Source organism: Teichococcus aerofrigidensis (assembly GCF_054073225.1).
On the sequence record NZ_JBSXMU010000027.1, the window covers coordinates 1 to 42,166 of the forward strand.

Sequence of the window (42,166 nt, forward strand, 5' to 3'; positions counted from 1 at the left end):
GAGCAGGTGTCGCCCCCGGGGCTGGCGGCCGCCGGCCTGGCGCTGGCCAAGCTGGGCCGCCTGCTGCCGGCCCTGGTGGCGGCTCCTCTCGGCCTGGCGGGCGGCACGGGGTTGGCGGCGGCGGAGCGGCTCGGCCTGCTCAGCGTGCCGGCCGGGGATGTGCTCGCCTATCCGGGCCGGGTGGCGGCGAGCCTGACGCGGGTGGCGGAGGCGCGGGTGCCGCTGGAGGAGGCGCGGGACGCGCGGATCGTGGCCTTCCGCGCCGCCGATGGCGGGATCGAGCATCTGGCCATCCTGATCGGCGCGCCGGAGGCCTTGCCCGCCGGCGGGCCGGCGCCCCTGGTGCGGGCGCATTCCGAATGCTTCACCGGGGATCTGCTGGGCAGCCTGCGCTGCGATTGCGGGCCGCAGCTGCGCGGCGCCATCGCCCGCATGGCGCAGGAGGGGGCGGGGGTGCTGCTCTACCTGGCGCAGGAGGGGCGCGGCATCGGGCTGGTCAACAAGCTGCGCGCCTATACCCTGCAGGACCAGGGGCTGGACACGCTGGATGCCAACCGGGCGCTGGGCTACGGCGCCGACGAGCGGGGGTTCCTGGTGGCCGCCACCATGCTGCGCGCGCTTGGGCTGGAGCGCATCCGGCTGCTGACCAACAATCCGGACAAGGTGGCGGGGCTGGCCGCCTGCGGCATCGCGGTCGAGAGCCGGGTGGCGCATGAATTCGCCGCCAATGGCGTGAACAACCGCTATCTCGAGACCAAGGCCGAGCGGTTCGGCCATCTGCTGGGGCTGAAGTGACATGTCGGCCGCCCTGACCGCGCGGGTTCATCCCGAGGGCCGCCTCGCCTGCCGCGGCGCCGTCTGGCGCTGCGCCCTCGGCAAGGGCGGCATCCGCCCGGCGCGCGAGAAGCGCGAGGGGGATGGCGCCACCCCCGCCGGCTTCCTGCCGCTGCGCCGGGTGCTCTATCGCGCCGACCGGCTGCGGGCGCCGGACTGCGCCGTGCCGGTGGAGCCGATCGCGCCCGCGGATGGCTGGTGCGACGATGTGGCGCACCCCGCCTACAACACCCGCATCCGCCTGCCGCACGAGGCGCGGCACGAGGTGCTCTGGCGGCAGGATCCGGTCTACGACATCATCGGCATCCTGGGCTGGAACGACGCGCCGGTGGAGCGCGGCCGGGGCAGCGCCATCTTCCTGCACCTGGCGCGGCCGGGCTACCCGCCGACGGAGGGCTGCATCGCCCTGGCCGAGCCGGACCTGCGCGCCCTCCTGGCCATGGGGGTGGCGGGCATCGAGGTGCCAGGTTTCGAGGGAACGGGCTGAGCCGGCATGCCTGAGCTGCCCGAGGTCGAGACCGTGATGCGCGGCCTCTCCGGCCTGCTGCTCGGCCGGCGCATCGTCTTCGCCGCGACGCACCGCGCCGGCATGCGCTGGCCCTTCCCGCCGGGCCTCGCCGCGCGGCTGACCGGCGCGCGCGTGGAGAGCTTCCGGCGGCGCGGCAAGTACATCCTGATGCGGCTCTCGGGCGGCGATTCGGCGCTGATCCATCTCGGCATGTCGGGGCGGATGGTGGCCCGGCCGGTGGGCGCCAACACCCCGCCCGCCGCGCATGAGCACCTGCTGCTCCGCACGGAGGGGGATGGGCCGGGGGGCGGGCAGGAGATCGGCTTCGTCGATCCGCGCCGCTTCGGCAGCGTCGACCTGGTGCCGACGGCGGCGGAGGAGGGCCACAGGCTGCTGGCCGGGATGGGGCCGGAGCCGCTGGCGCCCGACTTCACCCCCGGCGTGCTGGGCGCGGCCCTCGCCGGCAGGCGGACGCCCATCAAGGCGGCGCTGCTCGACCAGCGGGTAGTGGCCGGGCTCGGCAACATCTATGTCGCCGAGGCGCTGTTCCGCGCCGGCCTCTCGCCGCGCCGGCTGGCGCAGACCATCCCCGGCGCCCGCGCCGCGCGGCTGGTGCCGGCGATCAGGGCCGTGCTGACCGAGGCGATCGAGGCCGGCGGCTCCAGCCTGCGCGACTATGTGCAGGCGGATGGCGAGCTCGGCCGTTTCCAGGACCGCTTCCAGGTCTATGACCGCGAGGGCGCCCCCTGCCCGCTCTGCCCCGGCCCACCGGCTTGCGCGGGCGTCTCGCGCATCGTGCAATCGGGGCGCAGCAGCTTCTTCTGCGCCCGCACCCAACGTTGAGAGGAAACCCGCCATGGCCGAGATGATCCAGACCGAGACGAGAGGCCGCGCCGGCCTGATCCGCCTGAACCGCCCCGCCGCGCTGAACGCCCTGTGCGACCAGCTCATGCGCGAGCTGGCCGCGGCGCTGCGCGATCTCGACGCCGATCCGGCCATCGCCGCCATCATCCTCACCGGCAACGAGAAGGCCTTCGCCGCCGGGGCCGACATCAAGGAGATGCAGGAGCGCCGCTTCCCCGACACCTACCTGCATGACTTCATCGGCGAGAGCTGGGAGGCGGTGCTGACGGTGAGGAAGCCCGTCATCGCCGCCGTCTCCGGCTTCGCGCTCGGCGGCGGCTGCGAACTGGCGATGATGTGCGACCTGATCCTCGCCGCCGACACCGCCCGCTTCGGCCAGCCCGAGATCAACCTCGGCATCATCCCGGGCGCCGGCGGCAGCCAGCGGCTGACGCGGGCCATCGGCAAGTCCAAGGCCATGGAGATGGTGCTGACGGGCCGCATGATGACCGCGGAGGAGGCCGAGCGGGCCGGGCTGGTGGCGCGGGTGGTGCCGGCGGCGGAGCTGCTGGCCGAGGCGGAGAAGCTCGCGGAGAAGATCGGCACCCTCTCCGCCCCCGCCGTCGCCATGGCCAAGGAGGCGGTGAACGCCGCCTTCGAGCTGCCGCTGCGCGAAGGGGTGCGGCTGGAGCGCCGCCTGTTCCTCGGCCTGTTCGGCACCGAGGGGCAGAAGGAGGGCATGGCGGCCTTCGTGGAGAAGCGGAAGCCGGCGTTCCGCTAGGCCGGATCAAGGGCGGGGGGGGGGGAAGTCAATTCCTCCCCCTTCCGCCCGGCCCGGTGTCATGCGGCGCGGCGGGCGCGCCTCACAGCAACGTCCCGCTCAGCACCAGCGCGGCGACGCTGAAGTAGATGACGAGTCCCGTCACATCGACCAGCGTGGCGACGAAGGGCGCCGAGGCGCTGGCCGGATCGAAGCCCAGCCGCTTCAGGCCGAAGGGCAGCAGCGATCCCGCCATCGATCCGAAGAGCACGATGCCGAGCAGGCCGAGCCCCACCGTCAGCGCCACCAGCGCCCAGTGCGGACCGTAATCGTAGAAGCCGAGCTGCTGCCAGGCGACGATCCGCGCCATCCCCAGCAGGCCGAGGATGCCGCCCAGCGTCAGCCCCGTCGGCACCTCGCGCAGCGCCACCCGCCACCAGTCGCCGAGCCGGACCTGCCCCAGCGCCAGCGCCCGGATCAGCAGCGAGGTCGCCTGGCTGCCGGAATTGCCGCCCGAGCTCATGATCAGCGGGATGAAGAGCGTCAGCACGATGGCCTTCTCCAGCTCGTGCTCGAAATGCTGCATGGCGCTCGCCGTCAGCATCTCGCCCAGGAAGAGCACGCAGAGCCAGCCGGCGCGCTTGCGGATCATCTCCAGGAAGCCGATGCGCAGATAGGGCTTGCCCAGGCTCTCGCGGTCCAGCGCCTCCATGCCACCGAAGCGCTGCGCCGCCGCGCTGTCATCCTCCATGATGGCGTCGATCACGTCATCGACCGTGACGATGCCGAGCACCTGCCGCGCCGCGTCCACCACCGGCACCGCCAGCAGATCGTGCCGCGCGAAGAGCCGCGCGATGTCGTCGCGCGGCGTGCCGGCCGCCACCGTGACCGGCGCGCGGTCCGGCACCAGCTCGATGGCGCGCTGCTCCGGCCGGCCGGTGATCAGGCGCCGCAGCGGCACCGTGCGCAGCAGCGCGCCGCTGCGCGGATCGAGCAGGTAGAGGGCGTAGATGGTCTCGCGCGTGCGCTCCACCTCGCGGATGTGGCGCAGCGCCTCCTCCACCGTGGCGGTGGCCGGCAGGCTGACGAACTCGGTCGTCATCAGGCTGCCGGCGCTGCCCTCGGGATAGGCCAGCAGGCGGCGCAGCGTGCCGGCCGGCTCGGGCTCCAGCGGCGCCAGCAGCCGCGCGCGCTCGCCCGGCCGCACCTCGCGCAGCAGGTCGGCGGCGCGATCGGCCGACATGTCGGAGAGCAGGGGCGCGCGCAGCGCCTCCGGCAGGGCGAGCAGCAGCCGGCCGGCGCGGTGCAGCTCGGGCCGGTCGAAGGCCTCGACGCGGCGCTCGGGCGGGGCGAGGCGCAGCAGCTCGGCCGCCGCCTCGGCCGGCAGCGCGTTCAGTTCCTCGACGGCATCGGCGACATGGCCGCGCGTGACGCGGTCGAGGGCCGCCGCCGCCTGCGCCCCATAGGGGTGGGAGAGGGTTTGCAGCATGGCTCACCTTTACGGTCCGCGAGACGGGCGGCACCGCGGCGAGCCGGAGGGGGCTCAGGACGCGGCGGCCGTCCGGGGCGCGGACAATCGACTGGGACTGTCGCTGGGACTGTCGCTCGGCATGGTCCGGTTTGTTCCTGATGCGCGCCGTGCCGGAGCTTCCCCCGCGCCGCGGCGCTGGCGGGCCAATGGACCCGCGCAGCGGTGGCGTCAAGCGGCTTTCGGGGATGGGAGGGCGCGGGCGGACCGCGCCGATCCCGCGCGCCGGGGGCCCGGGAGTCTGCTATCGCGGAGCGCCGCCAGACAGGGGCCACGCCATGCCGCCCTGGCCAAGCCCCCCTGGCCAAGCCCGGGCTCCGCGCCGAAGGCGTCCTCCGGGTTGGCCGGGCGGTGTGACCGGCTCGCCGGCGATCCCGCTCCGGTGGCGGGCACCGAGATCGACCCGTGTCCATCGCCCCCAGGACGCGGATCAGCCGGCCATTCAGGGCGAGGCCGTGGCGTTCGCCGCGGGAACCGGGCCGGGCACCCCCCGAAGGGACCGCCGGAGGGGCCGCCGGGGGGGGGCCGCCGGCCTCCCCGCCCTTCGCCTCAGGCCGCCACCGGCTGCTGCGGCCCGTAGATCTCCGGCAGCAGGCCGATATCGTGCGGCACCAGCCCTTCCGGGTGGACCACGCGGCTCTCGAAGCGGCCATCCGCGTGCAGCGCGTGCTCGACATAGCCCGGCGTCTTGTCGCCGATGCGGCGCTGCCAGGTGTCGCCCACCAGGAAGGCCACGGCCGGCGCCCAGATCTGCCGGATGCCCTCCGACACGCCGCGGTCGCGCGCCTGGTGCACATGGCCGGAGGCGACGAAGGCCACCGGGTGCCGCGCCAGCAATTCGAGCATGCGGCGGCGCGGCGCCGGCAGCACCGGCCAGTAGGTCAGCGCCGTCTCGTCCATCCGCTCCTCGCAGAGCGGCTTGTGCTGGAAGAGCGCGATGGACCGCCCCCCGGCGGTCGCCAGCGCCGCCTCCAGGACATCGAACTGCGCCGCCGCCTCGGGCAGATCGGTGGCCATGATCAGCGTGTCGAGGCCGATCAGCCGCCAGCCCGGCACGTCGCGCAGGAAGCGGTCGGGGCCGAAGGCCTCGCGCCAATGGGCCAGCCGGGTGGCGTCGGCCGCCGTGGCGCCGCCGAGCGCCGGGTCGTTGCCGACATCATGGTTGCCCGGCACGGCCAGCCAGTCGAGGCCGAGCCCGTCCATCCGCCCGCGCGCGTAGCGCAGATCCTCGGGGCCCGTCTCGCCATGCGCCGAGACATCGCCGGTGTGGATGACGAGATCGGGCCGGGTGGCGCGCAGATGCGCCGCCAGCACCTCGAAATTGACGCTGAACTCCGGATGCGCGGCGGAGAGGTGGGTGTCGCTGATCTGGGCGATGCGGAAGGCCATGGCTCAGGACCTCCGCGGCAGCAGGCGGCGCACCTCGGCGGCCATGTCCTGCTGCACCTGCTCGGGCGTCGCGCGCTGCTCGACGATGCGGGCCAGGTTGTCCACCATGGTCTGCGTCACGCGCACGCTGTTGCTGCCGGGGAAGGCGTACCAGGGGATCGAGATGGGGAGCTGGCGCACCGCCGGGGTGAAGAGCGGGTTCTCGCGGTAGAAGGCGCCGAGGTGCTGCGGGTCGTCGATGGCGATCTGGTTGCAGGGCAGGTAGCCGGTGTTGCGCACCATCAGCGCCTGACCCTCCGGACCGGTCGAGAAGCGCAGGAACTTCCAGGCCGCCTCGCGCTTCGCCGGGTCCTTGGCGGTCAGCATGCCGGCGGCGCCGCCGGTCGGCAGGCGGCCCTTCTGCGGGTCGATCACCGGCATCCCGGTGGTGCGCAGCGTGAAGTTCTCGCCGATGCTGGCCAGCGTGCCGCGCACCAGGGCGGTGGTCTGGAACAGCATGCCGACCTTGCCGGCGGCGAAGGCCTGGCGCGCGGCGGGGGCGGTCATGTTCGCCATGCCGCCCTCCTTCACCATGCGGTCGAGCAGGCGCAGCGCGCCGAGCCCCTCGGGCCCCGCGAAGCCGACATCGCGCTCGTCCTCGGTCAGCATGCGGCCGCCATGGCCGAAGAGCAGCGCCGAATACATCCAGTCGTCGCCGCTCCAAGTGAACCACATGCCCTCGGTGCCGCCGCCCAGCCGGTCGATCCGGCCGGCCAGCTCCAGCACGCCGTTCCAGTCCTGCGGGAAGTTGTCCGGGTCGCCCCCGGCGCGCTTCACCAGCTCGGCGTTGTAATAGGTGATGGGGTTGGAGGCGGCGTAGGCGAGGCCGGCCTGCATGCCGCCGAAATGCGCCAGCGCCAGCAGGTTCGGCGTGTAGCCGGCCCCGGCCGGGTCGCCGTCGCGGGCGAGCAGCGGCGCCAGATCCTGGGCGATGCCCCGCTCGGCGAAGATGCGCAGCCGGTTGAAGCCCTGGTAGGAGAGGTCGGGGAGCTGGCTGGTCGCGGCCTGGCGCAGCAGCAGCTGCGCGCCCTCCTCGTAGTTCGGCGTGGTGATGAAGTTCACCTTGATGCCCGGCTCGCGCTTCGCGAACTCGGCCAGGATGGCGTCGTAGCTCTCCTTGTAGATGAAGGGCTGCGCGTAATGCACCGTGATCTCGGCCTGGCCCTGGGCGCGCGACAGGCGGGGGGCGGCGAGCGGCACCAGGGCGGCGGGAAGCGCCAGGGCGGCGCGGCGGGAGAGGATCGGCATGACGGTGGCTCCGGTTGCGCGGAAGAAGGGGGTCAGCCCTTGAGGCCGGTGGTGGCGATGCCCTCGACGAAGCGGCGTTGCGCCAGCAGGAAGGCGGCGACGAGGGGTGCGGTCATGATCACGGCGGCGGCCATCAGCGCGCCGAAATCGTCGTCGCCCTCGGTGGTGCGGAAGAACAGCACGCCGAGGGCGGGCGTCGCGTGCTCGGCCGTGCTGACGACGATCAGCGGCCAGAACAGGTCGTTCCAGTGCGCGACGACGGAGAAGATCGCGAAGGCGGTGGCGGCGGGCCAGGCATTGGGCAGCACGACGCGCCAGACGATCGCCATCTCGCCCATGCCGTCGAGCCGCGCGGCGTGGATCAGGTCGTCCGGCAGCGACTTGAAGAACTGGCGGAACAGGAAGATGGCGAAGACCGAGATGGTCGAGGGCGCGATCAGCGCCGTGTAGGTGTCGAGCAGGCCGAGGCTGCTGAAGCCCAGATAGAGCGGCAGGGCGGGCACGTGCGGCGGCACCAGCAGGCCGAGCATGACGGCGCCGAAGACCAGCTCGCGGCCGCGGAAGTTCAGCTTGGCCAGCGCGTAGCCGGCGGGGATGGCGAAGAGCAGCTGGAAGACCAGGATGCCGCCGCAGACGATGACGCCGTTCCAGAGGTACTGCGCGACGGGCAGCAGGGAGAAGACGCGGCCGTAGTTCTGCGCCGCCGCCAGCCGCTCGGGCAGCAGGGCGAGGCTGGCGCGGAAGATCTCGTCCGCCGGCTTCAGGCTGGCCGAGACCATCCAGATATAGGGCATCAGCAGCAGCAGGCCGAGCAGCGTCAGCACGGCGAGGCGCGGCAGGTCGCGCCAAAGGGACATGTCGTGGGGGGCTTCGCGCTCAGCCATAATGCACCCGCTTGTCGAGGACCCGCGTCTGAAGCCACATCAGCGCCAGCACGATGGCCAGGAAGACCAGGGTGATGGCGGCCGAGTAGCCGAGGCGGAAATAGGTGAAGCCCTCCTGGTACATGGTGTGCAGCAGCACCTCGGAGGCGCGGTCGGGGCCGCCCTGGGTCAGCACCTTCACCGTGTCGAAGACGCGCACGGCGCGGATCATGGTGATGGTCAGCACGAAGAGCGTGGTCGGCCCCAGCATCGGCCAGGTGACGAGGCGGAAGCGCGACCAGGCCGAGCGGGCGCCATCCACCTCGGCGGCGGCGTAGAGGTCGCGCGGGATGGCGGTCAGCCCGGCCAGGAAGAGCACCAGGTTGAAGCCGAGATTCTCCCAGATGCCGATGCCGGCGAGCGCCCACATCACCGTGCCCGAGGAGGAGAGCCAGGCCGGCCCCTCCACCCCCACCTGCCGCAGCACCGCGTTGAGCGGGCCGATGGTCGGGTGCAGCAGGTATTGCCAGGCCGAGGCCATGGCGACGGTGAGCGAGACCACGGGCAGGAAGAAGACGGCGCGGAAGAAGGTGCGGCCGCGCGTGCCGCCCTCGATCAGCAAGGCGAGGCCGAGGGCGCCGAGGATCGAGCCCGGCGTCACCACCGCGACATAGAAGAGGGTGTTGCGGAAGGCCTGGAGGAAGCCGCGGTCGGTCATCAGCTCGGCGAAGTTGCCGAGGCCGATCCAGGCGAAGCCGTCCATCCCCAGCTCGTAGTCGGTGAAGGCGAGCGCCACGGCGGCCAGCGTCGGCAGCAGCAGCAGGACCCAGTAGGCCAGCACCGCCGGCAGGCTGAGCATCCAGGCGGTCAGCGTCTCGCCGGCCCGCCAGCGCGGGCGGGGCGGGGCCAGGCCGGGGGAAAGGCCCGGGGAAAGGCGCGGGGGGAGAACGGCGTCAGACAAGGGCCGGCTCCGGCACCACGGCGATGTCGCGCAGCCGCTTGCCGCGGGCGTCGAACAGCAGGGCCCGGGCCGGGTCGAAGCCCAGCCGCACCGGGCTGCCGGGCGGCAGGTCGGGCACGTAGCTGGGCGGCAGGCGGCAGACCAGCGGCGTGCCGCCGGCCAGGCGGGCGTGCAGCAGCAGGCTCTCGCCCAGGAACTCCAGCCCCGCCGCCTCGGCCGGCAGGCCCCCGGTCTCGGAGAGGTAGAGGTCCTCGGGCCGCACGGCGAGCGTCACCGGCGCCGGCCCCGCCGCGGCGCCGCAGAGGCGCAGCCCGCTCGGATAGCCGCCGAGCCGGACCAGGCCGTGGCTGTCCGCCACGCCCTCCAGCGTGTTGATGCGCGGCGAGCCGATGAAGCAGGCGACGCGCAGGTCCTCGGGGTCGGCGTAGATGGCGCGCGGGCCGGCGACCTGCAGGATCTCGCCCCCCTGCATGACGGCGACCCGGTCGGCCATGGTCAGGGCCTCGGTCTGGTCGTGCGTCACATAGAGGGTGGCGGCGCCGACGCGGCGGTGGATCTCGACGATCTCGCGCCGGGTGTGCACGCGCAGCGCGGCGTCCAGGTTGGACAGCGGCTCGTCCATCAGGAAGGCGGCGGGGTGGCGGACGATGGCGCGGGCCAGCGCCACGCGCTGCCGCTGGCCGCCGGAGAGCTGACCGGGGCGGCGGTCCAGCAGGCTGCCGAGGCCGAGCGCCAGCGCGGCGCTGCCGACCTCCTCGTGGATGGCGCGCCGGGCGGCGCGGCTGCCCGGCCACCAGCGGCCGAGCAGCGGCAGGCGCTGCGGGGCGCTCAGCCGCCGCATGGCCAGCGGCACGGCGATGTTCTCCTCCACCGTCAGGTGCGGGTAGAGGGCATAGGACTGGAAGACCATGGCGACGTCGCGGTCGGCCGGGCGCAGCGCGGTGACGTCGCGGCCCTGGATCAGGATGCGGCCGGCATCGGGGCGGTCGATGCCGGCGATCAGCCGCATCAGGGTGGATTTGCCGCAGCCGGAGGGGCCGAGCAGGGCGACGAACTCGCCCGCCGCCACCTCGAGCGAGACCCCTTTCAACACCGCCGTGCCGCCATAGCGGCGCGCCACGCCTTCGATCCGGATGCCCGACACCTCACGCCCCTTTGCTCGCGTCGGGGGGCGCTCTATCCAAGCGGGATGACAGGGGCGTTCCGCTTCCGTGAAGCTTGCGTTGCAACGCAGCGACTCGGGCGGGGCAGCCTCACGGACCCGGGAGGGGCCGGGGGTATGCCCGGAAGGCTGCCCGGGGATGCCCTGGGGATATCCTGGGGATCATTGACTCCCGGCCGCCGCGAGGGCTAGAAACCGCGCCTTCCCGCGCCGGTCCCGGGCTCCGCCCAGGGGCCGCGCGTTCCTGAGACACAGACGACTGGTTCAAGAATCGCCATGGCGAATACGGCTTCCGCGCGCAAGCGCATCCGGCAGACGGCCACTCGCAACGAGCGCAACCGCGCCCGTCGCTCCCGCGTCGGCACCTTCCTGACCAAGGTCGAGAAGGCCATCGCCGGCGGCGACAAGTCCGCCGCGCAGGCGGCCTTCAAGGACGCGCAGCCCGAGCTGCAGCGCGCCGGTACCAAGGGCGTGATGCACGCCAACACCATCGCCCGCAAGCTGTCCCGCCTCTCGGCGCGGATCAAGGCCCTGGCCACCGCCCAGGCCTGAGCCGGGCTCATGGCATGACGGCGGCTTGACCGCCGTGGTCCGTGTTCTCGCTAAGAACCCGTTGCGCGGCCCGCGCGACGGGGGATAGCCTTCCGAGAACAATCCGCCGGACCGTTATTTCTGAATACATTCTGGCGTAGCCGTTCGTCCTTGGCGATGGGGTTCAATACTTGAATCCCGATGCATCAGGACGGATCGGTGATGTGTGTCCTTATTCCGGCGCACGTAATTGACTTGTCTGTGTCATGGTTCCCTGCTCCCGTGGCGGGAGCCTCGCGGAAGCGCTGCCCGGCCTTCCGCTCCGCCCCGCGAGGGGCCTCGATCAGCTTGGCCTCGGGCCGAAAGGTGGCAGGTGCTTCGTATGGAGAATGAGCTCGGCACTCCTTCCTCCGCCGCGCCGGATCAGGTCAGGGAAGCGCCCGCGGCGGAAGCCTGGGCCCGCATCCGCGGCCGCCTGCGCGAGGAAGTGGGCGAGGTGGAGTACCGGAGCTGGCTGCGGCAGATGACGCTCTCGGCGATCGAGGGCGAGGAGGCCGTGATCCAGCTGCCCACGCGCTTCCTGCGCGACTGGGTGCGCAACCATTACGGAGACCGCCTGCGCGCCCTCTGGAGCGCCGAGAGCCTGGGCGTGCGCCGCGTCGATATCCGCGTGGCGCCCGATTCCCGCCCCCCGGCTTCCGAGGAGACCGCGGCCGCCACGGGGCTCGCCGGCGCCGCGCCGGTGGCGCGGGCGCATCAGGGCGCGCTCGCCCTGGCCGAGCCCCTCTCCTCCCTGCCGCGCGCCGAGGCTCAGGCCTCCGCCCCCGCCTCCCAGCGGGCCGAGTCGCGCGGCAATGACTGGGCCGCGCCGCTCGACCCGCGCTTCACCTTCGACAGCTTCGTCGTCGGCAAGCCGAACGAGTTCGCCCATGCCTGCGCCCGCCGGGTGGCGGAGAAGCCGGCGAGCCCGGGCTTCAACCCGCTGTTCCTGTATGGCGGCGTCGGCCTCGGCAAGACGCATCTGATGCACGCCATCGCCTGGGCGATCAGCTTCAACGGCCAGCGCAACGTCGCCTACATGTCGGCCGAGAAGTTCATGTACCGCTTCATCGCCGCCCTTCGCTCGCAGAGCACGATGGAGTTCAAGGAGAGCCTGCGCTCGGTCGACGTGCTGATGATCGACGACCTGCAATTCCTGATCGGCAAGGACAACACGCAGGAGGAGTTCTTCCACACCTTCAACGCGCTGGTGGATGCCGGCAAGCAGATCGTGGTCTCGGCCGACAAGTCGCCCTCCGACCTGTCGGGGCTGGAGGACCGGCTGCGAACGCGCCTGGGCTGCGGCATGGTGGCCGATATCCACGCCACCACCTATGAGCTGCGCATCTCCATCCTGCAGGCCAAGGCGGCCGGCGCGGAGGTGGACGTGCCGGCCCGGGTGCTGGAGTTCCTGGCGCACAAGATCACCTCCAACGTCCGCGAGCTGGAAGGCGCGCTGAACCGGCTGATCGCGCATGCCAACCTGTTCGGCCGCCCCGTCACGCTGGAATCGGCGCAGGAGGTGCTGCACGACATCCTGCGCGCGCATGACCGGCGGGTGACGATCGAGGAGATCCAGCGCAAGGTCGCCGAACACTACAACATCCGCCTGACCGACATGTCCTCCGCCCGCCGCGCGCGCAACGTGGCGCGGCCGCGCCAGGTGGCGATGTACCTGGCGAAGCAGCTCACCTCCCGCTCGCTGCCCGAGATCGGCCGCCGCTTCGGCAACCGCGATCACACGACGGTGATGCACGCCGTCTCCCGCGTGGCCGAGCTCATGCAGGCCGACAGCACCTTCGCCGAGGATGTCGAACTGCTGCGGCGCATGCTGGAGACCTGAGGGCCCGCCCTCCGCGCGCCGGAGGGCGGTTCCCGAGACCCGATCGGGCCCCTCCGGCCCGGCGGCCGGCTAAGGCTCCGCCGCCTCCCCCTCCGCCCGGGCCCGGCGCCGGTAGCGCGGCACCTCGTCCCCGATCCGCTCCGCCCGGCCGCTTTCCACCAGGCGGTTGAGGTGCGCCAGGGTCTCGCCCACGGCGAAGCCGATCTGCCGATCCTCCGTCACGCGCGGGAAGAGGATGCGCGCGGCCTCGAAGGTGGTCAGTGGCGCCGCGAGGCCGGCCGCCAGGGTTTCCAGCCGCTCGGCGTGGTGCGCCGCCAGGGCGTCGATGCGGGCATGGAGGCCGGTGAAGGGCTCGCCGTGCGAGGGCAGCACCAGCGTCTCCGCCGGCAGGGCGCGCAGGCGTTCGTTGGAGGCCAGGAAATCCTCCAGCGGGTCGGCCAGCGGCTCGGCCGCGCCGACGCCGACATAGGGGGTGATGCGCGGCAGGATCTGGTCGGCCGAGATCAGCACGCCGAGCTCGGGGCAATGCAGCGCCGCCATCTCCGGCGCATGGCCGCCGCCGGTGTGGACATGCCAGGCCCGGCCGCCGATCGTCAGCACGTCGCCCTGGGCGATGCGCCGGTAGCAGCGCGGCAGGGCGGTGACGGCGCGGGCATAGAGCGGCCCGCGTCCGGCGAGGAAGTCGAGATGCGCGGGCGGGCAGCCGGCGGCGGCGGCGAAGGCGAGCTGCCGCGCCGTCATGCCCTCGTCCGTGTCGAGGCTGAGGAAGCGCGCCATCAGGTACTCGGTGCGCGGCATCAGCAGCGGCACGTCATGCCGCTCGCAGAGCCAGCCGGCGAAGCCCACATGATCGGGATGGAAGTGCGTCACCAGCAGCCGCGTCAGTGGCCGGCCCGCCAGCCCCTCGTCCAGGATCCGGGTCCAGAGCGGCACGGAGTCCTCCGTGCGCGCCCCCGCATCCACCGCCAGCACGCCCTCGCCATCGTCGATCAGCCAGAGATTGACGTGCCGCGGCGGGAAGGGCAGCGGCATGCGGGCCCAGGCCAGGCCGGGCAGGATCCGCCGCAGCTCGCCGGGGCCCGGTGGGACGGGAGTTGGCTCCAGGGCCGGTTCCAGGGGCGGCATTCCGCGGTCTGGCGTGACGATCATCGGACGGCTTTCCTCTTTTTCCGGCGGCCATCCTCGACCCGGATGGCGAAATCCGCCAGCACAGGCTTCGCAACGCAGCATGGCGGTGCCAGGATCGCCCCCGCCTCTTCCCCCCGGGGGTGGCGGCGCAGGGAAACGCGACCATGAATCACGCCACGCTCCCGGCCGACGGGCCGAGGACCCCCGACATGGCGAACCAGCGGCCGATCGCCGGCCCCTCCGCCTACCGGCACTTCCGCCGCGACGAATGGGCCAGGCTGCGCTCCAACACGCCGCTCTCCCTCTCGGACACCGATATCCGCGGGCTGCGCGGCCTGAACGACCGGCTCTCGCTGACAGAGGTGGCGGATATCTTCCTGCCGCTCTCGCGCCTGCTGAACCTGCAGGTGGCGGCGGCGCGCGGGCTCGGCGTGGTGCAGGACACCTTCCTCGGCCGCCCCGTGGTGCCGCCGCCCTATATCATCGGCGTCGCCGGCAGCGTGGCCGTGGGCAAGAGCACCTTCGCCCGCGTGCTGCAGGCGATCCTGGCGCGCTGGCCGGACCATCCCAAGGTCGAGCTGGTGACGACCGACGGCTTCCTCTACCCGACGCGGGTGCTGGAGCAGCGCGGGCTGATGCAGCGCAAGGGCTTCCCCGAGAGCTACGACCTGCGCCGCATGATCGGCTTCCTCTCGGCGGTGAAGGCGGGCGAGCCGGCGGTGGCGGCGCCGGTCTATTCCCACATGACCTACGACATCCTGCCCGATCAGACGCAGATCGTGCGCCGGCCCGACATCCTGATCTTCGAGGGGCTGAACGTGCTGCAGGCGGCGGCGGGCGCGCCGCTGCTGGCCTCCGACTTCTTCGACTTCTCCGTCTATGTCGACGCCGACGAGGCCGATATCGCCGCCTGGTACCTCGAGCGCTTCCTGCTGCTGCAGCGCACCGCCTTCCAGAAGCCGGCCTCCTACTTCCACCGCTACAAGGACCTGCCGCGCGACGAGGCCGTGTCGGTGGCGCAGCGGATCTGGCGCGAGATCAACCTCGTCAACCTGCACGAGAACATCCAGCCGACGCGCGAGCGCGCGCGCCTGGTGCTACGCAAGATGGCCGACCACAGCGTGGGCGAGATCTGGATGCGGCGGATGTGATGGGCGCGGAAGCGGGGCCCGCCCTCCCCGCGCCCGCCCCGGCGCTCAATCGGCGCGGATATTCGCCGCCTCGGCGATCTGCCGCCAGCCGCCGATCTCGCGGCGCAGGCGCTCCGCCACCACCTCCGGCCCCTCGAAGCGGACCAGCGATCCCGCCTCGAAGGCGCGGCGCTTCAGATCCTCCTGCGCCAGGGCCGTCCGCATCGCCTCGGTCAGCGCCGCCCGGATCGGGGCCGGCACGTTCCTGGGCGCGTAGAGCGCGAACCAGACATTGAGCGGCAGGTCCCGCATGCCGTTCTCGGCCAGGGAGGGAATGTCCGGCAGGCCCGGATGCCGCTCGTTCGAGCTGACGCAGAGCGCGCGCACGCGCCCGTCCCGCACCAGGCTGACCAGCGGCGGCGGCGAGTTCATGTAGAACTGGATGCGCCCGGCGATCAGGTCACTGATGGTCTCCCCGGTGCCGCGGTAGGGCACGTGCAGCATGTCGATGCCGGCGCGCGACTTCAGCAGCTCGGTGCCCAGGTGGTGCATCGAGCCGTTGCCGGCCGAGGCATAGTTGACCTGGCCCGGATTCGCCTTCGCATAGGCGACGAACTCCTGCAGCGTCTTCGCCGGCACCGAGGGATGCACGACAAAGAGCTGCGGCGTGTCGGACACCTGGCCGATGGGGATGAAATCGGCGACCGTGTCGATGGTGCCGAGCCCGCCGATGGCCGCCCGCCCCGCCATGGTGCCGCAATAGCCCATCAGCAGCGTGTAGCCGTCCTGCGGCGCGCGCAGCACGGAGGTGACGCCGACCACGTCATTGCCGCCCGGCCGGTTCTCCACCACCACGGGCTGGCCGAGCAGCACGCCCATCGGCTCGGCGATCAGCCGCGCCGCGTAGTCGGTGCCGCCGCCGGCCGGAATCGGCACGACGATGGTGATCGGCCGCGACGGGAACTTCCCCTGCGCCAGCGCCGGGCGCGCCAGGGCCGTCGCGCCGAGGCCCGCCGTCATGGCCAGCGCGCCGCCCATCAGAGCGCGGCGGCCGAGCTTCGTATCCTGTTCCATGAACACCTCTCCCTGTGGCCGCGCACCTGTGCCGTGCGCCGGCCCTTTGTTGTGCCTACGGCATCGCCGCGGAGATTCCTCCGTCAACGAGCAATTCAGTGCCGGTGATGTGCCGCGCCTCGTCGGAGGCCAGGAACAGCACGGCGTGGGCGATGTCCCAGGCGTCGCCCATCTTTCCCATCGGCACCTGCGCGTCGCGCTTCGCGATCAGCGCGGCCGCGTCATTGGCGCCAAGCTGGCGCACCAGACGGTGCTCGACCAGCGGCGTGTGCATCAGCCCGGGGATGACGGTGTTGCAGCGGATGCCGAGCCTCGCATGCTCCATCGCGACCGACTTGGTCAGCGCCAGGATGCCGTACTTCGACGCGCTGTAGGCGACATGCGGGCGGTCCGCGCTCATCCGCAGCGCGGCGATGGAGGAAAGGTTGACGATGGCGCCGCGGCCCTGCGCCTTCATCACCGGCAGGGCATATTTGCAGCCGAGGAAGGCGCTGCGCAGATTGAAGTCGAGCTGCCGGTCCCAGTCCGCCTCGGCCATGCTCTCGGCGCCGCCGGGGAAGGAGCCGCCGACATTGTTGACCAGGATGTCGAGCCGCCCGAAGCGCGCGACGCAGGCGGCCACGGCGGCCTCGACCTCGGCGGCGAGAGTGACATCGGCGATATGCCCCTCGGCCTCATGGCCCTCGCCGCGGATCAGGCCGAGGGTTTCCTCCACCGCCTCGGCGCGGTTGTCGAGGGCGAGGACGCGCGCGCCCTGGCGCGCCATCAGCACCGCCGTCGCCTTGCCGTTGCCCCAGCCGGGGCCCGCCGAGCCGGCGCCCGTGACGAGCGCGACCTTGCCATCCAGACGCAGCATGCGGCGTCCCTCCTTCAGCTACGCACGGCGGCGCAGAGCCCGCCATCGACCAGAAGCTCCGTGCCGGTGACGTACTTCGCGGCGTCCGAGGCCAGGAACAGCGCCGCCTCGGCGACGTCGAAGGCCTCGCCCATATGGCCCATCGGCACCTGGGCGTGGCGGCGGTTGTAGAAGGCGTCGCGGTCCAGCCCGGTCTCGTCGCTGGCGAACTGCTCGGCCAGCTTCTCGACCAAGGGCGTCTCGATCAGCCCGGGCAGCACGCAGTTGAGCCGGACGCCCCGCCGCGCGTAATCCACGGCGACGACGCGGCTGAACTGCACGAGGCCGGCCTTGGCGGCGGCATAGGCGGCCTGCGGCTTGCCGGTGTAGCGGATGGCGGCGGTGGAGGCGACGGAGACGATGGCACCCTTCCCCTGCGCCACCATGCAGGGCAGCACGGCCTTCGTGCAGAGGAAGGCGCCTTTCAGGTTGATGTCGATCTGGCTGTCCCAGACCTCCTCGCTCATCGCCACCGGATCGCCGGGCAGCGACAGGCCGACATTGTTGACCAGCACGTCGACGCGCCCGAAGCGCGCCAGGCAGTCGGCGACCATCGCCTCGACCTGATCGCGCCGGGTGACATCGGCCTCGGCGGTGAGGCAGGTGCCGCCCTCGGCCTCGATCCGCCGGCGCGTGTCCGCCGCCGCCGCCGGATCGCGGTCGATTCCATAGACCGTGGCGCCCTCGCGCGCGAAGAGCACCGAGATGGCGCGGCCATTGCCCCAGCCCGGCCCCTGCGAGCCGCAGCCGGTGACGATGGCGACCCTGCCGTCAAGCCGCGGCATCGGGGAGCGGATCGCCGGAATGGATCTGCATCGCTTCCAGGAAACGCGAGACCATGTTGTAGGCACCGATGGTCGCCGTCAGCTCGACCAGCTCGCGCGCGTCGAGCTCGGCCCGCACCGCCTCGAAGACCGGCTTCGGCACATGGATCTCGCGCGTCATGCTGTCGCAATAGGCGAGCACGGCCTGCTGGCGGGCATCGTAGAGGTCCTGCGCGCGCCAGTCGGCCAGGCCATCGACCTGCGCCTGGGTGAGCCCTTCCTTCAGCGCGATGGGCGCGTGCTGCTCGGCCTCGTAGGGCGCGCCGTTGAGATGGGCGATGCGCATGATGACCATCTCGCGCAGGCTGCCGGCGAGGCCGCAGTGATGACGGATGGCGGTCAGGTAGCCGAGCCAGCCCTCCGCGACCGGCGGGCTGTGCAGCAGCATGGCGTAGAGATGCAGCAGGCTGCCGCGCTCGCGGACGATGCGCTCGACCAGCGGGCGCGCCTCAGGCTCGTTCGGGTCGGCATAGGGGATGCGGGCCAAGTCGGTTTCCTCATCTGCGGCGCCGTCGGAGCGGTGCCTCTTGTCCGACAGAGAACACGGCGCCGGGTCCGCGATCAAGCCTCCATGCGCTGCGCGATCGCCCAGGCGCGCTCGGCCATGACGCGGTAGCGCTCGCGGTAGCCGATGGCGCGCGGATCGGAGGCGTTGCCATCCAGCGCGCGCTTCCAGACGCCGGCGACGATGGAGGCCAGGCGGAACATGGAGAAGACCAGGAAGACATCGAAGCCGCGCGGCGCCGCGCGCCCCGCCGCCGCGCAGTAGGTGGCGACGAAGCTCTCCTGGTCCGGGATGCCGGTCGCGCCGAAATCGACGCCCAGCAGGCCGGTGACACCGCTGGGCCCTGGCGGCATGTGGTAGGTCAGGCAGGCATAGGCCAGATCGGCCATGGGATGGCCCAGCGTGGCGAGTTCCCAGTCCAGCACTGCGACGACGCGCGGCTCCTCGGGATGGAGGATGACATTGCCGAGGCGGAAGTCGCCATGCGCGATGGTGGTCTCCTCATCCTCCGGCAGGTGGCGCGGCAGCCATTCGGCCAGCCGCTCCATCTCCGGCATCTCCTCGACCTTCACCGCCGCCCACTGCTTCGTCCAGCGCGCGACCTGCCGCTGCATGTAGTGGTCCGGCCGGCCGAAATCGGCGAGGCCGGCGGCGCGCCAGTCCACCGCGTGCAGCCGCGCCAGCACGCGCGCCAGGTCGTCATAGACGGCGCGGCGCTCCGCCGGCGTGCCGGAGGTCATCACCCGGTCGGGGAAGACGCGGCCCGGCACATGGTCCATCAGGAAGAAGGGCGTGCCGACGACCGTGTCATCCTCGCAGAGCAGGCGCATGCGCGGCACCGGCACGCCGCTGTCCTGCAACGCCGCCATGGCGTGGTACTCCCGCTCCACCGCATGCGCGCTGGGCAGCAGCCGGCCCGGCGGCTTCTTGCGAAGGACATAGCTCCCCGCCGCTGTCGCCACATGGAAGGTCGGGTTCGACTGGCCGCCCTGGAACTGGCGGATGGTCACCGGCCCGTCGAAGCCGGGCAGCCGGCCGCGGAGCGCCGCGGCGAGCGCGGCCTCGTCGAAGCGGTGGTTCTCCAGCACCGGCACCAGCGCCGGCTCGCCCGCGCCCATGGCTCACTCCTCCCCGACCATCGGCGGACCGGCGCAGATGCCGCCGTCGATGACGATGGTCTGCCCGGTCATGAAGCTGCCGCCGCGCGAGGCCAGGAACACCGCCGCGCCGGCGATCTCGTCCGGCTCGCCGATGCGCTGCAGGGGCGTGTCGCGCGTGCGCTTGCGGTAGATCTCGGGATTCTCCCAGAGCGCGCGGGCGAAGTCGGTGCGCACCAGGCCAGGGGCGATGCAGTTGGCGCGCACGTTGCGCGGGCCCCATTCCACCGCGATGTTTCGCGCGAGCTGCATGTCGGCGGCCTTGGAGATGGCATAGGCGCCGAGCACCGGCGAGCCGCGCAGCCCGCCGATCGAGGAGATGATGACCACCGATCCGCCGCCACGCTCGGCCATGCCCGGCATCACCATATGGGCCAGCCAGAGGTTGGAGCGGACGTTGGAGGCCATGATCTTGTCGAAGGCCTCGTCCGGCATCTCGATCGCCGGGCCGAAATAGGGGTTCACCGCCGCGTTGCAGACCAGCGTGTCGATGCGGCCCCAGCGCGCCAGCGTGGCGTCCACCAGCGCCTGCAGCTCCGGCTTGCGGCCGATGTTGCAGGCCTGCGCGAAGGCCTCGCCGCCGCGCGCGACGATGCCGTCCACCACCTCCTGGCAGGCGTCGATCTTGCGCGAGGAGACGACGACCTTCGCCCCCTGCTGCGCCATGCGCTCGGCGATGGCGCGGCCGATGCCGCGCGAGGCGCCGGTGACGACCACGACCTGCCCGGTCAGGTCGAAGAGGGAGGTCTCCATGGGGGCGCTCACGCGGCGCCTCCCGGCGGGGCGTTGCGCGGCGGGCGGTACTTGTTCAGCTCCATGCGGCCGAGCTGGAACTTGTGCACCTCGTCCGGCCCGTCCACGATGCGCAGCGTGCGCGCGATCTTGTACATGTAGGCCAGCGGGAAGTCCTCGGTGACACCGCCGCCGCCATGCGCCTGGATCGCCCAGTCGATCACCTGGCAGGCCATGTCCGGCGCCGCCACCTTGATCTCGGCGATCTCGCTGCGCGCCACCTTGTTGCCCACCGTGTCCATCCGCCAGGCGGCGTGCAGCGTCAGCAGACGGCACTGGTCGATCAGGATGCGCGACTGCGCGATGCGGTCGATGATCACGCCCTGGTCGGCCAGCGGCTTGCCGAAGGGGCGGCGCTCCAGCGAGCGGCGGCACATCATCTCCAGCGCCCGCTCGGCCAGGCCGATGGCGCGCATGCAGTGATGGATGCGCCCCGGCCCGAGCCGCCCCTGGGCGATCTCGAAGCCGCGCCCCTCGCCGAGCAGGATGTTGGAGGCCGGCACGCGGACGTTCTCGAACAGCAGCTCGGCATGGCCATGCGGCGCGTCGTCGAAGCCGAAGACCGGCAGCATGCGCTTGATGGTCAGCCCCGGCGTGCCGCGCGGCACCAGGATCATCGACTGCTGCCGGTGCTTCTCCGCCCCGGGATCGGTCTTGCCCATGACGATGAAGATGGCGCAGCGCGGATCGCCGGCGCCCGAGGACCACCACTTGCGGCCGTTGATGACGTAGTCGTCGCCATCGCGCGTGATGCGGGTCTGGATGTTGGTCGCGTCCGATGAGGCGACATCGGGCTCGGTCATGGCGAAGCAGGAGCGGATCTCGCCCGCCAGCAGCGGCTTCAGCCAGCGCTCCTTGTGCTCCTCCGTGCCGTAGCGCTCGATGGTCTCCATGTTGCCGGTGTCGGGCGCCGAGCAGTTGAAGATCTCGCTGGCCCAGGGATAGCGGCCCATGATCTCGGCCAGCGGCGCGTATTCCAGGTTCGTCAGCCCCGCCCCGTGCCGCGACTCCGGCAGGAACAGGTTCCACAGCCCTGCCTCGCGCGCCTTCGGCTTGAGCTGCTCGGTGATCGGCACCGGCTGCCAGCGGTCGGCGGCGGATTCGAGCTGCGCGTGATGCAGATGGTCGTTCGGCGCGACATGCTCGTCGATGAAGGCCTGCAGCCGCTCGCGCAGCGCCATGACCTTGGGTGAGTAGCTGAAATCCACTCCCGTCTCCTCTCGTCGTTCCAGCGATCTTGCCATCGGTTGCGGGCTTGCGCGACCCATCCGACGATGCCCAGGCTGGCCACCGGAGGAGACCCGCCATGAAAGCCATGCTCTGCCACGCCTATGGCCCGCCATCCGCGCTGCGGCCGGGCGAGCTGCCCGATCCGGTGCCCGGCCCGGGCGAGGTGCTGCTGCGCGTCGAGGCCTGCGGCGTGAACTTTCCCGACCTGCTGCTGATCGAGGGGCGATACCAGCAGAAGCCGCCGCTGCCCTTCGCGCCCGGCGGCGAGGTCTCCGGCCGCGTGGCGGCGCTGGGCGAGGGCGTCGATGGCTTCCGCCCCGGCGACCGTGTCGCCGCGCTGATGACGCATGGCGGCTTCGCCGAGGCTGTCGCCCTGCCGGCGGAGGCCGTGGTGCCGGTGCCGGAGGGCGTGGCGCCGGAGGTCGCCGCGGCCGTCTGCCTCGCCTATGGCACGGCGCTGCACGCGCTCCGCGACCGCGGCGCGCTGCAACCCGGCGAGACGCTGCTGGTGCTGGGCGCGGCCGGCGGCACCGGCCTCGCCGCCGTGCAGCTCGGCAGGCTCATGGGCGCGCGGGTGATCGCCGCCGCGGGCTCGGCGGCGCGGCTCGAGGCCTGCCGGGCCGAGGGCGCCGATGCCCTCCTCGACTACAACGCGCCCGACTGGCGCGATCAGTTGAAGGCACTGACCGGCGGGCGCGGCGCCGATGTCGTCTTCGATCCCGTCGGCGGCGCCTATGCCGAGCCGGCGCTGCGCGGCACCGCCTGGCGCGGCCGCTACCTCGTCGTCGGCTTCGCGGCCGGCGAGATCCCGCGCCCGCCGCTGAACCTGGCGCTGCTGAAGGGCTGCGCCATCACCGGCGTCTTCTTCGGCGAGTTCGCCCGGCGGGAGCGCGCGGCCTATCGCGCCCTGCTGGCCGATCTCTTCGGCTGGATCGCCGAGGGGAAGCTGCGGCCGCATGTTTCGCGCACCCTGCCGCTCGAGCGCGCGCCGGAGGCGCTGGAGGCGCTGGCCGCGCGGCAGGCCACCGGCAAGCTGGTGCTGCTCACCCATGCGGCGGCGCCAGCGCGATGAGCGCGTCCACCGCGACCTGACGGCCGCCGGCGCAGATCACCGGGTTCACGTCGATCTCGGCGATGCGCCCGGCCTGGTCGGCGGCCAGTTCCGAGACGCGTTGCACGATGCCGGCGAGGACATTGAGATCCACCGCCGGCAGGTTGCGGAAGCCGTGCAGCAGCTTCGCGCCTTTCAGCCGCTCCAGCATGGCGCGCGCCTCGCCGTGCCCGACCGGAGCGAGGGCGAGGGCGGTGTCGCGCAGCAGCTCCACCAGGATGCCGCCGAGCCCGACGACCACGGTGGGGCCGAAGAGCGGGTCGTGCCGCGCCCCCACCACCATCTCGATCCCCGCCGGCACCATGGGCTGCACCAGCACGCCGTTGATGCGCGCCCGGGGCGCGGCGCGCGCGGCATTGGCCATGACCTCGGCGAAGCCGGCGCGCACGGCGGCGGCATCGGCGAGGTTGAGGCGGATGACGCCGGCCTCGGTCTTGTGCGGCAGGTCGGGCGATTCGACCTTCAGCACCACGGGGTAGCCGGCGGCCTCCGCCGCGGCGACGGCGGCCCCGGCATCGGCGGCCAGCGTCTCGGCCACCACCGGGACGCCATAGGCGGCGAGCACCGCCTTGGCCTCGCGCTCCGTCAGCACCGGGCCCCGCGCCTGGTCGAGCAGCGCCGCCGCCCGGGCCTTGGCCTCCGGCGGCGAGAGGCGCGCGACGGCGGGCGTGCCGGCGGCGCGACGCGCCCCGCGCGCCTGCCAGGCGGCGATGGCGGCCATGCAGCGGTCCATCGAGCGGAACAGCGCCACGCGCGGCTCGGCCTCCGCCGCGCGCGCGCCGGGGCCTTCCAGGAACTGCGTGGTCCAGACGACGCAGGCGATCTTGCCGTGCGTCTCCGCCAGTTCGCCCACCATGGCGAAGCGCGGCGTCGCCACGTCATAGGCATAGCCGTTGGGCAGGATCAGCGCGCCATAGGCCGGGTCCTCCAGCAGCGCGCCGGCGCAGGCGCGGAGCGAGTCCGGGTCGTTCAGCACCTGCGCCGTGACGTCGCAGGGATTGCGCGCCGAGCCGAATTCCGGGATGCGCGCCTCCAGCACCGCCCGCGCCGCCGCGCCGGGCTGCGGCAGATCGACGCCGCGCACCTCGGCGCGGTCCGCCGCCATGATCGCCGAGCCGCCGGAGGTGGAGACGACGGCGACGCCCGCGCCGCGCGGCGGCGGCGCCTTGGCCAGGAAGCTGGCCAGCTCCAGCAGCCCCTCGAACTGCTCGGCCAGCACCGCGCCGCTGCGCTCGAAGGCGGCGCGATAGGCGGCGTCCGACCCCGCCAGCGATCCGGTGTGCGAGAGCGCCGCCGCCGCCCCGCTCTCGCCGGTGGCCAGCTTGTGCACCACCAGCGGCTTGTCATGCGCCCAGGCGATCTCGGCCGCCTCCAGCAGCCGGCGCGGCGCCGCCATGCCCTCGAAGAGCAGGGCGATGCCGGAACAGGCCGGATCCTCCGCCAGCGCCGCGACATAGTCGGCGACATCGACATCGGCCGAGTTGCCGCAGGTCAGCACGCGGCCGATATTCGCCCCCGCCTCCACCGCCTGGGCCAGGGCGAAGCCGAGATTGCCCGACTGGCTGACGATGCCGATGGCGGGCCGCGTCGGGATCGCCAGGGGCTGCGGCACGGTGATGAAGCTGATCTTCGCGCCGCTGGCATAGTCCACGAGGCCGATGCAGTTCGGCCCGACCAGCCGGATGCCGGCCGCCCGCGCGCGCGCCGCCAGGCGCTCCTGCAGCGCGATGCGCTCGGGCCGGCCGGTCTCGGAGAAGCCGGCGGCGTAGAGCACCAGCGCCTGGGCGCCGACCGCCGCGCAATCCTCCAGCACGCCCTCGGCGGCCTCCATCGGCGTCGCGGCGACGACCAGCTCCGGCACCTCGGGCAGGGCGGCGAGCGCGGCGTGGCAGGGCCGCTCGCCCAGCCTGTCGTAGCGCGCGTTCACCAGGTGCAGCCGGCCCCGGAAGCCATCGAGGTTGCGGACCGTGCGCTCGCCGAAGGAGCCGGCGCGGGCCGAGGCGCCCACCACCGCGATGCTCTGCGGCGAGAGCAGCGCGCGGAGGTCGGCGGCGCGGTAGAGCGGACGTTCGGACATGGCATTCCCCATGGCATTCCCCTGCGTGGTTCCCGTTCGGGCGGTTCCGTGTGGCGTCATGGCTGCGGCACGGAGCGGCCCTCGGCGGGCGGCGCGGCGGCGTCCGGCGCCCGCGGGCGCAGCCGCTCCAGGAGGCCGGCCAGGCCGCCGGCCAGCCCGCCCGTCCCGCCGCTCGTCCCGCCGCTGGGCAGCACCGCCAGCGAGAGGATCAGCGCGCCGCCGAGCAGGATGGCGTTGATGTCGCCACCGAAGGAGAGGAAGCGCTCCTGGCCGATGATCAGCGCCGTGCCGAGCAGCGGCCCCAGCAGCAGGCGGCGGCCGACCAGCACCACGGCGGTCAGCATCAGCACCAGGAAGTAGGTCTCGAACAGGTCCGGCCCGACATAGGCGCGCTGATAGGCGTAGAGCCAGCCCGCCGCGGCGCTGAACGGCGCGGAGAGCAGGAAGACCCGCAGCCGGACGCGGCGCACGTCGATCCCCGACATGGTGGCGAGGCGCGGGTTGAGATGCACCATCATCGCCATGGCGCCGAGGCGCGAGCGGCGGAACTGGCGCACCGCGTAGAGCGTGACCAGCAGCAGCGCCAGGGCGAAGGGCCAGAGCTCGGCATCGTTGCGCGCCGCGAGCCGCAGCGGGCCGATGGAGAGGTCCAGCGTCGGGATGCCGGAGACGCCGTCCGAGCCGCCCAGCACGTTCCAGTTGTGCGCCACGGCGGCGGCGACGACGGAGGCGGCATAGGTGACGAGGGAGAAGACGAACTCCCGCAGCGAGAGCGTGATCAGCCCGAGCAGCAGGGCGATGGCGAGGCCGGCCAGCAGCGCCGCCGGCAGCGTCACCCAGCTGCCCGCGCCGGCGCGGGTGGCGAGCAGGCCGGTGGCATAGGCGCCGGCGGCGAAGAACACCGTGTGCGCCAGACTGACCTCGCCGAGATCGGAGACGACGATGTCGAGCCCGTAGGCGGCGACGGCCAGGATGGCGATGACGGCGAAGGCGCCGTGCACGCCGCCGATCCAGCCCGGCAGCGGGAGCAGCAGCAGCGCGCCGGCCGCCGCCAAGGCGAGTTGCAGCGCGGCGCTCATGCCCGCCCCCCCTTGGCGCCGAGGGCGAGGCCGCCGGGCCGCAGAACCAGCACCAGGATCAGCACGCCGAAGGCGGCCGAGGTCGCGTAGGCGGGCGAGACGAAGCCGCCGAAGAGGGCGGTGAAGAGACCGAGGCCGATCCCCGCCAGATAGCTGCCGCCGATCGAGCCGATGCCGCCCAGCACGACGACGACGAAGGTGATGATCACCTCCTCGAAGCCGATGCTGGTCAGGATCGGGGTGCGCGGCGCGACCAGCGCGGCGGCCAGCGCCACCGCCGCGCCCTCGAAGGCGAAGACCGCGAGATAGACGCGGCGCACGTCGATGCCGCCGAGCTGCGCCAGCTTCGGGTCCTCCGCCACCATGCGCGCGGTGCGGCCGAGCGCGCCGCGCTCCAGCACCAGGCGCAGCAGCAGGAAGACGGCGATGGCGGCGACGACGATCAGCAGGTCCTGCGCCGTGACCCAGGCGCCGGCGATCTCGAAGTCGATCCAGGAGAGCGGCGTCTCCAGCACCTGCGGATTGCCGCCGAAGAGCAGGCCGGCCAGGCCGCGCATGACATGGCCGAAGCCCAGCGTCACGATCATGATCGAGACCAGGTCCTGCGCGAAGGTCAGCCGCAGCATGGTGAGCTGCATGACGAGGCCGAGCAGCACGCCGCCCGCCATGGCCAGCAGGATGGCCAGCGGATAGGGCAGGCCGAGCCCGGCGACCCCCCACCAGGTGACGAAGGCGGCCAGCATGTACATCTGGCCGTGGCCGAAGTTCACCAGCCGCGCCACGCCGAGCAGCACGGTCCAGCCGATGGCGATCAGCGCGTAGGCATGGCCGATGATCAGCCCGTTGATCAGTTGCTGCACCAGGTTCATGCCACCGCCTCGCCCAGATAGGCATGCAGGATGCGGGGGTCGTCGCGCATCGCGGCGACCGGCCCCTCGGCCAGGATGCGGCCGCGCTCCAGCAGCACCAGCCGGTCGACCACCTCGATGGCGGCGCGCACGTTCTGCTCGACCAGCAGCACCGAGAGCCCCGGCCCGACCAGGCCGCGCACGCTGCGCAGCACATCGGTGACGAGGCGCGGGGCGAGGCCGATGGAAGGCTCGTCGAGCAGCAGCACGGCGGGGCCGAGGCGCAGCGCGCGGGCGATGGCCAGCATCTGCCGCTCGCCGCCCGAGAGCATCGAGGCGAGGTGATGCAGCCGCTCGCGCAGGCGCGGGAAGAGGGCATAGACCTCCTCCAGCCCGTGGCCGCGCCGGCCGCCCTCGGGCACGGCGGCGGCGAGGTTCTCCTCCACCGTCAGCCGCATGAAGACCGCCCCGCCCTCGGGCACCAGGGCGAGGCCGCGCCGCACCCGCTGGTGCGGCGGCAGGGCCGAGACGTCCTGCCCGGCGAGCCGCACCCGCCCCTCGACGCGCGGCGCGCCGCGCGACCAGCCGAGCAGCGCGTTGACCAGGGTGGACTTGCCCGCGCCATTGGCGCCCACCACGCCGACCAGCTCGCCCGGCCGCAGCGCCAGGTGCGGGATGTCGAGGGCGAGGTTGCCGCCATAGACGACCCGCAGCCCGCTCGCCTCCAGGATGGGCGCGCTCATGCCGCGCGCCCCAGATAGGCTTCCAGCACCCGCGCATCCTGCTGGATCTCGCGCGGCGTGCCGCTGGCCAGGGGCCGCCCCTGCTCCAGCACCAGGATGCGGTCGGCCACCGACATGATGAGGTCCATGTGGTGCTCGATGACGACCAGCGCCGTGCCGCGCCCGCGCAGCCGCTGCAGCAGGTCGCGCAGCCGCGCCATGTCGGGGCCGCCGAGCCCCGCCGCCGGCTCGTCCAGCATCAGCACCCGCGCGCCACGCCCCCAGGCGAGCACGATGGAGAGCATGCGCTGGCTGCCGTAGGGGATGTGGCCGGGGCGCAGCTCGTGCATCTCGCGCGGCACGCCGAACTCCTCCAGCAGCGCCGCCGCCTCGGCCCGCAGCGCCCGGCGCAGCCGCGCCTCGCGCCAGGGCAGGGCGAGGCTGGCGGCGAGGCCCGCGCCGCCCTCCCGCTGCAGCACGGCGACCATGTTCTCCAGCACGCTGAGCTGGGCGAAGAAGGCGTTCTGCTGGAAGGCCCGCTTCAGGCCGAGCGTCGCCAGGCCGTGCGGCGGCACCGCCGTCACCTCCCGCCCGTCCAGCCAGACCCGGCCGGTGCGGCGCGTCATGTGCGTGGCCGCGTCGTAGCAGGAGCTCTTGCCGGCGCCGTTCGGGCCGATGATGCCGAGCACCTCGCCCGCCGCCACCTCCCAGGAGACGCCGTCGAGGGCGACGAGGGCGCCGTAGCGCACCCCGAGGCCCTCGACCCGCAGCACCGCTGTCATGCGCGGACCTCGATCCTGCCGTCCTTCACGGTGAAGAGGTGGTGGCTGGAGGCGAGCTGGCCGTCGGCGCCGAAGGTGATGTCGCCCAGCACCGTGCCCTGGAAGGCGCCGCCGCGGATGCGCTTCGCGATGGCCTCGCGCTCCAGCGACTTCAGCTCGTTCGCCGCCATGGCCCAGACCTGCAGCGCCGCGGCGCCGAGCGCCATGAACTTGTCCGGCGTGTAGCGGATGGTCTCCTCGGCGCGGCGCACGAAGGTCCGGTTCGCCGGGTTGGAGGCGAAGGGCTCGACATTGGGGAAATAGATGTCGGCGCCGACGATGCCATTGGCCGCCTCGCCCGCCACCGCGATGACGCTCGGCGCCACGGTGCCGACGGCGGTGACCAGCTCGCCCCTGAGGCGCATCTGCCGCGCCTGGCGGATCAGCGCCGGCAGGCCGGACCCCTCATTGGCGTTGATCGCCACGATGGCGTCCGCGTTGCTGCCGCGCACATTGGTCAGCGCGACGCGGAAATCCGCCTGGGCGAAGGGGAAGCGCTCCTCCGCCACCTTGTCATAAGCATGGCCGATGGCCTTCAGCTCGCCCTCGATCGCCGCCTGGGCGCCGTTGCCGTAGGCGTCGTTCTGCGTCAGGAAGGCCAGCCGCTTCGCCCCCGTGGCCTTCAGGTGCTCGGCGATGATGCGGCCGTCCTGGGCGTTGGAGGAGTTGAGCCGGATCGCCAGCGGATTGCCGCCGCCGGTCAGGATCTGGTCGGCCTTGGAGATGGCGGTGATGTCGAGCACGCCGGCGCGCGCGACCACCGTCTGCGTCGCCAGCGTCACCGGGCTGTTCCAGCCCTCGATGATGACGGCCACGCCCTCGCCGATCAGCTCGTTGGCGCGGCTGACGCCGACGGCGGGCGTGGATTCGTCGTCGCGCCGGAGGATCTGCACCGGGCGGCCGAGCACGCCGCCCTGCTCGTTGACCAGCGCGGCGGCGATCTCGATCGCCTGGCTGACATGCTGGCCCTGCGGCGCGGCGCCGCCGCTCAGCGGGAACAGCGCGCCGACCTTCACCGGATCGGCGGCGCGCGCCAGGCGGGGCGCCGCGAGCGGCGCGGCCAGCGCCGCCGCGCCGAGCGCCGAGAGGCGCAGCATCGTCCTGCGGGACATCGTCATCTTCGGGACCTCCTCCATGGCCGGCGGTTCTGTGGTGCCGGTCCTCAGTTCCTGTGCCCGGATGGCGGCCGCCCCGGGCTGACGTTTCATGCGGGCGGGCCGGCGTGGCCGGTCAGGCGGGCAGGATGCGCGCCTCCTGCAGATGGCGCAGCCACCATTCCAGCATGGCGGCGCTGTCGACGCAGTCGCCGAAGCCGGCCTGGCGGATCTTGATGGTGCTGACCAGCGAGGCGGTCTGCTCCTCGCGGCTGAAGGCGAAGTCGGCGAACTGCCAGGAGGCGCCGACCAGCTCCGCGAGGGTTCCGGGCCGCAGCCCGTGGCGCGCGACGATGCGCTGCCAGACCGGCTCCTTGTCGACCATCAGCGCCGTCAGCGGCATCGGGTGCGGCGCGCCGATCTCCATGCCGAAGACGCGCGCCACCACCGGCCAGAGGCCGCGCCAGGTCAGCACGTCGCCATTCGCCACGTTGAAGATCTGGTCCCGCGCCGTCTCCGCCCCGGCCGCCCAGAGCAGGGCCAAGGCCAGCAGCCGGGCATCGGTCGCCTCGGTGATGCGGTCGCCCCGGCCGGGATAGACCAGTGGCAGGCCAAGCTCGCGGCTGATCGCAGCATAGGCGCCGATCGCCGCCAGCAGGTTCATGGCGCTGCCGCGCGCATGGCCGATCACCGCCTGCGGGCGCAGCACGGTCCAGTGCCAGCCGCCGCGCGCGGCCCGCTCGCGCAGCAGATCCTCCTGCGCCCAGTAGAAGTTCGGGTGCATGTGGCGGGGCGCGTCCTCCCGGCCGGGGATCGGCATCTGGCCGAGATGCACGCCATAGGCCTTGGTGCCCTGCAGCACCGCGACATGCCGCAGCGGCCCGCCCTCCAGCCCGGCCAGGGTATGGGCCAGCATGGCGCGGTTGGTCTCGATCTGCTCCGCGTCCAGCCAGCCGGCCCGCAGCGCCGGCTTCTCCTGCAGCGCCGCATAGACCAGGTGCGTGACGCCGAGGCCGGGCAGCGTGGCGCGGCAGGCCGCCGCGTCCATCAGGTCGAGCGCCAGGAAGCGCGCGCGCGTCCCGAAGTCGGGCGGCCGGCGGGACAGGCCGATGACCTCCCATCCGGCGGCCTCGAAGCGTTGCAGCGCCGCGCGCCCGACCAGCCCCAGCGCGCCGGCGACGAGAAGGGTGCCCGGCACGGGTTCAGCCCGCCCCGGTCAGGCGCCGAACGAGCGGGCGCCAGCGGTCCATCTCGCTCCGCAGGAAGGTGGCGAACTCCTCCGGCGTGCCACCGACGACATACTGCCCCTCGGACAGCAGCCGCTCCTGCAGCGCCGGGTTCTCCAGCCCCTTCTGCGCCGCCGCGTTCAGCTTCGCCACCACGCCCGCGGGCGTCTTCGCCGGCGCGAGCAGGCCGAACCAGGTCTGCGCCACCATGTCCGGCCCGTGCTCCGAGACGTTCGGGATGTCGGGAGTCACGGCGAGGCGCCGGTCGCCGGTCCAGGCGACGATATGGCCGCGGCCCGAGCGGTGCGCGGCGAGGCCTGAGCTGCCGCCGACGACGATGACGTCGAGCGTGCCGGCCATCAGGTCGGTGAGCTGCTGCGCGTCGCCGCGATAGGTGATCTCGGTCAGCCTGATGCCGAGCCCCTCGAAGGCGACGATGGCGGCGATGTTGTTGAAGCTGGTCGGACCGTTGGAGCCGTAGTTCAGCTTGCCGGGCTGGGACTTCGCCAGCCTGATGAAGCCGTCGAGGTCGCGCGGCAGGCCGTCGCGCACCACGATGGCGAAGGGCAGCTTGCTGCACAGCACGATGGGCGCGAAGTCCTCGAACCGGTAGGGCAGCTTGTCGGGCAGCAGCGGGTTGAGCGTCAGCGTCGTGCCCGAGGACATCAGCAGGGTGTGGCCATCGGCCGGGGCGCGCGCCACGGCATCGGCGCCGATCACCGTCTGCGCGCCGGGCTTGTTGTCGATCATCACCGGCTGGCCGAGCGCCGGCGCCATGCGGTCGGCCAGCGTCCGCGCCATGACATCGGTGGCGCCGCCGGGCGGAAAGGGCACGACGATGCTCACCGGCCGGCCCGGAAAGGCCTCCGCCGCGCGGGCCGGGGCCGCCGGCAGCAGGGCCGGTGCCGCAAGCAGGCCGGGCAGGCCCGCCAGGATGGTTCGTCTCAGCATCGGTCTTCTCCCCTGGACACGGCCGCTTCTGCCGGCGGCGCGTTGTCGTTCAGCGTTCGGTCATTCGAGCAGGCTGTCGCGCAGCGCGGCGAGGCGGCGCGCATCCAGGCCCAGCGCCGCCTCCAGGAAGGCGGCGGTATCGGCATGACCGGCGAGCGCGGTGTCGAGCGCGGCGTCGAGCAGCGGCGCGTGGGCGCGCATCAGCGCCTCGGCCACCGCCGGCGGCGTGGTCGGCGGCAGCAGGCCGCTGCCGGTCCAGAAGCGGTTGGTGGCGAGGTAGTCCTCCCGGATCACCTCGCGCGGCACGCCGAGCGCGGTCAGCAGCAGCGCCGCGCCGAAGCCGGTGCGGTCCTTGCCGGCGGTGCAGTGGAAGGCCAGCGGCAGCCGCCCCGGCTCCGCCACCAGGGCGAGCAGGGCGCGGTATTGCGGCAGCTTGTCGGTGGCATAGGCGCGATAGGCCTCGGCCAGCAGCGACACGACATCCTCGCCCGTCGCCTGGCCATGCTCCAGGATGTCGCGCAGCGAGGCGCCGACGGTGGGCTCGATCGGCAGCGAGACCACCTCGGGCGCCGGATCGGGCAGGCGGGAGGGCATGCGGGCGCGCTCGCGCTCGCCGCGCAGGTCGCAGACGGTGCGCAGGCCGAGGCGGCCGAGCGCCAGCAGGTCGGCCTCCGTCAGCGCGCCCAGGGCGGAGGCGCGGAACACCAGCCCGAAGCGGACCCGCCGCCCGTCGGCGGCGCGGTAGCCGCCGAGGTCGCGGAGGTTGGTGCAGCCCTCCAGCGCCAGCCGGCGCGGCAGCTCGGGAACCGCCCCGCTCATGCCGCCGCCTCCTCCGCCATCTGCACGATGCCGGCGGCGCGCAGCCGCTCCAGCTCGGCGGCATCGAGGCCGAGCCGCTCCGCCAGCACCGCGGCCGTGTCCTGGCCGAGGCGCGGCGGCGCCAGATCGTAGCGCGGCGGGGTGCGGCCGAACCGCACCGGGTAGCCGATGACGGTGACCGGCGTGCCGTCCTGGCGCCGCATCTCGCGCAGCAGGCCGCGCGCCGCCACCTGCGGATCGGCCAGCACCTGGTCGATGGTGTTGATCGGCCCGCCCGGCACGCCGGCCGCGTCCATCGCGGCCAGCAGGTCGGCCGCCTTCCAGGGCGCGATGGCATGCGCCAGCGTCACCTCCAGCTCGCGGCGGTGGCGGGCGCGGCCGGCATTGGTGGCGAAGCGCGCGTCGGCCGCCAGCGCCTCGAGCCCGAGCAGGCGGCACAGCGCCCGGAACTGCCCGTCATTGCCGCAGGCGACGATGATGTAGTCGTCCGCCGCGGCGAAGTCGCGATAGGGCACGACGTTCGGGTGGTCGTTGCCCAGGCGCCGGGGCGTGACGCCGCCGACCAGGTAGTTCATCGCCTGGTTGACCAGCACCGAGAGCTGGCTGTCGAGCAGGGCGCAGTCGAGATGCTGGCCGAGGCCGCTGCGGCCCCGCTCGTTCAGCGCGGCGAGGATGGAGACGGTGGCGTAGAGGCCGGTGAACAGGTCGCTGACCGGGATGCCCACCTTCATCGGGCCGCCGCCCGGCACGCCGTCCGGGCGGCCGGTGATGCTCATCAGCCCGCTCAGCCCCTGCACCAGGAAGTCGTAGCCGCCGCGCGCGGCATAGGGGCCGGTCTGCCCGAAGCCGGTGATGGAGCAATAGATCAGGCGCGGGTTTCCGGCGCGCAGGCTGGCGGCGTCCAGCCCGTACTTCGCCAGCCCGCCGGTGCGGAAGTTCTCCACCAGCACATCGGCCTCCGCCGCCAGGCGGCGCACCAGCGCGGCGCCCTCCGGCTGCGCGAAGTCGATGGCGAGCGAGCGCTTGTTGCGGTTGGCGCAGAGATAATAGGCGGCATCCGGCCGGGCCGAGCCATCCTCCAGGAAGGGCGGGCCCCAGCCGCGCGTGTCGTCGCCGCGCCCCGGCTGCTCGACCTTCAGCACCTCGGCGCCGAGATCGCCCAGGATCTGGGTGGCCCAGGGCGCGGCGAGCACGCGCGACAGGTCGAGCACCTTCAGGCCCGCCAGCGGCGCGGCGCCGCTGTCCTCCACCCCGCTCACGCGTCCTCTCCCCGTCCTGTCCGCCGCGCTCCGCCCATGCGGGCCCTCCCCTCGCCGCCTCGCACCAAGGCACAAGGCACGAATTTCATTCGTTGAAATTGTATTTCAGAACAGTATGGCATAGGGAATGCGGGCCGTGAACGGCGAATCCGCGGCCGCCCGCCGGCCCGCCCGCTGTCCCAGGGAGCCTCGAGGCGCCATGCCATCCTATGATCCCGTCACGGCGTTGCTGCGCGGCCTCGACGTGCTGCGCCTGGTCAACCGCCTGCCCCGCGCCACGGTGCGCGAGATCCACCAGGCCACCGGCCTCAGCCAGCCCACGGTGGTGCGGATGCTGGAGACGCTGATCCATGCCGGCTTCGTCACGCGCCAGCCGGGCCAGCCCTTCTATCTGCCGACCGGCCGCACCCTGGAGCTCTCGGCCGGCTACGAGATGCAGCGCGAGGTCGGGATCGCCGCCACGCCGACGATGACCGCGCTGCGCCAGCGCATCGGCTGGCCCTCCGACATCGCGGTCTTCGACGGTGACGCCATGGTGGTGGTGCATACCAGCCGCGACGAGGGCGGCCGCTTCCTGTTCCAGCGCCGGCCCGGCTTCCGCGCCCCGATCCTGGCGACCTCGCTCGGCCTCGCCTTCCTGGCGCATTGCGGCCCGGCGGAGCGGGAGCGGGCGCTCGACCTCGCCGCCCGCTCGCGCGAGCCCTGGGACGCGGTGGCACGGCAGCCGGAGGCGCTGGCGGCGCTGCTGCGGGACATCCGCCGGCGCGGCTACGCGGTGATGAACGAGGCCTATTCCCGCCGCGACTATGGCGGCCTGGCCTGCTCCATCGGCGTGCCCGTCCTGGTGCGGGAAGAGGCGGTGGCAGCGCTGAACCTGATGTATCTGCGCGAGGCGATCGACGAGACGACCGTGGTGGCGCGCCTGCTGCCGGCGCTGCGCCAGGCGGCGGGCGAACTCGGCGGGATGCTGGCCGGGCTGTGGCATCCGGAGGGCACGGCGGCGGACGACCGCCCGCGGGCCTGAGGGGCGGTTCAGCCTTGCCACCCGACCGGCTGCTCACGGACCACATGATTGGAAGGCGGAGGGGGAAACCCGCGCGGTGGTGGAGCTGAGGGGAATCGAACCCCTGACCTCCTCATTGCGAACGAGGCGCTCTCCCATCTGAGCTACAGCCCCACACGCGCGGTGGCGGGCTTATCGCGGAGGTCGCAGAACAAGTCAAGCGGCGCTTGCCGCCGCCCCCCGGGCTTCGTAGATGGAGGCCTCACCACAAGGGGATGGCGATGTACGCGGTGTTCTGGTTCCTCGATCAGGCGATCGGTCTCTATGTCTGGGCTTTGATCATCGCGGCGGTGTTCAGCCTCCTGGTGGCCTTCAACGTGCTCGACACCCGCAACCGCTTCGTCTGGGCGGTGGGCGACTTCCTCTACAAGATCACCGAGCCGGCGCTGCGGCCGATCCGGAACTTCCTGCCCAATCTCGGCGGCATCGACATCTCGCCGATGATCCTGATCCTGCTGCTCTACGCCTTCCGCATCTTCCTCTGGACCACCCTCTGGCCGCTGGTGGCCGCCTGACGGCCGCGGTGCCAGGGGCGGAGGCGGGGGCGGAACCGCCGAAGGGCTGGCGCGGCCTCCCCGGCGGGGTGGAGCTGCGGGTCAAGGCCCAGCCCAGGGCCCGGCGGGAGGGCATCCAGGGCTGGATGGAGGCCCTGGGCGGACCGCGCCTGCGGGTGGCGGTCAATGCCGCGCCGGAGGATGGCCGCGCCAACCGGGCGATCTGCGCCCTGCTCGCCGCCGCCCTGCATGTCCCCCCTTCCGCCATCGCGGTGGTGCACGGCGCGGCATCGCGCGAGAAGACCTGCCGGATCGAGGGCGACCCCCTCCGACTGGCCGAGCAACTGGAGAGAATGGAATGACCGCGCGCATCATCGACGGCAAGGCCGTGGCCGCGGCGCTGCGGGCGCGGATCGCCGCCCGGGTCGCCGCCCTGCCCTATGCTCCCGGCCTGCGGGTGGTCCGCGTGGGCGACGACCCGGCCAGCGGCGTCTATGTCCGCAACAAGGACCGCGCGGCGCAGCAGGCGGGGCTCGACAGCGCCACGATCCAGCTCCCGGAGGACACCAGCGAGGCGGCGCTGCTCGATGTCGTGCGGCGGCTCAACGCCGATCCGGCCGTGGACGGCATCCTGGTCCAGCTCCCGCTGCCGGCGCAGATCCGCGCCGCCACCGTGCTGGAGACGATCGACCCGGCCAAGGACGTGGACGGGTTCCACGCCGTCAATGCCGGCCGGCTGGCCACCGGGCAGAAGGGGCTGGTGCCCTGCACGCCCAAGGGGGTGATGCACCTGCTGGCCGCCGCCGGCACGCCGCTCGCGGGGGCGCGGGCGGTGGTGCTGGGACGGTCCAACATCGTCGGCAAGCCGATGGCGGCGCTGCTGCTCGCCGCCGATGCCACCGTGACGGTGGTGCATTCCCGCACCCTGGACCTGGCCGGCGAATGCCGCCGGGCACAGATCCTGGTCGCCGCCGCCGGCCGGCCGGAGATGGTGAAGGGCGACTGGATCGCCGAGGGCGCCACGGTGATCGACGTCGGCATCAACCGCCTGCCCGACGGCCGGCTGGTGGGCGATGTCGATTTCGCCGCGGCGCGCGGGCGGGCGGCCGCCATCACCCCGGTGCCCGGCGGCGTCGGCCCGATGACCATCGCCTGCCTGCTGGAGAACACGGTGGACGCGGCCGAGGCGCGGCGGGGGTAGGACACCGGAATCGTCATCCTCCCGCCTCCGAAGCGTCACCGGGGCGTAGCACGGCCGTTCTAGGCCCCGCTGCGCACCGCGTGATGCCAGGAGACCGCCGATGACATCCCCCACCCGCCCCCTGCTGGGCGCCGCCCTCAGCCTGAAGGGCCTCGCCCTGCACCGCGACTGGCTGCTGGAGCGCCAGCGCGACATCGAGATCCAGGACCTGCACAGGGCCGAGGTGCTGGATGGCGACTGGCTCGAGGTCGCCCGGCAGGTGCGTACGGCGCTCGACGGGCATACCGGCCGGCGCGGCCTGCACGGCCCCTTCTGGGGCTTCAAGATCGATTCCCACGATCCCGAGATCCGCGCCGTGGTCACCCGCCGGCTGCTGCAGGGCCTCTCCGCCTGCGAGGCGGTGGGCGCCGACCAGATGGTGCTGCACTCGCCCTTCACCACCTGGGACCACAACAACCTGGATGCCTTCGAGGGCGCCCGGGAGCAGCTCCTGGAGCGGGTGCGGCTGACGCTGCGCGAGGTGATCGCCCGCGCCGAATCCCAGGGCTGCACCCTGGTCATCGAGAATATCGAGGACAAGGACCCGCGCGACCGCATCGCCCTGGCGGCGGCGCTGGACAGCACGGCGGTGCGCGTCTCGCTCGACACCGGCCACGCGCATTACGCCCATTGCAGCACCGGCGGCCCGCCGGCGGATGTGCATGTGCGCCTGGCCGGCCAGGCGCTGCACCATGTGCACCTGCAGGACACCGAGGGCTATGCCGACCGCCACTGGCCGCCCGGGCGCGGCACCATCCGCTGGGGCGCGCTGTTCGAGGCGCTGGCCCAGTGCGCCCCGGCGGCGCGGCTGATCCTGGAACTGCGCGACCCGGCGGCGCTGCGCGAAGGCGCGGCCTACCTGCAAGGGCTCGGGCTGGCGGAGTAAGGCGCGGCCAGAGCTTTTTCCGTTCGCCCTGGCTCACGGCAAACGCTCTGGATGTTTGTTCTTGCGAGCATCTTCACCCGATCCGGTGATGCCACCGGATCGGGATCTGCTCTAGCGCGTCACCGCGCCATGCGCCGCGAAGCAGGCCATGTCGAGGATCTGCGCGACGCTGCTGCCCAGGTTGATGAGCTGCACCGGCTGCGACAGCCCGACCATCAGGGGCCCGATGGTCGTCGCGCTGGTCAGGTGCGGCACCGCCTTGGTCAGGATATGGGCGGCGTGCAGCCCGGGCATGACCAGCACATTGGCCGGCCCGGTCAGGCGGCAGAAGGGATAGAGCGCGCGCAGCTGCGGGTTCAGCGCCACATCCGCCGCCAGCTCGCCGTCATACTCGAAGTCCGCCCCCTGCTGGTCGAGCAGCCGGACCGCCTCGCGCACCGGGCCGGTGATGGTGCCGCCGGGATCGCCGAAGGTGGAGAAGGAGAGGAAGGCGACGCGCGGCTCCAGCCCCAGCTTGCGCGCCTCCGTCGCCGATTGCCGGGCGATGCAGGCGAGGGTCGCGGCGCTCGGCCGCTCATGGACGGCGGTATCGGCGATCAGCACCGTGCCGGAGCGCCGCGCCAGCATCAGCGTCAGGCCGAAGAGCACCGTCTCCGGCGCCGGATCGATCGCCAGCATGACGTTCTCCAGCGTCGCGCCGGTCGAGCGGGTGACGCCGGAGACCATGGCGTCCGCATCGCCCATCGCCACCATGCAGGCGGCGAAGGCATTGCGGTCCTGGTTCACCAGCCGCTGGCAGTCGCGGAACAGGAAGCCCTGGCGCTGCTTGCGGGCATAGAGGAACTCCGCGTAGCGCCGGTTGCTGCCCGAAAGCCGCGCGTTGTGGATCTCGATCCCCTCCGGCAGCGGGATGCCGAGCGCGGCCACGGTCGCCGTGATGCGGTCCTCGCGCCCGACCAGGACCGGCGTGCCGTAGCCCGCGTTGCGGTAGGCGATGGCGGCGCGGATGATCTTCTCCTCCTCGCCCTCGGCGAAGACCACGCGCTTCGGGTTGGCCTTGACCCGCTCCGTGATGGTCTCCAGCGCGTTGATCCCGGCATCGAAGCGCCCGGCCAGCTCTCGCGCGTAGCGCTGCGGGTCGATCAGCGGCTTGCGCGCCACGCCCGATTCCATCGCCGCCCTCGCCACCGCCGGCGAGACGCGGGCGATCAGGCGCGGGTCGAAGGCGTGCGGGATGATGTAGTCCGGCCCGAAGCGCAGCCCCTTGCCGCCGCCCGCGCCCGCCACCTCCTCCGGCACGTCCTCGCGCGCCAGCATGGCCAGCGCCTCGGCCGCAGCGATCTTCATCGGCTCGTTGATCGTGCTGGCGCGCACGTCGAGCGCGCCGCGGAAGATGAAGGGGAAGCCGAGGACATTGTTGACCTGGTTCGGATAGTCCGAACGGCCGGTGGCGATGATGACGTCGGGGCGCACGGCGCGCGCCTCGTCCGGGGTGATCTCGGGGTCCGGATTGGCCATGGCGAAGATGATCGGGTCCTTCGCCATCGACCGCACCATCTCGGGCGTCACCGCGCCCTTGACGGACAGGCCGAAGAAGGCGTCCGCGCCCTCCAGCGCCTGGGCCAGCGTGCGGCGGTCCGTGGCGACGGCATGCGCCGACTTCCACTGGTTCATGCCCTCCGTGCGGCCGCGCCACAGCACGCCCTTGGTGTCGCACATCAGGATGTGCTCGGGCCGCATGCCCATCGCCTTGACCAGCTCGGCGCAGGCGATGGCGGCCGAGCCGGCGCCGTTGATGACGAGCTTCGTCTCCGACAGCGCCCGTCCGGTGAGGTGGCAGGCATTGATCAGCCCGGCGGCGGCGACGATCGCCGTGCCGTGCTGGTCGTCATGGAAGACCGGGATGTCCATCAGCTCGCGCAGGCGCTGCTCGATGACGAAGCACTCGGGGGCCTTGATGTCCTCGAGGTTGATGCCGCCGAAGGAGGGCCCGAGGTAGCGCACGGCGTTGACGAACTGGTCGACATCCTCGGTGTCGATGCAGAGATCGATGGAATCGACGTCGGCGAAGCGCTTGAACAGCGCCGCCTTGCCCTCCATCACCGGCTTGCCGGCCAGCGCGCCGAGATTGCCGAGGCCGAGCACCGCCGTGCCGTTGGAGATGACCGCCACCATGTTGCCCTTGGCCGTGTAGTCATAGGCCAGCGCCGGGTCGCGGTGGATGTGCAGGCACGGCTCGGCGACGCCGGGCGAATAGGCCAGGCTGAGGTCGCGCGCCGTGGCGAGCGACTTGGTGAGGCGGATCTCCAGCTTGCCAGGCTTGCCCTCGGCATGCAGGGCGAGCGCCTCCTCGGCGGTGATGCGCGCCGTGCGCGTATCCCCCGGTGCAATCGATTTCGCGTCGTCCATAACCATTCCCCGGCTACCGCAGTGATCGCCTCTTTATGAGCGGGGAAGCAGGAAGTGGAAAGCCGGCCGCTTCGCGACTGCGAGATAAGGTCGCGCAACTCTCGTTCGGTGAAAGGAAATTTCACCCTGTGAGACATCCGGCCGCGGCGCCGGCGGATGGGGGGCGGCGCGCGGCCCGGTCATGGGCCGGCCGCGCGGCGCCGCCCGATCAGCTCCGGCGCACGTTCCAGGGATAGGGCGCGGTGCCTTCCAGGATGCCGGTCAGGTCGCTGCGGAAGGCGGTGCGGAGCGTGAACTGGCCGAGCGGCATGGTGGAGACCTCCTCCAGCCCCAGCCGCCCGAGCTCCAGCGCGGCCTTGCGCTGCGCCGCCTCATCCGCGGCGAAGAGCCATTCCTGGGTCAGCGCCTCGGCGCGGTCGTTCTTCCACCAGCCGAACCAGCCGGCCTCGCCCTGGCCGCGGATCAGCGGCGACATCGCCGGGCTGCCGTAGAAGTTGGCCGGGCCGGTGGTGTGGAAGATGCTCCAGCCGCCCTTCTCCACCGGCTCGCGCGAGTTGCGCCGCTGGATCACCGTGCCCCAGTCGCTCTCCGCCAGCTCGACATTCATGCCGATGCGCTGCAGCGCATCCGCCGTCACCTGGCCGAGCGGGCCGATGTCGGGGAAGTCCGTCGGGTTGATGATGACCGCCTTCTGGCCCGTGTAGCCCGCCTCCTTCAGCATGGCGCGGGCGCGGTCCAGGTCGCCCGGCATCAGGTCCGGGTGGTCCTGGTAATAGGGAGTGTGCTTCGGCCAGATGCTGCGCGTCCCGGTCCAGACGGAGGTATCGTCCCCCTGGGAGGCGCGCATGTGGTTCTCCTGGATGACCGAGGCCAGCACGGCGCGGCGCAGCCTCACGTCGCTGAAGGGCGCGTGCAGGCAGTTCAGCCGCGCCAGCGCCAGCCGCCCGGCCTTGTCCGTCACCTCGCGGCGGATCTGGCGGTTGCGCGCCAGCATCGGCTGCAGGTCGGCCATCGGCCGCTCCCACCAGTCCACCTCGCCGTTCATCAGCGCGCCGGCGGCGGTGGCGGCATCGGGGATGATCAGCCATTCGATGCGCCGGAAATGCGCCACCTTGCCGCCCGTGGCCCGCTCCGGCGCCTCCTGGCGCGGCACGTAGCCGTCGAACTTCTCGTAGACCACGCGGCTGCCGGAATTGTACTCGCCGTCCAGGAAGCGATAGGGGCCGGAACCGATCATCTCCGTCACCGCCTTGCCCGGATCGGTCTGCGCCAGGCGCTCGGGCATGATGAAGGGCACCGAGGCCTCGGTCTTGCCCAGCGCGGTCAGCAGCAGCGGGAAGGCCCGGTCGAGCCGGATCTCGAAGCTGCGGTCATCCACCACGCGCCAGTCGCGGATGATCGCCGCCACGAGCTGGCCGAAGGCGTCGCGCGCCATCCAGCGCTTCAGGCTGGCCACGCAGTCGCGTGCCCGCACCGGCTCGCCGTCGTGGAACCGCAGCCCCTCGCGCAGGCGGAAGCGCCAGAGCCGGCCATCCTCCAGCACCTCGTGGCCCTCGGCCATCTGCGGCTTCGGCTGCAGGGTGGCATCGAGCGAATACAGCGTGTCGAAGACGTAGTAGCCGTGGTTGCTGGTGACGGTGGCGGTGGTCCAGACCGGGTCGAGCGCCGAGAGATTGGCCTGCGGCACGAAGCGCAGCGTGGCCGCGCGGGCATCCTGCGCCAGGGCGGGGCGCGCCAGGGGAGACGCGACGGCGCCACCCAGCAGGGCGGCGCCACCCAGGGCCCCGGTCTTCAACAGGCTGCGGCGGTGCATCGACAATGAAGGCCTCCTCGGATCTTTCGGGCGGCGGACGTTGCGCGAGGCCGGCCGTCCGGGCAACCCCCTGCCCCCCGGGCGGCGCATGGCGGGCTTTCGGCCATACCGCCGTGCCGGATCCTGTTCTAGGAAGGCCCGATGAGCCGCCGCCCCGCCGCCCCGCCGCCCGCCGGAACCCTGCCCTCGGCCGAGGGCGCCACCCCAGCCCTGGCGCAATGGTTCGCCGCCAAGGCCGCGCATCCCGACGCCCTGGTCTTCTTCCGCATGGGGGATTTCTTCGAGCTGTTCTTCGAGGACGCCGTCACCGCCGGGGCGGCGCTCGGCCTCGCCGTCTCGCATCGCGGCGAGCATCAGGGGCGGCCGGTGCCGATGGCCGGCGTCCCCGCCCATGCGCAGGAGAACTACCTGGCCCGGCTGATCCGCCAGGGCTTCCGCGTCGCCATCTGCGACCAGCGCGAGACGCCGGAGCAGGCCCGGGCGCGGAAGGCGCCCACCCTGCGGCGCGAGGTGGTGCGCCTCGTCACCCCCGGCACGGTGACGGAGGAGGCGCTGCTGGAGGGCGGCCGCTCCGCCTGGCTACTGGCGCTCGCCCCCGTGGGCGGCGAATGGGGCGCGGCCTGGGCCGATCTCACCACCGGCGCCTTCGCCTGCGAGGCGCTGCCGGAGGCCGAGCTGCCGGCGCTGCTGGCGCGGCTCGACCCCGCCGAGGTCGTCCTGCCCGAGGAGCTGCCCGAGGACCTGGCGGAGAGTGTTCCGCTGGCGGCGCTGCCCGGGCGGCCGAGCAGGGCCGTGCCGCCGCGCGATCCGGCGGGGCTGCTCGCCGGCTTCTTCGGCACCGCCGGGCTGGATGGCTTCGGCCGCTTCACCCCGGCCGAATGCGCCGCCGCCGCGCTGGCGGTGGACTACATCCGGCGCACCCAGGGCGAGGCGGCGCCGCGCCTGCGCCCGCCCGAACCGCAGGGCGGGCG

The 42,166-nt window shown here is 72.7% G+C and carries 40 protein-coding genes and 1 tRNA gene; 14 read left to right on the forward strand and 27 right to left on the reverse strand.

Going from position 1 to position 42,166, the window contains the following annotated elements; all coding sequences use genetic code 11:
• From ACVMLK_RS08360 to ACVMLK_RS08375, 4 genes are all read left to right on the forward strand, one after another.
• Positions 1-795, forward strand: a 795-nt coding sequence (locus ACVMLK_RS08360) for a GTP cyclohydrolase II (RefSeq protein ID WP_457486146.1), incomplete at its 5' end; no start/stop codon positions are given.
• A gap of 1 nt (position 796) precedes the next feature.
• Positions 797-1,321, forward strand: a complete 525-nt coding sequence (locus ACVMLK_RS08365) for a L,D-transpeptidase family protein (RefSeq protein WP_198365150.1) — start codon at positions 797-799, stop codon at positions 1,319-1,321.
• 6 nt (positions 1,322-1,327) lie between these two features.
• The gene (gene mutM, locus ACVMLK_RS08370; RefSeq protein WP_457486147.1) at positions 1,328-2,185 is read left to right on the forward strand and encodes a bifunctional DNA-formamidopyrimidine glycosylase/DNA-(apurinic or apyrimidinic site) lyase; all 858 of its coding nucleotides are present in this window, start codon (positions 1,328-1,330) and stop codon (positions 2,183-2,185) included.
• 13 nt (positions 2,186-2,198) lie between these two features.
• A complete protein-coding gene (locus ACVMLK_RS08375; RefSeq protein WP_198365148.1) occupies positions 2,199-2,966 on the forward strand; it encodes an enoyl-CoA hydratase in 768 nt (255 codons plus the stop codon).
• 82 nt (positions 2,967-3,048) lie between these two features.
• Here ACVMLK_RS08375 and mgtE read toward each other — a convergent pair whose 3' ends face one another.
• The 6 genes from mgtE to ACVMLK_RS08405 all read right to left on the reverse strand — a co-directional run bounded on the left by mgtE (position 3,049) and on the right by ACVMLK_RS08405 (position 10,117).
• Complete coding sequence (gene mgtE / locus ACVMLK_RS08380) at positions 3,049-4,434, reverse strand: magnesium transporter (RefSeq protein ID WP_457486148.1); 1,386 nt, start codon at positions 4,432-4,434, stop codon at positions 3,049-3,051.
• A 588-nt stretch (positions 4,435-5,022) separates the two neighbouring features.
• Positions 5,023-5,862 (reverse strand): metallophosphoesterase family protein, encoded by an 840-nt coding sequence (locus tag ACVMLK_RS08385; protein WP_457486149.1) that lies wholly within the window; start codon positions 5,860-5,862, stop codon positions 5,023-5,025.
• Positions 5,863-5,865: 3 nt separating this feature from the next.
• Positions 5,866-7,149, reverse strand: coding sequence for an ABC transporter substrate-binding protein (locus ACVMLK_RS08390; protein WP_198365145.1), 1,284 nt, complete (start codon positions 7,147-7,149; stop codon positions 5,866-5,868).
• Between the two features lie 32 nt (positions 7,150-7,181).
• The gene (locus ACVMLK_RS08395; protein ID WP_255528586.1) at positions 7,182-8,006 is read right to left on the reverse strand and encodes a carbohydrate ABC transporter permease; all 825 of its coding nucleotides are present in this window, start codon (positions 8,004-8,006) and stop codon (positions 7,182-7,184) included.
• Between the two features lie 19 nt (positions 8,007-8,025).
• Positions 8,026-8,973 (reverse strand): carbohydrate ABC transporter permease, encoded by a 948-nt coding sequence (locus tag ACVMLK_RS08400; RefSeq protein ID WP_232476898.1) that lies wholly within the window; start codon positions 8,971-8,973, stop codon positions 8,026-8,028.
• Positions 8,966-10,117, reverse strand: a complete 1,152-nt coding sequence (locus ACVMLK_RS08405) for an ABC transporter ATP-binding protein (protein ID WP_198365143.1) — start codon at positions 10,115-10,117, stop codon at positions 8,966-8,968. Before ACVMLK_RS08405 ends, ACVMLK_RS08400 begins: the two co-directional genes overlap by 8 nt.
• Positions 10,118-10,411: 294 nt before the next feature.
• Between ACVMLK_RS08405 and rpsT the strand changes: the two genes are divergently transcribed.
• Both rpsT and dnaA read left to right on the forward strand, forming a co-directional pair.
• Positions 10,412-10,687: a 30S ribosomal protein S20 gene (gene rpsT / locus ACVMLK_RS08410; RefSeq protein WP_198365142.1), complete on the forward strand. Its 276-nt coding sequence runs from the start codon at positions 10,412-10,414 to the stop codon at positions 10,685-10,687.
• Positions 10,688-11,048: 361 nt separating this feature from the next.
• Positions 11,049-12,548: a chromosomal replication initiator protein DnaA gene (dnaA, locus tag ACVMLK_RS08415; protein ID WP_457486150.1), complete on the forward strand. Its 1,500-nt coding sequence runs from the start codon at positions 11,049-11,051 to the stop codon at positions 12,546-12,548.
• 69 nt (positions 12,549-12,617) lie between these two features.
• Here the strand turns inward: dnaA and ACVMLK_RS08420 are convergent, their stop codons facing one another.
• Positions 12,618-13,673, reverse strand: a complete 1,056-nt coding sequence (locus ACVMLK_RS08420) for an MBL fold metallo-hydrolase (RefSeq protein WP_198365559.1) — start codon at positions 13,671-13,673, stop codon at positions 12,618-12,620.
• Positions 13,674-13,840: 167 nt separating this feature from the next.
• Between ACVMLK_RS08420 and coaA the strand changes: the two genes are divergently transcribed.
• Positions 13,841-14,827 (forward strand): type I pantothenate kinase, encoded by a 987-nt coding sequence (coaA, locus tag ACVMLK_RS08425; protein ID WP_457486151.1) that lies wholly within the window; start codon positions 13,841-13,843, stop codon positions 14,825-14,827.
• Positions 14,828-14,872: 45 nt separating this feature from the next.
• Here coaA and ACVMLK_RS08430 read toward each other — a convergent pair whose 3' ends face one another.
• The 7 genes from ACVMLK_RS08430 to ACVMLK_RS08460 all read right to left on the reverse strand — a co-directional run bounded on the left by ACVMLK_RS08430 (position 14,873) and on the right by ACVMLK_RS08460 (position 21,261).
• Positions 14,873-15,880, reverse strand: a complete 1,008-nt coding sequence (locus tag ACVMLK_RS08430) for a Bug family tripartite tricarboxylate transporter substrate binding protein (RefSeq protein WP_457486152.1) — start codon at positions 15,878-15,880, stop codon at positions 14,873-14,875.
• 55 nt (positions 15,881-15,935) lie between these two features.
• Positions 15,936-16,736 (reverse strand): SDR family NAD(P)-dependent oxidoreductase, encoded by an 801-nt coding sequence (locus ACVMLK_RS08435; protein WP_198365138.1) that lies wholly within the window; start codon positions 16,734-16,736, stop codon positions 15,936-15,938.
• A gap of 14 nt (positions 16,737-16,750) precedes the next feature.
• Entirely contained in the window at positions 16,751-17,560 is an 810-nt protein-coding gene (locus tag ACVMLK_RS08440) for an SDR family NAD(P)-dependent oxidoreductase (RefSeq protein ID WP_457486153.1), read from the reverse strand.
• Positions 17,547-18,086, reverse strand: a complete 540-nt coding sequence (locus tag ACVMLK_RS08445) for a carboxymuconolactone decarboxylase family protein (RefSeq protein ID WP_198365136.1) — start codon at positions 18,084-18,086, stop codon at positions 17,547-17,549. The genes ACVMLK_RS08440 and ACVMLK_RS08445 overlap by 14 nt, the downstream gene beginning before the upstream one ends.
• 74 nt (positions 18,087-18,160) lie before the next feature.
• Positions 18,161-19,222, reverse strand: a complete 1,062-nt coding sequence (locus ACVMLK_RS08450; protein ID WP_457486154.1) for a phosphotransferase family protein — start codon at positions 19,220-19,222, stop codon at positions 18,161-18,163.
• A 3-nt stretch (positions 19,223-19,225) separates the two neighbouring features.
• Positions 19,226-20,026, reverse strand: a complete 801-nt coding sequence (locus ACVMLK_RS08455) for an SDR family NAD(P)-dependent oxidoreductase (RefSeq protein WP_422922465.1) — start codon at positions 20,024-20,026, stop codon at positions 19,226-19,228.
• Positions 20,023-21,261, reverse strand: coding sequence for an acyl-CoA dehydrogenase family protein (locus tag ACVMLK_RS08460; RefSeq protein WP_422922464.1), 1,239 nt, complete (start codon positions 21,259-21,261; stop codon positions 20,023-20,025). Before ACVMLK_RS08460 ends, ACVMLK_RS08455 begins: the two co-directional genes overlap by 4 nt.
• Before the next feature lie 98 nt (positions 21,262-21,359).
• Between ACVMLK_RS08460 and ACVMLK_RS08465 the strand changes: the two genes are divergently transcribed.
• A complete protein-coding gene (locus ACVMLK_RS08465; protein ID WP_457486155.1) occupies positions 21,360-22,355 on the forward strand; it encodes an NADPH:quinone oxidoreductase family protein in 996 nt (331 codons plus the stop codon).
• On the opposite strand, the gene ACVMLK_RS08470 is transcribed toward ACVMLK_RS08465, so the two are convergent.
• The 10 genes from ACVMLK_RS08470 to ACVMLK_RS08515 form a co-directional block, all read right to left on the reverse strand.
• Positions 22,327-24,471 carry an acetate--CoA ligase family protein gene (locus tag ACVMLK_RS08470; protein ID WP_457486156.1) on the reverse strand — a complete coding sequence of 715 codons (2,145 nt, stop codon included), beginning with the start codon at positions 24,469-24,471 and terminating at the stop codon, positions 22,327-22,329. The two genes, ACVMLK_RS08465 and ACVMLK_RS08470, sit on opposite strands and share 29 nt — an antisense overlap.
• Before the next feature lie 56 nt (positions 24,472-24,527).
• Complete coding sequence (locus ACVMLK_RS08475) at positions 24,528-25,550, reverse strand: branched-chain amino acid ABC transporter permease (protein WP_457486157.1); 1,023 nt, start codon at positions 25,548-25,550, stop codon at positions 24,528-24,530.
• Positions 25,547-26,419 carry a branched-chain amino acid ABC transporter permease gene (locus ACVMLK_RS08480; RefSeq protein ID WP_198365129.1) on the reverse strand — a complete coding sequence of 291 codons (873 nt, stop codon included), beginning with the start codon at positions 26,417-26,419 and terminating at the stop codon, positions 25,547-25,549. The genes ACVMLK_RS08475 and ACVMLK_RS08480 overlap by 4 nt, the downstream gene beginning before the upstream one ends.
• On the reverse strand, positions 26,416-27,141 hold the full coding sequence (locus ACVMLK_RS08485) for an ABC transporter ATP-binding protein (protein WP_457486158.1): 726 nt from the start codon (positions 27,139-27,141) through the stop codon (positions 26,416-26,418). The genes ACVMLK_RS08480 and ACVMLK_RS08485 overlap by 4 nt, the downstream gene beginning before the upstream one ends.
• Positions 27,138-27,902, reverse strand: a complete 765-nt coding sequence (locus ACVMLK_RS08490) for an ABC transporter ATP-binding protein (RefSeq protein ID WP_422922459.1) — start codon at positions 27,900-27,902, stop codon at positions 27,138-27,140. Before ACVMLK_RS08490 ends, ACVMLK_RS08485 begins: the two co-directional genes overlap by 4 nt.
• On the reverse strand, positions 27,899-29,059 hold the full coding sequence (locus ACVMLK_RS08495) for an ABC transporter substrate-binding protein (RefSeq protein ID WP_457486159.1): 1,161 nt from the start codon (positions 29,057-29,059) through the stop codon (positions 27,899-27,901). The genes ACVMLK_RS08490 and ACVMLK_RS08495 overlap by 4 nt, the downstream gene beginning before the upstream one ends.
• Positions 29,060-29,171: 112 nt before the next feature.
• Positions 29,172-30,233 carry an SDR family oxidoreductase gene (locus ACVMLK_RS08500; protein ID WP_457486160.1) on the reverse strand — a complete coding sequence of 354 codons (1,062 nt, stop codon included), beginning with the start codon at positions 30,231-30,233 and terminating at the stop codon, positions 29,172-29,174.
• A gap of 4 nt (positions 30,234-30,237) precedes the next feature.
• The gene (locus tag ACVMLK_RS08505) at positions 30,238-31,212 is read right to left on the reverse strand and encodes a tripartite tricarboxylate transporter substrate binding protein (RefSeq protein WP_457486161.1); all 975 of its coding nucleotides are present in this window, start codon (positions 31,210-31,212) and stop codon (positions 30,238-30,240) included.
• 60 nt (positions 31,213-31,272) lie between these two features.
• Positions 31,273-32,031, reverse strand: coding sequence for a tyrosine-protein phosphatase (locus ACVMLK_RS08510; protein WP_457486162.1), 759 nt, complete (start codon positions 32,029-32,031; stop codon positions 31,273-31,275).
• A complete protein-coding gene (locus ACVMLK_RS08515; RefSeq protein WP_370591930.1) occupies positions 32,028-33,290 on the reverse strand; it encodes a CaiB/BaiF CoA transferase family protein in 1,263 nt (420 codons plus the stop codon). The genes ACVMLK_RS08510 and ACVMLK_RS08515 overlap by 4 nt, the downstream gene beginning before the upstream one ends.
• Before the next feature lie 199 nt (positions 33,291-33,489).
• Here ACVMLK_RS08515 and ACVMLK_RS08520 point away from each other — a divergent pair, with 199 nt between their 5' ends.
• On the forward strand, positions 33,490-34,314 hold the full coding sequence (locus ACVMLK_RS08520; RefSeq protein ID WP_457486163.1) for an IclR family transcriptional regulator domain-containing protein: 825 nt from the start codon (positions 33,490-33,492) through the stop codon (positions 34,312-34,314).
• A 77-nt stretch (positions 34,315-34,391) separates the two neighbouring features.
• Here the strand turns inward: ACVMLK_RS08520 and ACVMLK_RS08525 are convergent.
• Positions 34,392-34,467: transfer RNA gene (locus ACVMLK_RS08525), tRNA-Ala, on the reverse strand.
• Between the two features lie 107 nt (positions 34,468-34,574).
• On the opposite strand from ACVMLK_RS08525, the gene ACVMLK_RS08530 reads away from it, so the two are divergent.
• The 4 genes from ACVMLK_RS08530 (at position 34,575) to ACVMLK_RS08545 (ending at position 36,973) form a co-directional block, all read left to right on the forward strand.
• Positions 34,575-34,868, forward strand: coding sequence for a YggT family protein (locus ACVMLK_RS08530; RefSeq protein WP_198365107.1), 294 nt, complete (start codon positions 34,575-34,577; stop codon positions 34,866-34,868).
• Positions 34,869-34,876: 8 nt separating this feature from the next.
• Entirely contained in the window at positions 34,877-35,209 is a 333-nt protein-coding gene (locus tag ACVMLK_RS08535) for a DUF167 domain-containing protein (protein ID WP_457486164.1), read from the forward strand.
• A complete protein-coding gene (gene folD, locus ACVMLK_RS08540) occupies positions 35,206-36,048 on the forward strand; it encodes a bifunctional methylenetetrahydrofolate dehydrogenase/methenyltetrahydrofolate cyclohydrolase FolD (RefSeq protein WP_457486165.1) in 843 nt (280 codons plus the stop codon). Before ACVMLK_RS08535 ends, folD begins: the two co-directional genes overlap by 4 nt.
• Positions 36,049-36,148: 100 nt before the next feature.
• Complete coding sequence (locus ACVMLK_RS08545; RefSeq protein ID WP_457486166.1) at positions 36,149-36,973, forward strand: sugar phosphate isomerase/epimerase family protein; 825 nt, start codon at positions 36,149-36,151, stop codon at positions 36,971-36,973.
• Positions 36,974-37,084: 111 nt separating this feature from the next.
• On the opposite strand, the gene ACVMLK_RS08550 is transcribed toward ACVMLK_RS08545, so the two are convergent.
• Both ACVMLK_RS08550 and ACVMLK_RS08555 read right to left on the reverse strand, forming a co-directional pair.
• Positions 37,085-39,382 (reverse strand): NADP-dependent malic enzyme, encoded by a 2,298-nt coding sequence (locus ACVMLK_RS08550; RefSeq protein WP_198365103.1) that lies wholly within the window; start codon positions 39,380-39,382, stop codon positions 37,085-37,087.
• A 208-nt stretch (positions 39,383-39,590) separates the two neighbouring features.
• A complete protein-coding gene (locus ACVMLK_RS08555; RefSeq protein WP_457486168.1) occupies positions 39,591-41,195 on the reverse strand; it encodes an ABC transporter substrate-binding protein in 1,605 nt (534 codons plus the stop codon).
• A 141-nt stretch (positions 41,196-41,336) separates the two neighbouring features.
• On the opposite strand from ACVMLK_RS08555, the gene ACVMLK_RS08560 reads away from it, so the two are divergent.
• Positions 41,337-42,166 (forward strand): MutS N-terminal domain-containing protein (locus ACVMLK_RS08560; protein ID WP_457486167.1); only part of this gene is annotated, 830 nt, incomplete at its 3' end.

What these genes read in the sequence shown, in the direction of transcription:
- mutM (WP_457486147.1), top strand. Translation starts at nt 1,328, where the DNA reads ATGCCTGAGCTGCCCGAGGTCGAGACCGTGATGCGCGGCCTCTCCGGC.
- dnaA (WP_457486150.1), top strand. Translation starts at nt 11,049, where the DNA reads ATGGAGAATGAGCTCGGCACTCCTTCCTCCGCCGCGCCGGATCAGGTC.
- ACVMLK_RS08465 (WP_457486155.1), top strand. Translation starts at nt 21,360, where the DNA reads ATGAAAGCCATGCTCTGCCACGCCTATGGCCCGCCATCCGCGCTGCGG.
- coaA (WP_457486151.1), top strand. Translation starts at nt 13,841, where the DNA reads ATGAATCACGCCACGCTCCCGGCCGACGGGCCGAGGACCCCCGACATG.
- ACVMLK_RS08475 (WP_457486157.1), bottom strand. Translation starts at nt 25,550, where the DNA reads ATGAGCGCCGCGCTGCAACTCGCCTTGGCGGCGGCCGGCGCGCTGCTG.
- ACVMLK_RS08440 (WP_457486153.1), bottom strand. Translation starts at nt 17,560, where the DNA reads ATGCCGCGGCTTGACGGCAGGGTCGCCATCGTCACCGGCTGCGGCTCG.
- ACVMLK_RS08510 (WP_457486162.1), bottom strand. Translation starts at nt 32,031, where the DNA reads ATGAGCGGGGCGGTTCCCGAGCTGCCGCGCCGGCTGGCGCTGGAGGGC.
- ACVMLK_RS08430 (WP_457486152.1), bottom strand. Translation starts at nt 15,880, where the DNA reads ATGGAACAGGATACGAAGCTCGGCCGCCGCGCTCTGATGGGCGGCGCG.
- folD (WP_457486165.1), top strand. Translation starts at nt 35,206, where the DNA reads ATGACCGCGCGCATCATCGACGGCAAGGCCGTGGCCGCGGCGCTGCGG.
- rpsT (WP_198365142.1), top strand. Translation starts at nt 10,412, where the DNA reads ATGGCGAATACGGCTTCCGCGCGCAAGCGCATCCGGCAGACGGCCACT.
- ACVMLK_RS08520 (WP_457486163.1), top strand. Translation starts at nt 33,490, where the DNA reads ATGCCATCCTATGATCCCGTCACGGCGTTGCTGCGCGGCCTCGACGTG.
- ACVMLK_RS08490 (WP_422922459.1), bottom strand. Translation starts at nt 27,902, where the DNA reads ATGACAGCGGTGCTGCGGGTCGAGGGCCTCGGGGTGCGCTACGGCGCC.
- ACVMLK_RS08375 (WP_198365148.1), top strand. Translation starts at nt 2,199, where the DNA reads ATGGCCGAGATGATCCAGACCGAGACGAGAGGCCGCGCCGGCCTGATC.
- ACVMLK_RS08530 (WP_198365107.1), top strand. Translation starts at nt 34,575, where the DNA reads ATGTACGCGGTGTTCTGGTTCCTCGATCAGGCGATCGGTCTCTATGTC.
- ACVMLK_RS08555 (WP_457486168.1), bottom strand. Translation starts at nt 41,195, where the DNA reads ATGCACCGCCGCAGCCTGTTGAAGACCGGGGCCCTGGGTGGCGCCGCC.
- ACVMLK_RS08435 (WP_198365138.1), bottom strand. Translation starts at nt 16,736, where the DNA reads ATGCTGCGTCTGGATGGCAAGGTCGCGCTCGTCACGGGCGCCGGCTCG.
- ACVMLK_RS08545 (WP_457486166.1), top strand. Translation starts at nt 36,149, where the DNA reads ATGACATCCCCCACCCGCCCCCTGCTGGGCGCCGCCCTCAGCCTGAAG.
- ACVMLK_RS08365 (WP_198365150.1), top strand. Translation starts at nt 797, where the DNA reads ATGTCGGCCGCCCTGACCGCGCGGGTTCATCCCGAGGGCCGCCTCGCC.
- ACVMLK_RS08480 (WP_198365129.1), bottom strand. Translation starts at nt 26,419, where the DNA reads ATGAACCTGGTGCAGCAACTGATCAACGGGCTGATCATCGGCCATGCC.
- mgtE (WP_457486148.1), bottom strand. Translation starts at nt 4,434, where the DNA reads ATGCTGCAAACCCTCTCCCACCCCTATGGGGCGCAGGCGGCGGCGGCC.
- ACVMLK_RS08505 (WP_457486161.1), bottom strand. Translation starts at nt 31,212, where the DNA reads ATGCTGAGACGAACCATCCTGGCGGGCCTGCCCGGCCTGCTTGCGGCA.
- ACVMLK_RS08495 (WP_457486159.1), bottom strand. Translation starts at nt 29,059, where the DNA reads ATGACGATGTCCCGCAGGACGATGCTGCGCCTCTCGGCGCTCGGCGCG.
- ACVMLK_RS08550 (WP_198365103.1), bottom strand. Translation starts at nt 39,382, where the DNA reads ATGGACGACGCGAAATCGATTGCACCGGGGGATACGCGCACGGCGCGC.
- ACVMLK_RS08385 (WP_457486149.1), bottom strand. Translation starts at nt 5,862, where the DNA reads ATGGCCTTCCGCATCGCCCAGATCAGCGACACCCACCTCTCCGCCGCG.
- ACVMLK_RS08390 (WP_198365145.1), bottom strand. Translation starts at nt 7,149, where the DNA reads ATGCCGATCCTCTCCCGCCGCGCCGCCCTGGCGCTTCCCGCCGCCCTG.
- ACVMLK_RS08470 (WP_457486156.1), bottom strand. Translation starts at nt 24,471, where the DNA reads ATGTCCGAACGTCCGCTCTACCGCGCCGCCGACCTCCGCGCGCTGCTC.
- ACVMLK_RS08395 (WP_255528586.1), bottom strand. Translation starts at nt 8,006, where the DNA reads ATGTCCCTTTGGCGCGACCTGCCGCGCCTCGCCGTGCTGACGCTGCTC.
- ACVMLK_RS08420 (WP_198365559.1), bottom strand. Translation starts at nt 13,673, where the DNA reads ATGCCGCCCCTGGAACCGGCCCTGGAGCCAACTCCCGTCCCACCGGGC.
- ACVMLK_RS08450 (WP_457486154.1), bottom strand. Translation starts at nt 19,222, where the DNA reads ATGGGCGCGGGCGAGCCGGCGCTGGTGCCGGTGCTGGAGAACCACCGC.
- ACVMLK_RS08485 (WP_457486158.1), bottom strand. Translation starts at nt 27,141, where the DNA reads ATGAGCGCGCCCATCCTGGAGGCGAGCGGGCTGCGGGTCGTCTATGGC.